We start from the raw sequence: 57,671 nt of genomic DNA, 5'->3' as shown, positions 1-57,671 counted from the left end.
GCGCTGTTTTTCGGCAGTGTCGAAGAGAACATTCGCTACGGCAATGCCAGCGCTACGACCGAACAGGTCGAGGCCGCAGCGCGTATTGCCCACGCTCACGAATTCATCCTGCAAATGGCCAACGGATACCAAACCCACCTGGGAGACGGCGGGCTCGGCTTGTCTGGCGGTCAGCGTCAACGTCTTGCCATCGCTCGGGCTTTGCTGGTGGATGCGCCGATTCTGCTGCTGGACGAAGCGACCAGCGCACTGGATGCCCAGAGTGAGCATCTGATTCAGGAGGCATTGCCGGGCTTGATGAAAGGCCGCACCACACTGGTGATCGCCCATCGACTGGCCACGGTGCAGAACGCGGACCGGATTGCGGTTATTGATCAAGGAAAACTGGTAGCCGTAGGCACGCATCAGCAATTGATCGTCAGCAACCCGCTGTATGCCAGGCTGGCGGCGTTGCAGTTCAATGCGCGAGGGGAGGAGGTGGTTTGATTGTGTAGTTGCCTGATCTAGAGGAGCCACGGTTACGTAGGCGCTGCCGAAGGCTGCGATGGCGGTGTGTCATGAGGCCTGACGCCGCCCACAAAAAAGCCCGCAACTCTCACGAGCTGCGGGCTTTTTCACAGGCCGGTTCGAAGATTACTCTTCGATGTTGCCCATGGCGGTGGTGTTGAAACCGCCGTCTACGTACATGATTTCGCCGCTGATGCCGGACGCCAGGTCCGAGCACAGGAACGCGCCAGCGTTGCCGACTTCATCAATGGTCACGTTACGACGCAGCGGAGTTTGCGCTTCGTTCGCGGCCAGCATCTTGCGGAAGTTCTTGATACCCGAAGCTGCCAGGGTACGGATCGGACCGGCCGATACCGCGTTGACGCGAGTACCTTCCGGACCCAGGCTGCCTGCCAGATAACGTACACCGGCTTCCAGGCTGGCCTTGGCCATGCCCATCACGTTGTAGTTCGGCATGGTGCGCTCGGCACCCAGGTACGACAGGGTCAGCAGGCTGCCATTGCGGCCTTTCATCATTTCGCGACCGGCTTTGGCCAGTGCCACGAAGCTGTAGGCGCTGATGTCGTGAGCAATGCGGAAACCTTCGCGCGTCGTGGCGTCGGTGAAGTCGCCATCCAGCTGGTCGCCTGGAGCAAAGCCTACGGAGTGAACGATAACGTCCAGGCCGTCCCATTTCTTGCTCAGGTCTTCAAAGACCTTGGCGATTTCTTCGTCACTGGCTACGTCACAAGGGAAGCACAGCTCAGGGCCCGAACCCCAGCCAGCGGCGAATTCTTCGACGCGACCTTTGAGTTTGTCGTTCTGGTAGGTGAAGGCAAGCTCTGCACCCTCGCGATGCATGGCGGCAGCGATGCCGGATGCGATGGACAGTTTGCTAGCGACACCGACGATCAGGACGCGCTTACCGGCGAGAAAACCCATGTGTTGTTCCTCTTCAGGTTAATCGACAGCTACTGGTGCCAAAAAGGCGGCTTCCAGCAACTGCTGTGTATAAGAATGTTGCGGTGCGGCAAAGATTTCTTGCGCGTCACCCTGTTCGACCACTTGACCCTGCTTGACCACCATCAATTGGTGGCTGAGGGCTTTGACGACAGCCAGGTCATGGCTGATAAACAAATACGTCAGGTTGTACTTGGTCTGCAGTGAGCGCAGCAGCTCGACTACCTGACGCTGCACTGTCCGGTCGAGCGCCGAAGTGGGCTCGTCCAGCAGAATCAGCGCCGGTTTCAAGACCAGTGCCCGGGCAATGGCGATCCTCTGCCGTTGCCCTCCGGAGAACTCGTGAGGGTAGCGGTGCCGGGTTTCCGGATCCAGTCCTACCTCTCTGAGTGCTTCGATAATTGCAGTTTCCTGTTCGGCCGCTGTGCCCATGCGATGGATACGCAGGCCTTCGCCAACGATTTCACCCACCGACATTCGCGGGCTCAGACTGCCGAACGGGTCCTGAAAAACCACCTGCATCTGTCGACGCAACGGACGAATCTGTTGCTGCGACAGGCAGTCTAGCGTTTCACCCTGGAATCGGATGACTCCCTGGCTACCGATCAGACGAAGAATCGCCAGGCCCAACGTCGATTTGCCCGAGCCGCTTTCACCGACAATCCCCAGCGTTTGCCCTTTGGGCAGACTGAAGTGGATGCCGTCCACAGCCTTGACGTGATCGACGGTCCGCTTGAACAGGCCTTTCTTGATCGGAAACCAGACCCGCAAATCCTCAACCTCCAGCAGCGATGCACCCGCCGGATTGGCCGCCGGGCCGCCGCTAGGCTCTGCGCTGAGCAGAATTTTGGTGTACGGATGCTGGGGCGAACGAAACAATTCGTCACAGGACGCTTGTTCGACGATGCAACCGCGCTGCATGACACATACGCGGTTGGCTATTTGCTTCACAACGTTCAAGTCATGGCTGATCAGCAGCAAGGCCATGCCCAGACGCGCTTGCAATTCCTTGAGCAGTTCGAGGATTTTCAGCTGTACCGTGACGTCCAGCGCCGTGGTCGGCTCGTCGGCAATCAGCAGCTCCGGCTCGTTGGCCAGGGCCATGGCGATCATCACCCGTTGCCGTTGGCCGCCCGATAATTCATGGGGCAGGGCTTTCAGGCGTTTCACCGGTTCCGGGATGCCTACCAGTTCCAGCAACTCAAGGGTGCGGCGGGTCGCGTCCTTGCCGCTCAGGCCTTTGTGCAGTCCGAGAACTTCATTGATTTGCTTCTCGATCGACTGCAATGGGTTGAGCGAGGTCATCGGTTCCTGGAAGATCATCGCGATGCGATTACCGCGAATCTTGCGCAGTTTTTTCTCGTCCAGGGTCAACAGGTCCTGACCGGCATAGCGAATGCTGCCGCTTGGGTGGCGAGCCAGCGGATAGGGCAGCAGGCGCAGGATCGAGTGTGCGGTGACCGATTTACCCGAGCCACTTTCGCCCACGAGTGCCAGGGTTTCGCCCCGGCGGATATCAAAATTGATGCCTTCGACCACGCGCTGACAGCCTTCGCCGGACACGAACTCGACGGCCAGATCGCGGATCTCGATCAGATTGTCATTGTTCATTTCATTTCCTTGGGTCGAAAGCATCGCGTGCGGATTCGCCGATGAACACCAGCAGACTCAGCATCAGGGCCAGCACGGCGAAGGCGCTGATGCCCAGCCATGGAGCTTGCAGGTTGGATTTACCCTGGGCAACCAGCTCGCCCAGTGACGGCGACCCTGCTGGCAAGCCGAAGCCGAGGAAGTCCAGCGCCGTCAGTGTGCCGATGGCGCCGGTGAGGATAAACGGCATAAAGGTCATGGTCGAGACCATGGCGTTGGGCAGAATGTGGCGGAACATGATCGCGCCGTTCTCCATGCCCAGCGCCCGGGCGGCGCGCACGTATTCCAGATTGCGTCCGCGCAGGAACTCGGCGCGTACCACGTCTACCAGGCTCATCCAGGAAAACAGCAGCATGATGCCCAGCAACCACCAGAAGTTGGGCTGCACGAAACTGGCAAGAATGATCAGCAGGTAAAGGACCGGCAATCCGGACCAGACTTCCAGGAACCGTTGCCCGACCAGGTCCACCCAGCCGCCGTAGAAACCCTGCAATGCACCGGCGATAACCCCGATGATCGAGCTGAGTACGGTCAACGTCAGGGCAAACAGCACCGAAATCCGGAAGCCGTAGATCACTCGCGCGAGTACGTCACGGCCCTGATCATCTGTACCGAGCAGGTTTTCCGATGAGGGAGGGGCAGGGGCAGGTACTTTCAGGTCGTAGTTGATGCTCTGGTAGCTGAACGGGATCGGGGCCCATAAGGTCCAGCCGTCTTTGGCTGCCAGCAGCTCTTTGATGTAGGGGCTTTTGTAATTGGCCTCCAGCGGGAATTCGCCACCAAAAGTGGTTTCCGGATAGCGCTCCAGCACCGGGAAGTACCACGCGCCGTCATACCGTATGGCCAGCGGTTTGTCGTTGGCGATCAGTTCCGCGCCTAGGCTCAGGACGAAGAGGATCAGGAACAGCCACAGCGACCACCAGCCGCGTTTGTTGGCCTTGAAACGCTCGAAGCGTCGACGGTTCAGAGGAGACAACTTCATATCAATGTTTCCTGCTTTCGAAGTCGATGCGCGGGTCCACCAGGGTGTAGGTGATGTCCCCGATCAGTTTCACCACCAGCCCCAGCAGGGTGAAGATAAACAGCGTGCCAAACACCACGGGATAGTCGCGGTTGATGGCGGCTTCGAAACTCATCAGGCCCAGGCCGTCGAGGGAGAAAATCACTTCCACTAGCAGCGAGCCGGTGAAGAAGATGCCGATGAACGCCGACGGAAAACCTGCAATCACCAGCAGCATTGCATTGCGGAACACATGGCCGTAAAGCACACGATTGTTGCTCAGGCCTTTGGCTTTGGCGGTGGTCACGTACTGCTTGCCGATTTCATCGAGGAAGCTGTTTTTGGTCAGCAGGGTCATGGTTGCAAAGTTACCGATCACCAGAGCCGTGATGGGCAGCGCCAGGTGCCAGAAGTAATCGAGAATCTTGCCGCCCGTGCTTAACTCGTCGAAGTTGTTCGAGGTCAGGCCGCGTAGCGGGAACCAGTCGAAGTAACTGCCCCCGGCGAAGACCACAATCAGCAGGATGGCGAACAGGAACGCCGGAATCGCGTAGCCGACGATGATCGCCGAGCTGGTCCAGACGTCGAAATGACTGCCGTGCCGGGTCGCTTTGGCGATCCCCAGCGGGATCGACACCAGGTACATGATCAGGGTGCTCCATAACCCCAGAGAGATGGATACCGGCATCTTCTCGATGATCAGGTCGACCACCTTGGCATCACGGAAGAAGCTGTCGCCGAAGTCCAGGTGAGCGTAATTCTTGATCATGATCCAGAGACGTTCCGGCGCCGATTTATCGAAGCCGTACATCTTCTCGATTTCTTTCACCAGCGCCGGGTCCAGCCCTTGGGCGCCGCGATAGTTGGAGCCCGCCACCGAGACTTCGGAGCCACCGCCAGCGATACGGCTGGTTGCACCCTCGAAGCCTTCGAGCTTGGCGATCATTTGTTCCACCGGCCCGCCGGGCGCGGCTTGAATGATTACAAAGTTGATCAGCAGGATGCCGAACAGGGTCGGGATGATCAGCAGCAGACGCCGCAGGATGTAGGCCAGCATCTCAGCGCTCCTCCTTCTCGGTATCTACTGACGGGTCGGGCTGCGGCGGAGCAGGCTGTACGTCAGGTTTCGCCCACCACGTGTTCAGGCCAATGTCCGACAATGCCTTGGCTTTCGGGTGTGCCAGATGGTTCCAGTAGACGACCCTCCAGCTCTTGATGTGCCAGTTAGGCACCATGTAGAAACCCCACAGCAGCACGCGGTCCAGCGCCCGGGTATGGGCGACCAGGCTTTCCCGTGAGTCTGCGTTGATCAAGCCATCGACCAGTGCGTCCACTGCCGGGTCTTTGAGGCCCATGAAGTTGCGGCTGCCGGTACGGTCGGCGCTGACCGAGTGGAAAAACTCACGCTGCTCGTTACCTGGCGACGAAGATTGCGGAAAGCTGCTGACAATCATGTCGAAGTCCCGCGAACGCAGGCGGTTCATGTACTCGGCAACATCCACACGACGGATTGTCAGTTCGATGCCCAGGTCTTTGAGGTTGCGTTTGTAAGGCAGCATGACCCGCTCGAAGGCGGTCTGTGCCATAAGGAATTCCAGTTTGACCGGGTTGCCCTGAGCATCGGTCATCTGGTCGTCCTTGATGCGCCAGCCAGCCTCTTGCAGCAACTGATACGCACGGCGCATCTGCGGCCGGATCATGCCACTGCCGTCGGTGGTAGGCAGCACAAATTCTTCAGTGAACACCCGGTCAGGAATCTTGCCGCGCAATGGCTCAAGAAGCTTCAGCTCGGCAGCAGAAGGCAGGCCGCTTGAGGCCATCTCCGAATTGTCGAAATAGCTTTTGGTGCGCGTATAGGAGCCGCTGAACAATTGCTTGTTGGTCCATTCGAAATCGAACAGCAGGGTCAATGCTTCACGCACTTTCGGGTCCTGGAACACCGGACGGCGCAGGTTCATGACGAACCCCTGCATGCCCTGCGGGTTGCCATTGGGAAACTCTTCCTTGATTAGCCGACCGTCGCGCACTGCCGGGATGTCGTAGGCAGCAGCCCAGTTCTTGGCGGTGTTCTCTTCGCGGTAGTCGTACTGTCCGGCTTTAAGCGCTTGCAGAGCCACGTCGCTGTCGCGGTAGTAGTCGTAATTCATCACGTCGAAGTTGTACTGGCCGCGATTGACCGGCAGGTCTTTGGCCCAATAATCCTTGACCCGTTCGTAGCGAACCGAGCGACCGGCCTTGACCTCTGCGACCTTGTACGGACCGCTGCCCAACGGAAATTCGAGGTTGCCTTTGGTGAATTCGCGGGTCGCCCAGAAGTGTTTCGGCAATACCGGCAACTGACCGATGATCAACGGCAATTCGCGGCTGTCGCTGTTCTTGAACTTGAACAGGACCCGCAGCGGATCCTCGACGACCACCTTGTCTACTCCGGCGTAGTACGCCCGGTACATCGGCGAGCCGTCCTTGATCAGGGTATTAAAGGAAAACTCGACGTCTTCGGCGCGGATCGGGTGGCCGTCATGGAAGCGCGCTTCAGGCCGCAGATAGAAGCGTACCCAGGTGTTATCCGCGGCTTTCTCGATCTTGCTGGCGATCAATCCGTACTCGGTGAGTGGCTCATCGAGGCTGGAGCGGGCCAGCGTGTCGTAGATCATGCCGATGTCTTCGGCGGGCGTGCCCTTGTTGATAAACGGGTTGAGACTGTCGAAGCCGCCAAAGCCCGCCTGGCGCAGGGTGCCGCCTTTAGGGGCGTCCGGATTCACATAGTCGAAATGCTTGAAGTTGGCAGGGTACTTCGGTGCTTCGTCATAAAGCGTCAGGGCATGCTGAGGCGCAGCCTGGGCGGTGCAGGCAAGGCCGACCAGCAGCAGGCCGCCAGCCCGAGAGAGCAGGGAACGCAACGGGTTCATTGGGACTTCTCCAGAGGCTTTAACCACCACGCACGCAAACCCAGGGTGTAGGGCGGGGTGGTGACCATGGCGAACCGGTTGCGGTACGCCAGGCGATGATTATTCAGATACCAGTTGGGGATCATGTAGTGCTGCGATAGCAGTACGCGATCCAGCGCGCGGGCGGCGGCCACTTGTGTGTCCCGTGTCTGCGCGGCGAGTAATTGATTGAGCAGGCCGTCGACCACCGGATTGGCGACACCCGCGTAATTCTTGCTGCCCTTGATCGCGGCCTGGCTGGAATGGAAGTACTGCCACTGCTCCAGACCGGGGCTGAGGGTCTGCGCCATGGTCATGCTGATCATGTCGAAATCGAACTGGTCCAGCCGCTGCTTGTACTGGGCGCGGTCTACCGTGCGCAAGCGGGCGTCGATGCCGATCCGGCGCAGGTCTTCAATAAAAGGCTGTTGAATGCGTTCAAGGCTCGGGTTGACCAGCAGGATCTCAAAACGCAGTTGCTGGTCTTTGGCGTTCACCAGACCGTGGTCCGACAGCTTCCAGCCCGCTTCGCCGAACAATTTCAGGGCTTTACGCAGGGTTTCCCGGGGGATGCCGCCGCCGTCGGTTTTCGACACGGTAAACGGCTGCGTGAACAGGCTTGCTGGCAATTGCTCGCGATAAGCCGACAGCAGCAGCCATTCGGCACCGGTGGGCAGGCCGGTCGCGGAAAATTCGCTGTTGGGGTAGTAACTCGTGGTACGCGAATAGGCGTCGCTGAACAGGGTGCGATTGGTCCATTCGAAGTTGAACATCATCCCCAGCGCTTCGCGCACGCGGGCATCGGCGAACATGGCGCGCCGGGTATTCATGAAAAGACCCTGAGTCTGGGTCGGAATCTTGTGCTCGATCTGAGCCTTGATCACCTGGCCGTTGGCAATGGCCGGGAAGTTGTAACCCGTGGACCAGTTCTTGGCCTGGTGCTCGATGTAAATATCGAACTCACCGGCTTTGAACGCTTCGAAGGCCACGTCGCTGTCGCGGTAGAACTCCACTTCAACCCGGTCGAAGTTGTACTTGCCACGATTGACCGGTAGATCCTTGCCCCAGTAATCCTTGACCCGCTCGAAGATCAATTGGCGGCCGGGCTGTACCTTGGTAATACGATACGGCCCGCTGCCCAGTGGCGGCTCAAAGGTGGTGGCCTTGAAGTCACGGTCCTTCCAGTAGTGTTGCGGCAGCACGGGCAATTCGCCCAGACGCAGGATCAACAGTGGATTACCCGTGCGTTTGAAGACGAAGCGAATACGCTGACGATTAAGGATGTCGACCCGCTGCACTTCCTGCAGGGCAGTGCGGTACTGCGGATGGCCGTCCTTGAGCAGGGTACGGTAGGAAAACGCTACATCGTAGGCAGTAATCGGCTTGCCGTCGTGAAAACGGGCCTGGGGGCGAATGTTGAACACCACCCAACTGCGGTCTTCGCTGAACTCGACACTCTGCGCGATCAGGCCATAGCTCGACGTTGGCTCGTCACCGGACGGATCGTATTGACCCGTACCCACCATCAACGGCTCATTCAGCTCGTTGACGCCGTACTGCAGGAAATTGCCGGTGGAAATCGGGCTGCTGCCCTTGAAGGTGTAAGGGTTGAGCGTGTCGAACGTGCCGAAAGCCATCATTCGCAAGGTGCCACCTTTCGGCGCCTCGGGGTTTACCCAGTCGAAATGCGTGAAGCTGGCCGGATACTTGAGGACACCAAACTGCGCGTAGCCATGGCTCTCGCTGATGGCTGCGTAGACGGGAAAGCTCAAGGCCAGGCTGATGAGTAGCAGGAAGGGACGTATCACGATCCAGACGGCTTGGGCTTTTGGGTCGTCAACAGTAACAGCTTGTATCGACAGGAAAAAGGGTTCAGCGCAGGCAGCTGCCTTGCAGGAGACCGCACGGTGATGCTTACAGTGCGCTGTCATGCGGCAAACGCGTTCCCCGTAGGAGTGAACTTGTTCGCGAGCCGCCTGACTTGGTGTGTCAGGCAGACACCTCGCGAACAAGTTAGCGCCTACAAGGCCCGTGTTCTCTGCGTGAAGGGATGCATCAATGCGGCAGATAAACAGTCAGGGTCTGGCCCGGCTTGAGTGCTGAACCGCTGCGCGGGTTCCAGCGTTTGAGATGCTGCATTTCAACGTTGAAGCGCTTGGCGACCAGATACATCGAGTCGCCTTTCTGGATCTTGTATTGCATGGACTTCTTGTCAGCCGGGGCTGCGCTTGCGGTCGCAGTGGTTTTGGCTTTCGGGGTGTTGTCTTCCATCACCAGCGTCTGACCGACCTTCAGGTTCTGTCCGGAAAGCTTGTTCCAGCGCTGCAGATCCTTGACGTCGACTTTGTTGGCCTTGGCGATGATTGACAGGTTTTCACCGCTCTTGACGGTGTAATTTCTGCTGCGTGCCGGTTTTTCGTTACGCGCCAGTTCTTCGAACACCGGTTTTGAAGGTGTCATGCCCGGCTGAGTCGGAATACTCAGCGACTGACCCACACGCAGGCTGTTGCCGGACAGCTTGTTGCTGCTTTTCAGCGAACTGACCGAAACCTGATAGCGGCTGGCCAGGCTGGCAAGTGTGTCGCCTTTGCGAACCCGATACTGCTGCCAGTCAACCAGTTCCTGAGGCTTCATGTTCGACAGATTGGCAGTCAGCAACTGCTTCTTGGCCGTCGGCACCAACAGGTGCTTGGGGCCATCGATAGTCATGTGCTTCTTGAACGCCGGGTTGAGCTGGATCAGTTCGTCTTCGTCGATGTTACCCATCGCGGCGACTCTGGACAGGTCCATGCGCTGGTTCAGTTCGACGACTTCGAAATAGGGTTCGTTGGCAATCGGATTAAGGTTGACGCCGTAGGCTTCGGGCGCAAGCACCACTTGGGACAGGGCCAGCAGCTTGGGCACGTAATCCTTGGTTTCCTGCGGCAGGGGCAGGTTCCAGTAATCGGTTGGCAGGCCAAGCTTTTCGTTACGCTCGATGGCCCGGCTGACCGTGCCCTCGCCAGCGTTATAAGCAGCCAGCGCCAGCAGCCAGTCGCCATTGAACATGTCGTGCAGACGCGTCAGGTAGTCCATGGCTGCAACGGTGGAAGCCTGGATGTCACGGCGGCCATCGTAGAAGCTGGTCTGGCGCAGGTTGAAGTAGCGTCCGGTCGACGGGATGAACTGCCACAGGCCGACGGCTTTGCTGCGCGACACGGCCATTGGGTTGTAGGCGCTCTCGATAACGGGCAGCAGCGCCAGTTCCAGCGGCATGTTGCGCTCTTCAAGACGCTCGACGATGTAATGCATATAAAGGCTGCCGCGCTCGCCGGCGTTCTCCAGGAACGACGGGTTGTTGGCAAACCAGAGGCGTTGCTGATCGATGCGTGGGTTCAGGTCGTTGCCTTGTTGCAACTGAAAGCCCTGACGCATCCGTTCCCAGACATCTTGCGGTGGCGCAAGCGGGGCAGGTTTATGGGTAAGAAAGATCGGTTTTTGCTTGATGCCCGCGGCCAGATTGGGCGCGCGGTGGCTACTGCTGGGTTCGACGTGGCTAGTGGTCTGGCAGCCGGCAAGCGTGGCGCTCACGGCTACGGCAATAGCCTGAGCTAACCGAGTCAATGCGTCTGAATTAGTGGTTCTGCGTATAGATGACGACATTGGCTGGGAGATAGTTCCAGGCGAAAATGTCGGGCGATTCTAGAAACCCCCCTGCCAATGGTCAACCTTTCAACGATTTTGTGCTCAGTATTGCGCTTTTTAGAACGTATCCTTCCAAGCTCTCAAGGCAGCAAAAATCTCGCTCGGAGACTGATTATCGGTGCCGCTCCGTTCGTCTGCTTTTTGTTTAACAGATGTTTCATTGGTGCGAATGAATGGGTTTGTGAGACGTTCCAGCGCAAGATTTGACGGCAGGCTGATACGGTTTTCGTTGCGCCACCGGGTCACTTCGGCCAAACGCTCTGCGATGTCCGCGTTGTGCGGCTCGACGGCTTGGGCGAAGCGCAGATTGCTGAGTGTGTATTCGTGAGCGCAATACACCAGCGTGTTATCTGGAAGGTCGGTCAAGCGGCCAAGCGATTGGTGCATTTGTACCGGTGTGCCTTCGAAAAGACGCCCGCAACCTGCGGCGAAGAGTGTGTCGCCACAGAACAGCAACGGCTTTTCCAAGCCTGCATGGTAAAAAGCGATATGGCCCAGGGTGTGGCCCGGGACGAGGATGACGTCGAAATCGAGTCCCAGGACGTTGATCCGGTCGTTATCGGCGAGGCTGATGTCCCGCGCCGGAATGTTTTCCGTTGCCGGACCTGCTACCTGGGCGCCCGTACGTTGCTTGAGTTGCGCAACACCGCCCACATGGTCGTGATGATGATGGGTGATCAGGATGTCGCTGAGGGTCCAGTCCGGATGTTGCTCCAGCCAATTGATGACGGGGGCCGCATCTCCGGGATCAACCACGGCACAGCGTTTGCTCGAAGGATCTTGTAACAACCAGATGTAGTTGTCGTTAAAAGCCGGCAGGGCATCAATCTGTATCATGGCGCAGTTCGCTTAGCGGGAAACAATGAGGCATCTTAGAGTCTGATGACGCTTGATGCGAGGATCACACATGACCGATGAAGCATTCGCACAGGCTGATCCTGAATGGCTGGCGCTGATCAGTTCAGCACGCGACTGGCTGTCAGGCCCTTTAGGCCAGCTTTTATTGCAGGAAGAACGACGGGTTCTGGAAGAGGAGCTCGGGCGCTTTTTCGGTGGTTATCTGGTGCATTACGGCCCTTCAGCCGAAACGCCGCCCGCAGCGCAGCAAGTCCAGCGCAATGTGCGCCTGGGTGCGCCGCTGCCTGGTGTCGAGATTGTTTGTGAAGAGCAGGCATGGCCGCTCAGCGAGCATGCGGCGGACGTTGTGGTGATGCAGCACGGTCTGGATTTCTGCCTTTCACCCCACGGCTTGCTGCGCGAGGCCGCCAGCAGCGTGAGGCCCGGCGGGCATTTGTTGATTGTCGGTATCAACCCTTGGAGCACGTGGGGCCTGCGGCATTTTTTTGCCAAGGATGCGCTGCACAAAGCGCGCTGTATTTCCCCGTCAAGGGTCGCCGACTGGCTGAATCTGCTGGGCTTCGCACTGGAGAAGCGGCGCTTCGGATGCTATCGTCCGCCGCTTGCTTCAGCGAGCTGGCAAGCTCGCCTGTCAGGCCTTGAACGTCTCGGCGATGGCTGGCAAAGCCCGGGCGGCGGCTTCTATTTATTAGTCGCACGCAAGCTAGTGGTAGGATTGCGGCCTTTGCGGGAGTTGCGCCGCGAACCAATGGGCAAGCTGATTCCACTCCCCATGGCCAAGGTCAATCGAGACACTTGCGAGCCTGAATAGCGCTCAAGCCAACTAATTCTGGATGTTTGTAATGAGCGATACCGTTGAACTGTTCACCGATGGCGCCTGTAAAGGCAACCCCGGGCCTGGCGGCTGGGGCGCGTTGCTGGTCTGTAAGGGTGTTGAAAAGGAACTGTGGGGCGGCGAAGCCAATACCACCAATAATCGTATGGAGTTGTTGGGCGCCATTCGTGGCCTTGAAGAGCTCAAGCGCCCCTGTGAAGTTCTGCTGGTCACCGACTCGCAATATGTGATGAAAGGCATCACCGAGTGGATGGTTAACTGGAAGAAGCGCGGCTGGAAGACGGCCGCCAAAGAGCCGGTAAAAAATGCCGATCTCTGGAAGCTGCTGGACGAACAAGTCAATCGTCACACCGTGACCTGGAAATGGGTCCGTGGTCATATCGGGCACCCGGGGAACGAGCGGGCCGACCAGTTGGCCAATCGTGGTGTTGACGAAGTAAGAGGCATCAAACATGCGTAGCGTAGTACTCGATACCGAAACGACCGGTATGCCGGTCACCGATGGCCACCGCGTCATCGAGATTGGTTGTGTCGAACTGATAGGCCGCCGCCTGACCGGGCGGCATTTTCACGTGTACCTGCAACCCGATCGGGAAAGTGACGAGGGCGCTATCGGCGTCCACGGCATCACTAACGAATTTCTGGTTGGCAAGCCGCGTTTTGCTGAAGTCGCCGATGAGTTCTTCGAATTCATCAAGGGCGCACAGCTGATTATTCATAACGCGGCGTTCGACGTTGGCTTCATCAACAACGAATTCGCCCTGATCGGCCAGCAGGACAGGGCTGATATCACTCAGCACTGCACCGTGCTCGATACCTTGATGATGGCGCGTGAGCGGCATCCGGGTCAGCGCAACAGCCTGGACGCCTTGTGCAAACGTTATGGCGTCGACAACTCTGGCCGTGAATTGCACGGCGCATTGCTCGACTCCGAGATTCTCGCTGACGTTTACCTGACTATGACTGGCGGCCAGACCAGCCTGTCCCTGGCAGGCAATGCCAGTGACGGCAATGGTTCGGGGGAAGGCTCGGGTAATACAGCGACCGAGATTCGTCGCTTGCCAGCCGACCGCCAGCCCTGCCGCGTCATCCGTGCCAGTGAAAGTGACCTGGCTGAACACGATGTTCGCATGGCGGCGATTGCCAAGGCTGCTGGTGCCCCTGCGTTATGGGTGCAGTTGCAGGAAGCAGCAGCCGCTGCGCAGCAGGCATAATCAAAGCTAGACCGATTCACTGGTAACTGAATGGACTCACGACTTTGGCCAATCCGGCACTGAGCATTCGCATTGCTGACGAGTGCTTCGAGGACTACATCCTCAACAGCGAATTCACATTCACCGTCAGCGGCTATGCGGCGGTGGAAGTGGGCAAGCCTGTAGCGTGCTGGCATGTCGAACCGGTCGAACCCTACAGCAAGAACTACGGTATCGACTCTCAGGAGTTCTGCGACTATCGGGACGCTGCCGACAGCACCGTGATGGTTGCCTGGCTGGACGAGCGTCCTGTCGGGCACATGGTCCTGAGTCGGCACTGGAATGGTTTTGCGCACGTCGACGAGTTGGCAGTCGATGTATCGGCGCGCCGTAGCGGCGTTGCCCGATCGTTGCTGGATGTCGCGCAGTTCTGGACGCACAAGCACAACCTGCCTGGGATCATGCTGGAAACCCAGAACAATAACCTGGCTGCCTGCCGGTTATATGAGCAGTATGGATTTGTCGTTGGTGGGGTGGATCACTTGCGTTATCGCGCCATCGATCCGCAGACACGTGAGTGCGCGATCTTTTGGTACCTGCTGTTCAGTTGACCAACACTTAAGTTGACCAACACTGCATCACTCCCGTAGGAACGACTCCAGGCGGGAGGGCGCGAGTCGCCCGAAAAACGCCTTGGGTGTAAACGCCGCTCCTACAGGCGTATCTGCAGGGCAGCTGTCAGGTAGTGCGGGTTATAGTAATGCCTGACTGAACCAACTGAAACTCATCCCCGCCCAGATGATTGACCCTATCGCCAATCGCCAGCTTGTAGGTTGAGACAGGCTCCGTGCCACTCGCTTCAGACAGTTGCTCCTGGAACTCCACCACCGAATAAACACGGCCTTCGGCGTCGCGTGCGTGAAATTTTCCAACGTTGATTGAAGCCATTTGCTTTGTAACCTCTGAAGATAACCGCATGTTTACTCTTGCATGCTAACACTGCGCATCAGGAGTCAGGGTCCGATCCGGCAACACTCGGACAGACGTGACTCGCAGCGAGCAATCAAGCGAAGTAGACCGCCGTTTTTACGGGTAGTTTGCCCGCGATTAAAAAATAGTCGGCGCAGTCTTTTGGACGGTTTGTGCTGTTTAGTACCTGATCGCTGCAATCCAATCTGCACCTGGGCAGCGACTTGATCTATAACTAATGGCTCTTTTCATTCGTCGAAGGAAATTTCCATGAGTCAGGTTTATTCGATCGCCGTGGTCGTCGGCAGTCTGCGTGCTGATTCCATCAATCGTAAGATCGCGCTAGCGCTCGCCGCACTGGCTCCGGCCAGTTTGCAGTTGGAGATCGTCGAAATTGGCGACTTGCCGCTCTATAACGAAGACATCGACACCGCCACATCAAGCCCTGAAAGCTATACAGCATTTCGTCAGCAAATCAGCGCAGCCGACGGCGTTTTGTTTGTCACGCCGGAATACAACCGGTCCGTTCCAGGCGCCTTGAAGAATGCGATTGACGTCGGCTCCCGCCCGTATGGCAAAAGTGCCTGGAGCGGCAAGCCTGGTGCAGTGATCAGCGCTTCACCTGGCGCGATCGGCGGGTTTGGCGCCAATCATCATCTGCGCCAATCGTTGGTGTTTCTCAATGTGCCGTGCCTGCAGCAGCCTGAGGCCTATCTGGGCAACGCGGGTACTTTCTTCGATGCAGCGGGAACCTTGTCCGAACAGACAAAGCCCTTCCTGCAAACCTTCATCAATGCTTATGCGGCCTGGGTTGAGCAAAACCATAAAGCCTGAATTGGCTGATTTGGCAATGCGCTGCTTTATGTACCGTCTGCAATGATTTAGCCCCCGATAAGCTCCTCTGCTCTTACAACCCATCGCCGACCGGCGGTGGGTTTTCATTGCAAAAGGAACTTGTCATGTCACTTACAGAGTTACCCTGGTTTTACTCCGACTCACTCAGCTCACGATTCTCCCGGGATATCGACGATGCGCTTCTGGCCGAGCGCATCACTGATGAGCAAGCCGTGTGGTTGCGGTTGCTCATTGATGAGGACGATAACGTCACGCTGCCGCGAGTTGATCGGTTTTCCCGTGGTGACGGCGGGCTGATGCATGCTGAGCTGGCGGGGGCGCTGCTGGTCAGCGACTCGCAAAGCCTCAAGCCTGAGGTTTACCTTTGTACCCCCCTTGACGGTATTGAGCGATTCGCCAGTCGGCAGGCGCTGGTGACGGCGCTGACAACACGGTTCGGTCTGCAAAGCGGCGATCCGGAAAAGTTTGAATGTGAACTGATTGAAAGCAAGCTGTTCGAGCAGCGCATGTTTTCGATCATTGACCAGCAAGCCCGACAACTCCAGCGACTTAACGGCCACTTGCAGCGTTTGCCCTCCTTGCATAAAGCCATGGGGCATAACCTGCAGCAAGAGATTGATGCGCGTTTTCCGGGGACTGCAATCAATGTGTTCACCCATATTGCCCAGATTAACAAGGCTGATAATCCCACACTGAGTGGTCCCACATTGGGGACGCAGACGCTGGTCGATGTAGCAACCAGAGCGTGGTGTGGTGTGCCGTTGGCCGCCGGCATACGGCAACAGTGGCTGGACAGCGAAGGTCGCGAACAGACGGGGGACCAGGCCAGATCCTGGCAACAAGCGGTCACCAGTAGCGGCTCGTTGATCAGCGTCTATGAAAGCTTGCTGGATGATTACTGGCGCACCTCTACAGAGGATGGCGTGAGCCTTCAGGATCTGACCGGTCAGGCTTTTGTCGGGTGTTTTCGTCAGCACCTGCTGAGCAGCCGACAAGACGACACCGTTACGGCCGCGGAATATGCGTTGCTTAAATCGCTGTGTCAGGCCGGGGGGGCCGTATCAGACGAAGTCGAAATGTCGCGGGTTTCCATTGCGATAAGCAAGCAGGCTCCGCTCAAGCTGGCGGGTGTTGTTCTGATCGGGTTCACCTCAAAGCAATTGCCGGACCTGTTTTTATACAGTGCAAAGCAGGGGCTGCGGCGCTTTAACGGAGTGGGCGCAGTTGCGGCGTATTTTGCCGGGATCGAAGGTCGAGCCGAGATATTAGCCTATACGTCGCTCGATGACGCGCTGTTGGTGCGAGCTCAGGGCGCGTTGCATTTGCGTCTGGACCCGGTGACTAAAACACCGTTCATCAAACTCGCCGATTCGGTCATTGCGCTGCAAAAACGTAATCTCGCCAGCACCCTCAAGGTTCGTTTCAATTCATTGGCTCACGCGTCAGTAGACGTTGAAGCTGCGCTGGACATCCGCTGTCTGATTGATCCCCGCCTTTGTGTCGCGGGCGATACCGATCGTTGGGGCGAAGAGATGGCCAGGTCCGAGCAGCGTTGGTCAAGTTTCAATGCGCCGTCCAGAGTTGCAGCTCTGGCTACCCACATCCCGGATACCCGCAATGCTGCGACTCTGCTATGGGCTACGTATCTGCGTGATGCGCGTATACGGGTCGACAGTATTTTCGATGCCCATCCCACTGCAGCAGATTGCGCTCGCAGGCTATTGAATCGATATTTTTCTGTGTTGCAGGATGGCACGTTCGACGCTCAGCGGATGTGGTATCGCGAGGAGGACGACAGCGTTGTCAGTTTGTCGGTGCTGCTCATGGAGCGCGTCACTGGCCATCGCGAGGCTGGGGTTTTGCAGGATTGTCATGTTTACTTCGATCCGCCTGATTCAGAGTATTCCATTCATCTGTCGTGGCTGACGCCCGAATTGCTCAATCATGTGATGGAGCGTGCGCAAGAGGAGTTCGCCAGCGAGTATTCACGCCAGATCAGAAGCTTTCATGGATCGCACCTGCGGGTCTGTGGTTCTAGCGTCATTCCCGCAAACGCCTCGCGCCTGATCCGGGAAGGGCTGCTCAGACTCGCCTTGAGCATGCACCGACACGCCAGTGAGGTGAGCAAGTCCGGGCTGGACATGCTTGAGCAGGTTCTTGATCGACCAGCGTTTAATCTGCGTGAGCACTTTGGGTTCCAGGCCGTCGAAGTTTTCGTCCCGGTCCTGATTTACGACAATAGCCAGCCGCCGATACGGCTTACCAATGTCTTTGTCCTCCAGCAACCGTTGAGTGGCGGGGCAAAGCCGCTGTTGTGTTCTGCAGTACTTGGGCTCCGGGAGTGCGACAGCGTCCGCGTGCTTCAGCTTGATCTCAATGCAAGGCTGGTCCACCCCGAATCCCGGGATAACTGGTTGAATCTGATTTCCGAACCTGATCTACAAAAAATCCAGAACTTCTTTAAACAAGGTGCTACGCCGAACATCACGGTCAATCTGGCCCGCGTCGAAGGTGACTTCATCCAGCGTCTGGTCGATGACGAGCTGGATAGGCAATGCTTTGGTATCGAAGCTGCTTATCAAACCGCTATTGAATGGAAAGCAGATGCGGGACTGCTGAAAAAAATGCTGACGCCGATGGAGTCTGACGACCATTCGCGTACCGTGATTGATATGTTGTCTGGCCGGCTTGAATACTCATTGATGGCCGGGCGCTTGCCGGCTTGGCTGAAAAAGGCTTCCAAGCGTGAATTGTTAGTGTTCAGAGCGCTGACAATGCGCTTCTGGCAAATGTATACCTCCAAACAACGAATCGCTTCGCTCTCCACGCTGGATGAGTACGCCGTCGCGCATTTGCGCCTGCGTTTAAAAAAGGATTATCCATCCGATTCACTTGATCCCGACAGGATACTGATCACTCTCACGCACTACACCGTAGCCCCCGTAGGTACGGGCCAGGTACCGTCATCAATTCCTGCCGCGACCAGCACTCTGAGCGAGTCCTTGTCTGATTTTGCGATCAATCGCTTTTCGAATTTCCAGAGTGCTTCGCTCAGTGTTTCTATCAAAGACACGACGCCTTTACCGGCCTCGCTGGATGCTGTGTACGTACGCAATCTGGCGCGCACGCTGGATATCGGTGCCGGGTATCAGGCCTATCTGGCAGATAAGTTCAAGGAAACTGCGCCGGACTATTCAGAACGGCTTAATCAATTTACCGAGCAAGCGCCCTGCGCGCTGCTTCTTACCGCGTTCCAGATGATGCTCCAGAAGACACTGACCAGTGCGGGGTATGGCTTGATCGAGAATATGGTCAGCATGCCTGATGGTTTCGCACGGCTACCGGTTGGCGGGCGGGCTATCATCTTCAGCCCTTTGCAACTGATAGCCGCTCCTGGCTACGCTGCAGATGTTGCAGCCGGAATCTACCTGATCGGCCCTGAAACCCAGAGTGAGGGCCCCTGGGTTCTGCATGCGATTGCCAGCTCCGACTTCATTTTCAAGGAATATCCCACTCAGGACGATTTACTGCTCGACCTGCAGACTTCCACCAAGCTGCAAGAGCTGGTGCTTGAGCGCCTGGACCCGACAGCTCGTTTTGTCTACGAACGAGGCGGTTTCCTGCAGCCTCACTTGTCTTGGGCTACAGGAGGGATCAGCGATCTGGGTGACGCGCACCCGGCGCCGGTGCAACTGAGCGTGGTGCCCGCCCAGGAAAACTTTTTGTTATGCCTGTTTCGTTCTGCCCAACAGCTGATGATGCTCATGGCCAAAAAAAGCAGTGTCACTACTGCCGAGGCTGACCGCGCTGAGTCCCGCTACCTGATGTTGCTAGGGGCTGAGCAGTCCCTGACGTTTTTTCCCGGGAGGGTTGGCGGTCTGGTCGGGTTATGGCAGGCGCAGGACTTGTTCAATGCATCGCTGGACTCGGTAAAGGAAGATCAGTGGGGCAAGGCGGTTGCCGAATTCGCAGCAGCTTTACTGGTATTTATTGCTTCGGGCCAGCAATTGGGTGGCGAGGATGCGCCTCTCGCGGAGAGTGACAGTGATACCGATGAGTTGGCTGAGTCACGCTGGTACGACGAACAAATACAGCTGGACCTCGATGAGAATCTGCGGCAGTTCGAGGTCCATGATGTTTCTTTGAGTCAGCTGGAAAAAAATGACTCGCTGAATACTTTCAAAGATCCGGTCACGCTCAAGCAATACGCTGCCGTAGCCGGGAAGGTCTATCAGGTAAGAAACGGTGTTAAAGGCTGGTGCGTGATTGAAGGAGAGGAGGATGGTCCTCTTATCAAGCTCGGTACTGACCGTCGGTGGGCGTTCGATATCAGTCTGGGTGCGAGGCGTAATGGCGGCGCGTTGACTCGGTTCAAGATCGAGTTGACTGATGTCAATGTCGATGAAGTGTTCGTTGTGGACGCGCGTGGTATCGACGAGGTTCAGCGTCTGTATCCGCTGAAGGCAACGCAGATCGTCGAAGCTCATCGACAGGCAAGGGTTTATCTAGCCAACGCCATCAATAACTTGACGGTGCGTTCTGGACGACGTGTTCTCGATCCTCGTGCCGTGCAAATACTCAAGGACTTCTTTGGTGTAGATGTGCTTAGTAACCGGCTGATTATCCCGGTCAAGCAGGCAATTATTGATATCTATCGTGCTCTATTGGACCCTACGCTGTCACCGCACTCTTCGCGACGTTATGTGATAGGTACCAACAGGCTCGATTCCCGGAACACCACGGCCTTCACTTACACCAATGATCCACTGAGAAGAATATTTTTCAGTGATCGGTTTTTCTGTTCTCCGTTCGTCCGGCTCAAACCTGCGCAATCGCGTCAGGGGGGCTTTAATGTGGGGGCTCACTTTCGGGCAGTCGCCCTTATTCATGAGTTGTCGCATATCGCGGGCAATACCGAGGATATCGTTTATGTTGATTCGGAACAGCCGTTCCTCGATCTACTTGAAGACACCGGCGAATATCGTGCCCGCCTGAAAAGGGAGCAGGCACAAAATCAGGTCAAGCTGTCCCATCTGAGCCCTCGTGAAGAGTTGTTCCGAGTCGAGGAGGATGGTGTGTGGCGGGACTTGAGAACGATTGATGGCGGGGCCAAAAGCAAGGTGCTGAAGCTGACAGGTGCCTCCACCATAGACGCCGCCCGCGACGTGTTTCTGGATAACCCGCAAAGGCGCGCGGAAGTCATCCTCAGCAACGCCGACTCCGTAGCGCTGCTGGTAACGCTGTTAGGGCGTGAGCGCTTCTGAGCAGATCACATGACAGGATGGTTGCCGCGCCTTTATTGGTGTGATGTCCCGGACCGGCTTCAGGTGGGAGGAGGGTGCCTATCGAGCGTCTTCACTGCTAAAACGAAACGCTGTCGGCCTGTCACACGTCGATGAACTGGCCCCGGGTTTCCAGCTTTTAGGGGGCAGTTCATCTGCGCGGGCGCCGTTTAAATCAGGTAATGCTTTAATTCCCTGGCAATCAACAGGCGCTGTATTTCGCTGGAGCCTTCATAGATCTGTGTGATACGCGCATCCCGGTAATAGCGCTCAACGGGGTAGTCTTCCAGATAGCCATACCCGCCATGAATCTGGATCGCTTTGGAGCAGACCGACTCGGCCATCTCTGAAGCAAACAGTTTGGCCTGCGACGCTTCTGACAAACAGGGCTGGCCGGCACTGCGTAATCGCGCGGCATGCAGGATCAGCAAGCGTGTAGCGTTGATGCGGGTGTGCATGTCGGCGAGCAGGTTGGAAATGCTCTGATGCTCAATGATGGGCTTGTCGAACTGCACCCGTTCCCGAGCGTAAGTCAATGCGGCTTCAAACGCGGCGCGGGCGATGCCAAGTGCTTGGGCGGCAATGCCGATGCGTCCACCTTCGAGGTTGGAGAGGGCGATGGCCAGTCCCTTGCCGCGCTCGCCAAGCAAGTTGGCTGCAGGGATGCGGCAATTGTTCAGGGTCACGGCGCAGGTATCCGATGCGCGAATGCCCATCTTGTGCTCCGAGCGGTCTACTACGTAGCCGGGGTTGTCGGTGGGTACCAGAAACGCTGACAGGCCTTTCTTGCCCAACTGCGGGTCGGTGACGGCAAATACAATCGCCAGCTGGGCGCGTTTGCCATTACTGACAAATTGTTTGGCGCCGTTTATGACCCATTCATCGCCCTGTAATTCAGCGCGGGTGCGCAGGTTGTGGGCTTCGGAGCCTGCATGAGGTTCGGTCAGGCAGAAACAGCCAATGGCGCGCCCGCTGGCAAGTTCAGCCAGCCACGTCTGTTTTTGCTCCTGATTGCCGTAATTCAGAACCGGCCCGCAACCCACTGAGCTGTGCACACTCATCAGGGTACCGGTGGCGGCATCGGCAGCAGAAATTTCCTCAACGGCCAGCGCGTAGGCGACGTAATCGATGTAGGTGCCGCCCCATTCCTCGGGCACGATCATGCCCAGCAAACCGAGGTCGCCCATCTTGGCGACCAGCGTGTCATCAATCCAGCCGGCTTTCTCCCAAGCCTGCGCATGGGGCGCGATTTCGTTGCGGGCGAAGTCCCGGGCCATGTCGCGGATCATCACTTGCTCTTCGGTGAGTTCAATATCGTGCATGACTCAATCTCCATGGCCGCTGAAAAAACTCTGCACATGCTCAGCGCTTAATGCCTGAACACTGGGCGGGTTCCATTGTGGCTTCTTGTCTTTATCGATAATCAGCGCTCGCACGCCCTCAACGAGGTCGCCACGTTCAAACCATTGCTGGTCCAGATGCAGCTCCAGCGCGAAGCAGTCTTCCAGCGTGAGATGACGCCCGCGCCGCAGCATCTCGAGGGTTACCGCCATGGCCAGCGGCGAGCGTGTCTCCAGCAACGCGGCGGTGTCCAGGGCCCAGGTGTGGGTGTCCAGCACGGCGACTTCACGCAGTTGTTCGATGATGCTGATGATGTCCGGTTGAGCAAAGTAATGGTCGATGGCGGGGCGCAGCTTTTCCAGTGACGGGTCCGGCAGTCGCTGGCTGGCGACCTTTGCCAAAGCCCCTTGCAGGTCCTTGAGCGGTTGTTTGCGCCATTGCAGGCGATCGAGTTTGCGGTCCAGCTCCGCCAGTGCATCGCTGTGCAGGTACCAGTCCGCCAGACCGCAATACAGCGCGTCAGCCGCGCCGATCTGGGTGCCTGTGACGCCCAGATAAATGCCCATTTCGCCGGGGATTCTCGGCAGGAAGTAACTGCCGCCGACATCCGGAAAGTACCCGATGGCCACCTCCGGCATGCCTAAACGGCTGCGTTCGGTGACTACTCGCAGGTCTGCACCTTGCACCAGCCCCATGCCTCCACCCAGGACGTATCCGTCCATTAGCGCGACAATCGGTTTGCGGTAACGGTGGATGGTCAGGTCCAGCGTATATTCTTCGGCGAAGAAGGTTTGATGCATCGTCTCGCGATTTTTAAAACTGTCGTAAAGCGAGCGAATGTCGCCGCCAGCACAAAATGCCTTATCCCCGGCACCCCGCAGGACTACGGCATACACCGAGTCGTCGCTGGCCCAGGCGTCGAGTTGCGTCTGGAGGGTGCGCACCATGTTCAGGTCAATGGCATTCAGATCCGCAGGGCGATTGAGGGTCAGGTGACCGATGTGATTGCGCACTTCGGCCAGAATGCTGTTATCGGTAAGTGGCTGAGGGGCAGGTGAAGCAGATGCGGTCATTACAAACTCCCTGTTCGTTTTTATTTTGGGTGGTGCGAGAGATGACGATCCCGATGCTAACAGTGCAAATTTGCAAAAGACAACCGGTAAAGCTGCACAGTCCTAGGGCGTTATTGCAGGGTGCGGTTGATCATTGCATTGATATTCACACATTCATTTCTGTGTACATATCCGTTATCGCGGTTAATGCATCTATTGGTTGCGCCCTTACGGCGCGTCACTTTTGAGGCCCAAAAGTAACCAAAAGGCTCTTGCCCCACCACTGGGTGCCTCGCTGTGGCTCGGCATGCCCGTAATCCGACATTGCTGCGTGGGGCCGCCGCCACCGGCCATCCATGGCCTGAGGCGGCTAAACCGGCATCCCTGCCGGTTTGCTCCACGCAGCAATATCGAATTCCGGCCGGCGTGGTTTGATGGGGCGCCTAAGGTCAAAATCAAAAGCAGAGCGGAAAAGGCTGTAGCACCTCGGACTGGTAGGAGCGAACTTGTTCGCGAGACGTCCTAACAGCCAACGCATTTTTCGTCAGACACACCGCTTCGCAGCCTTCGGCAGCTCCTACAGAAAACAGCGGTAAATTCACACGCTAGGTCGGCTGTCAGGCCGCCACGCTTTTGACTTTGATCTAGGGCGCCCCGTTAAACCACGCTGGCCGAACGTAGATTCTGAACCGTGGGGCGCTCTTGAATTAAAGAGGGGCAGGACGCCGGGTTAGCCGCATTGGGCCATGGATGGCCCGTTGCGGCGGCCCACGGTTCAGGATCTGCGGGCGGGTACACCGAGCACCAGCGAGGTGCCGAGTGGTGGGGCAAGGGCCTTTTGGTTACTTTTGGGCCCCAAAAGTGATGCGCTGTAAAAGCGCAACCAATAGAAGCCATTACCACGGAAACGGATATGCGCCCCGATCCAGCGTCAAAAAATGGCCCTGAAAGATGCCTTACTCACCCCCCGGATCCGCTGGCACCTCGCCGTCCTGACTCGTATCAATACTGACGACCACCGACATCCCCGGCCGCAAACGTTTTGCCAGAGGCTGGTTGGGTTCGACAATAATCCGCACCGGAATCCGCTGAGAGATCTTCACAAAGTTACCGGTGGCGTTGTCAGCCGGTAGCAAGCTGAACTCCGAGCCCGTAGCAGGGGAAATCCGCTGCACGCGGCCGTGCATTTTTTCATGACCCAGCGCATCCACAGTAAAAGTGACTGGCTGACCAAGGCGCACATTAACCATCTGCGTTTCTTTCATATTGGCGACGACCCAAAGCCGGTCGGGTACAAGAGCCATCAACTGCGCGCCAGAGTTAACGTACGCCCCCAGACGCACGCCAATCTGCCCCAACTGGCCGTCACGCGGAGCCAGAACCCGCGTGTTGCTCAGGTCAATGCGTGCCAGCTCGATAGCCGCTTCGGCATTGGCAACCGACGCCTCCAGAGAACCGCGATTGACGATCACGGTTTGCAGGTCTTCCTTGGCAATATCCAGCGCAGCACGGGCTTCAGCTATTGCCGCCGTGGCCTGCGCATCGGCCGCGCGGCTGACGTCCAGTTCACTTTTCGACACGGAACCATCGGTGACCAGCGCCTGATTACGACGCAGGTCGGCCGCCGATTTTCGACCCTGAGCGATGCTGTTTTCCAAGGCAGCCTTGCGCTGTGCAATGGTCGCTTCGGCGCTCTTTCGCTGTTGCAGGTTGTTGGCCAGTGAAGCTTTCTGAATGCCCAGTTGCGCCAATGACTGATCCAGATGCTGGCGGTAGATCCGGTCATCCAGACGCACCAGCAGGTCGCCCTTCTTGACGAACTGGAAGTCCTGCACCGGAACTTCGTAAACATAGCCGCTCAATTGCGGGCCAATGATTGTGGTCTGGCCCCTGACCAAGGCGTTTTCAGTGCTTTCGATGGGGCTGCTGAACGGCGGCAATTGCCAGGCATAGAGCACGATCAGGATGCCGACCAGCGCAATGCTGGCAAAGATCACCGAGGAAATGATTCGGGTGCGGGACGAGCGCGGTTCACTGCTGGCCGGTGCGGCTGCCGGAGGTGGCGGCGGCCCTGATGATGCGGGTTGTTCAGTTGTCGAATTCGGCCCTGCTTCGGGCGATGCAGGAGGCTTGGTCGTGTCATTCATGAAGGTTGGGCGCCGCTGGAGTTAACGGAAGTAGAGTTCACCGTTGCAGGCGCTGTCGCTGCAAGCGGTTTTGTAGTCATTCTCAGCCAGGTCACGCGAATGGAAATCCAGACCATGGTCAGGACGGCAACCAGCGCGATCAGCATGAATACATCGTTGTAGGCCAGAATATTGGCCTCCCGGGTCGCAGTATTGGCGATGGCGCGTATCCCCAGATTAGTGCGCGTCGATGGATCTGCAATGGCCGAAGCGTAGCTGGCGCTGGAGCTTTGCAGGCGGGCCTGAACCTGCGGATTAATCAATGTCAGGTGCTCGACCAGAACGCTTGAGTGATATTTCTCGCGCACAATCTGAAATGTGCCAAACACTGCCGAGCCGATCAGCCCGCCGAGGTTTTGGGTGATACCGAACAGGACTGAAAAGCTGACCATATTGCGTGGGTTGGCAATCACGCTACTGATGCCCATCACCAGCGTCGGGCCCAGGAAAAATGTGCCGCCGAAGGCCAGCAGGAACTGGCTCAAATACATGTTCGACTGGCGCGTAACGTTGGTCGAGCCGCTGTCCATCCAGGCTCCGATCGCGATCATTGCCAGAGAGATCAGCAGGGGTTTGATCAGGTGCTGCGGGTTGATCGTCAACGCACTGACTGCCAGCCCCGCGACACTGCCCAGCAACATCACGGCGTACAGCGAGTGCAGTTGTTGTGAGCCCATGTTCAGAGTTTGCAGGAAGCCAACCGCGCCAACTGACTGCTCCGACAGGACGACCCGAAACAGAATGACTGCCAGCCCCAGACGCCATATTGCACCGCTGCCCAGCCAGCGGGTGATCAACAGCGGGTTTTTGCGGTTATGTTCGATGGCCAGTCCGGCGCAAATCAGTGCGATCGACGCCGCCGATGCGAGACCGATCCAGGGTTTTTCCAGCCACCATTCGATGCGCCCCAGAGAAAGCACGGCGCAGAGCAGGGCAAAACCGGTGGAAAGCAGACCGAAAGTCAGGAAATCGAGTTTTTCGAACGCCTTGAAGCGATCCCCCGGCGGCAGCTTGAGCAGTAGCACGCAGCCCAGTGAAAGGAGCGCCATCCCCAGCTCGAATAGATAAAGGCCACGCCACTCGGCGATTTGCAGCAGGTCTTCGGAAACCAGCCGGGCCATGGGAATGGCCAGTTGCGCTGTGCCCAGGCCGAGCACCAGCGCTTTCAGTCGCCATTTCTGCGGGAAGGCCTGAATCATGTAATACAGGCCCAGGGTCGACAGGGCGGCGCCGACCATTCCGTGGGCTGCACGCACGGCGATCGCTGAATTCAAGTCATTGACGAACAGGTGGGCGAAGGTCACCAGCGCATAGAGCACCAGAAACAGCTCGGTAAAGGTTCTTAAACCGAATTGCTGACGAAACTTGACCAACACCAGGTTCATCGACACGTTGGTCATGACGTAAGCGGCGGGTAGCCAGGCCACCTCGGCAGTCGTCGCACCCAGTGAGCCCTGCAGATAGGGCAGGTTGGCAACAACCAAGGCATTACCCAGTCCACCGGTCAGTGCGACAATGACCCCGACCAGTGCGAACGCCCATCGTTTGCGCGTGGAATGCAACGGTGTGGACGGCGAACCCGGCATGGTCGGCCGTTCATGGGGAGCCCAGTCGCGTTGGGTGTATTTACTGCTCATGAGCCGGTATAGCCTTGTGGCAAGTCTGGGTTTTTATCGGGTGCAACACGTGGGAGCAGGGCCTGAAATTAATCCTGCTGCTCTCATGAAAAAATATAAACAACTGATTTTTAATGCTTTTATGTAGGAGCGCACGAGCACCGCGAGGCCGAGATGGCGGTGTATCAGGCAGTACGCAATCGCTGCCTCGCGGTGCTCGTGAGCTCCTACATATCTGTAACGTTTAATGTTTCATTTGCCCCTAAGACCCACTCTTGAGCAGCCCCATCTCACCCGCCATCATCACATCCGCCGCATGAATGCTCGCTTCGCGATGCTTGAGCATTCCGCCGTTACGCTGATTGAGCACCGCATTGATTTCCGCCAGGATCGACAGCGCAACGCTTGCCGGGGTATCGCCACCCAGATCCAGACCTACCGGGTAATGCAGCGTCGCAAAAGCTGGCAGTTGACGCATCTCGCTGCTCATTTCGTCCAGCAGTCGTTCGGTCCTGCTGCGTGGGCCAAGCTGGCCGATGTAGCGCGGATTCAACGTCAGTACCTGGCCGAGCCAATGGCGATCCTGAGTGTAGCTGTGGGTCATGACCACCACGGCTGCATCGTCGACCAGCGCTTGCATCCCGGCGAAAGGCTGCAAGGGGAGGGCGCTGACTTGATCGGCCTCGGGGAAACGCTCCGGGCGGGCAAAGTGCGTGCGCGCGTCGATCACCGTGGTGTGCCAGCCTTGCAGGTGCGCCATGTTAACCAGTGGTACGGCATCATGCCCGGCACCAAAGATCACCAGTCGGCGCGGTGCCGGAATGAATTCAAGCAGCACCTGAATCGATCCGGAGTGACCGTCATAGTTGCGAATGGCTGATTTCTCTGCGGTGAGTACGGTTTGCAGGTCGGCGGCGATGGCCTGGCTGAGCAGTCGGTCGTGCAGTTCCAGTTCAAGCGCGCCGTCTGCCCACAGCGCAACCCGCTCACCCACTGCGACCTGATGTTCACTTTCGGAGCTGATCACCGTCGCCAGTGCAGCGGGGCGCGAGGTGGCTTGCACCTGTTTCAACACGTTGATTGCCAGCGATGGACTCTGCGCACTGACGCGCTCGAACAGTATATGCACCGTACCGTTGCAGCCCAGCCCGAAGCTCAGTTCCGCGTCCTCGAGTTCATCGTCATCTTCACCTGTGCTGTAAGTGCGTAGCACCGGCTTGCCTGCGGCGGTCAGCCACCAGGCTTTTTTGCTGACATCGCTTTCCAGGCAACCGCCGCTGACCGTGCCAGTGGCGCTGCCAAGCTGGGGAATCACCATCCGCGCGCCGGGGCGTCGATAAGCCGAACCCTCGACCTTGACCACCGTCGCCATGACCGCGTCCTGCCCATCAGTATGAGCAAGGGACAAAGCCTCGAGCAGGCGGGATAAATCATTCATTACTAAACCTCGGAAATCTGTGTGCACAGCATAGAGTGTTCGGATGCAAGGTTGCTGAAAACGTTCAGTTTGTGACGGTATAAGCCTGTTGTTTGAGGGTGGCTACACTGATCGCAACTGGCTTGATCAAAAAATCCAGGGTAGGAGCTGCCGAAGGCTGCGAAGCATTTATCCTGACACTCCGCCATCGCAGCCTTCGGCAGCTCCTACAGGTCACCTGTTTTCTGCATGACTGCCAAGAGAGCACTCGCCATGAAAACCCCCGACTACGACCACCCCATTACCGTCACTTCCTGCAAGGGCACGGTCAGCGTGCTGTTCAAAGACACGCTGCTCGCCCGCAGCGAACACGCACTGTTGCTCGAGGAAGCCAAATACCCGCCCGTTATCTACATACCCCGTTCGGATATACGGATTGAACATTACGTTAGAACCGAACATCAAACCCACTGCCCGTACAAAGGCGACGCCAATTATTTCAGCCTGGATATCCATGGGCTACGCATCCCGAACGCGGTCTGGACTTATGAGCATCCATATCGCGCCGTGGCGCAGCTCAAGAATCACGTAGCGTTTTACCCCGAGCGGGTGACCTTTGTGACACAGGTGCAGCATGGCTGAAGCAGTCCTTTTGGGCGGGAGCAGGTGGCCAGTGGACTCGTGTCCGTTTTCACCGGTTGCAACTAAACAAACGCTCGACGCCGCACTTCCTGAACAAACAGGTCGCGGCAACGCCGGAGATGCACACTGATGATCAGCCCCTCACGCGAGCCTCGCCAGATTCCTGCTGCCAACGAATTGCTTAAGCGCTACCAGAATGTGCGCAGCCGAACCCAAAGTCTGGCCGCGCCGCTGAGCGCCGAAGACATGGTGGTCCAGTCCATGCCCGATGCCAGCCCGGCAAAATGGCACATGGCGCACACCACATGGTTCTTCGAAACCTTTCTGCTTAGCGAAAACATCCCGAGCTATGAGCCTTTCGATCCGGTTTTCGGTTACCTCTTCAACTCTTATTACGAAGCCGTCGGCCCGCGCCATCCACGTCCGCAGCGTGGCTTAATGACTCGCCCGGGAGTTGATCAGGTCATGGCTTATCGCGAGCATGTCGATCAGCACATGGCCCGCCTGCTGCAACAGCCGCTGCCCCAGGCCTTGAGCAGCCTGATCGAACTGGGCCTTGCCCATGAAGAGCAGCATCAGGAATTGCTGCTGATGGACATCCTGCATCTGTTCAGCACGTCGTCCCTCAAACCGGCTTACGACACCGCCTGGCCCAAAGATGCGGCTGGTCGACGTGGTCGCTACAAACCGCTCAAGGGCGGACTGACCGAGATCGGCCATCAAGGCGCCGACTTCGCTTTCGACAACGAAGGCCCGCGCCACACCACTTACTTACAGTCGTTCGAAATCAGTGATCGATTGGTCACCAATGGCGAGTGGCTGAAGTTCATCAATGCGGGTGGCTACAGTCAGGCCGGGCTGTGGTTGTCCGAGGGCTGGACGATCGTCCAGGAAAACGCCTGGAACGCGCCGATGTACTGGCAGCACGATGAAACTCATGGGTGGCGGTGCATGACGTTGCGCGGCCTTGAGCCAATTGATCCGGACGCACCTGTCACCCACATCAGCTACTACGAAGCAGCAGCCTATGCGCATTGGGCTGATGCACGATTGCCTACTGAAGCTGAATGGGAGGCGGCCGTGGTTGCCGGTTTGCTGGAACAGGTGGATGACGTTGCCTGGCAGTGGACCCAAAGCTCCTACAGCGCCTACCCGGGATTCCGTCCGGCAGCCAGCGCGGTGGGCGAATACAACGGCAAGTTCATGATCAACCAGATGGTGCTGCGCGGCGGGGCGAGCGTAACGTCGCCGAGCCATTCCCGGGCGACCTATCGCAACTTCTTCCATCCGGAAAAGCGCTGGGTGGTTTCCGGCCTGCGTCTGGCCAGAGACAGCCGTCAACCGGGAGTTGTTAACCCTCACGACAGCGAGTTCGCGCGTGATGTGATTGGCGGGCTTTCTTCTCCGGTGAAAAACCTCTCGCCCAAATACTTTTACGATGCAGCGGGCTCGCAGCTGTTCGAGGCTATCTGCGAGACGCCGGAATACTATCCTACACGTGCCGAAACCCGGCTGCTGACCGACGTCGCCGCGCAAATGGCCGGGCTGATTCCACAAGGTGCCGCGTTGGTCGAGTTCGGCAGTGGCGCCAGTGAGAAGACGTGTCTGCTGCTGGACGCTGCACCGCAGATCGCCGTTTACGTACCCATCGATATCAGCGCCAATGCCTTGAATCGGGCGGCGCATCAGCTCAGTAATAAATACCCGCACCTGACGGTAGCGCCGCAAGTCGACGATTTCACCCGTGCCTTGAAATTGCCAAGGGCCGCAGATGGTTTGCCTCGGGTCGGTTTCTTCCCCGGCTCTACCATTGGCAACTTCACCCCCGAGCAAGCGGTTAAGTTCCTGCGTTCTGCCCATAGCCTGCTGGGTGAAAACGCTCACTTTATTGTTGGCGTGGATCTGGTCAAAGAACCGGACACTTTGGTCGCGGCCTATGACGATGCTCAAGGTGTCACTGCACGCTTCAATAAAAACCTGTTGACCCGAATCAACCGCGAACTGGACGGCACCTTCAACGTCGATGACTTCGAGCATCTGGCGTTGTGGAATGCCGAGGACCTGCGCATGGAAATGCATCTGGTCAGTCGTGTGGAGCAAGTGGCCTCGGTGGCGGGACACACCTTCCACTTCGGCGTGGGCGAGCGGCTGCACACGGAGAACTCCCACAAGTTCACCGTGGAGTCATTCACCGCGCTGGCCGCCGCTGCGGGTTGGTCAGTGAGTCAGCATTGGGTGAGTGTTGCACCCGAAGTGGCGTTGTTCACATTGCACGCCTAATTCTGTCTGGAAGAGGGGAAGCCAGCGCGATGGGCGCTGGCGCTGATCAGCAGTGCACCGATCAATAGCAGGCAAACCAGCCAGTTGAAGGACTGCACGCCAAAGCTTTGCAGCAGTAAGCCGCCGGCCAGTCCGCCACCGGCAATACCCAGATTCCATACAGTGACGATCATCGATTGGCTGACATCGGCGGCGGCACCGCCGGTGATCGCCGACGCGGTCTGAAACAAGGTCGCTGCACCTCCGAATGCCACCCCCCAAACGATGACGTATAGATAAATCAGCTGACTACTTTCACCGCTAATTGCCCAAGCAATGGAGGTGAGCAGGAACAGCGCGATGCTGGCCAACACCAGTTCACGAAGCCAGCGATCAATCAATACGCCTACCAGCCAGATGCCCCCCAGCGCCGCTACGCCAAAAGCCAGCAACACGCGGTCGATCTGCCCAGATAAACCGGCGGGTTCCAGTAACGGAGCGATGTAGGTGTAGAGAATGTTGTGCGCCAGAACGAAGGTCAGGGTGGTGAACAACACTGGACGAATACCGGGCAGTACGAACACCTGACGGATCGACAGGCGTTGCTGTTGGGGCTGGCCAGGGAAGTCAGCCAGGCTCAGACGGGCCCAGATCACCAGGATCAGACTCAACACGCTCATGATCCCGAACGCCCAGCGCCAACCGATGACTGAACCCAGCAGTGTCCCGGCCGGAATGCCGATGGACAGCGCCAACGGCGTTCCCACCATGGCCACCGCTATAGCCCGGCCACGCAAATGTTCGGGCACCAGGCGACTGGCGTAACCGGCCAGCAGCGACCAGAGCAAGCCTGCGAAAACCCCGGCAAAAAAACGCGACCCCAGCGTCAGCCCGTAGTCATCGGAGAGCGCAGTGATGCTGTTGACCACGGCAAACCCGCCGATGGCAATCAACAGCAATGGCCGACGACGCCAGTTGCGGGTCAGGGCCGTTAAAGGAATGGCCGCCAGCAGCGAGCCCACGGCGTATACGGTGATCAATTGCCCCACCAAAGTGGGCGATACTTGCAGGTCTGCACTCATCAACGGCAGTAGTCCTGCAGGCAACGCCTCGGTGAGAATCGTCAGAAAACCTGCCATGGCCAATGCCAGCAACGCCGTCCACGGCAGCCGCTCTGCGGTTGATCTATCAGTGAGGTCCAGCGTTTTGTCTGTCATAGCCATGAGCCCTGTTCGAAAGCGGGCTAGATTAGTTGGCTGTGGTTGGCGGAAAAACAGGCTAAGGTTCCGCTTATAGCGGACAAATGTGTCCGTAATCAATAGGCGGGAATCGTGGAGTTTGGCCTATCTCCTGTAGGAGCGCACGAGCATCGCGAGGCCGCGATAGCGCTCTGCCTGATACACCGCCATCGCGGCCTCGCGGTGCTCTTGCGCTCCTACAGATTTCGTGTCTGCTGCGCTGGGTCACCGTCTTCAAGCTTCAAGAGGAAAACAATCTGGACAGTCTCAGTGGTATCGCAATCTTCGTGCAGGTCGCACAGACGCGCAGCTTCACCGTTGCGGCCCGCACGCTGGAGGTTTCCTCCTCTGCGGTTGGCAAGAGCATTGCTCGGCTTGAGCAGCGTCTAGGCGTTCGCCTGTTTCATCGCAGCACACGCAGCATCACCCTGACAGCCGAAGGCTCACTGTTTCTTGAGCGGTGTCGGCGAATACTGGGAGAGGTCGAAGCCGCGGAGCTGGAGCTGTCGCATTTCACCGCTGAGCCCAGAGGCAAACTGCATATCAGCGTGCCGTTGCAAGACGGTTTAATGATGCCGGTATTGACCGCGTTCATGCGCCGCTACCCGGACATCGAGCTGGATATCGATCTGTCGGATCGCATGGTGGACATCATTGAGGAGGGTTTCGATGCGGTGATTCGTACCGGCACGCTGCAGGACTCGCGACTGACTTCGCGGCACCTTGGGGACTTTCGCCTGATGCTGGTTGCGTCGCCCGATTACCTGAAAACCTATGGCGTACCCTCTACGCCCAGTGACCTGGCCGGGCATGTCGGCCTGCTTCACAAGTTTCCCGCTACCGGCAAAATCGAGCCTTGGCCTTTGCGCAGTGTTGACGGCTTGCCTATTCAGGGCCTGAAAAAAGCCGCTACCTGCACCACCACCCATTCCCTGTATTACATGGCCAGACAGGGAATGGGCATCGCCTACCTTGCGGATTTTGTCGTCAATGACGCGTTGCAAAGCGGCGAACTGCAAGTTGTGCTGGAAGACTACACCCTCGGTCGCGGCACCCTCTGGATGCTCTGGCCCGCCAGCCAGCATGCATCCCCGAAATTGCGCGCCTTGATCGATTTTCTCATTGAGCACTTATTGCCAGAGCACGCTCATCAGAAGATTTGAGTGAACACCCAGTACAGCGACCCCGATAGCAAAATCGCAGCAGGCAGTGTCAATACCCAGGCCAGGGCCAGATTACGCAATGTCCGCAATTGCAGGCCCGAGCCGTTGGCGACCATTGAGCCCGCGACACCCGACGACAATACGTGTGTGGTCGATACCGGCAGGCCATACATATCTGCAGCGCCGATGGTCATCATGGCCACCACTTCCGCCGAAGCGCCTTGGGCGTAGGTCATGTGGGTCTTGCCGATCTTCTCGCCGACGGTGACCACGATGCGCCGCCAGCCCACCAGGGTGCCGAGACCCAATGCGATGGCGACCGCGATCTTGACCCAGGTTGGAATGAAGCGCGTGGCGCTGTCGATCTGGTCCTTGAACAGCTTGAGCTTGTCCTGAGTATCAGCGTCGAAGTTGCCGACCTTGTTTTTCTCCATCAGGCGGATGGTTTCCGACGTCAGGTACATGTCGTTCCGCACGTTGGCCACTGCTTCGGCGGGGACTTTCGACAGCGAGCCGTAGCCTTTGACTTGAATACCGATCTTGCCTGCCATGACCGCAAGTGCCGGAATCAGCTCTGGCGTTTCCTGTTTGCTGACCAGGTACTGCGACAGCGTCTGGCGTGGGTCAGCAGGGGCGGGCAGCGGGGCGTTGCGGGTGAGCGCCTGTTGGGTGACTTCAGCAACAGCAGCAAACTGGATCGACTGGTCGGCGGGCATGGTGCGGTTCAGTGCGTAAGCCATCGGCAACGTGCCGACCAGAATCAGCATGATCAAGCCCATGCCTTTCTGGCCGTCGTTGGAGCCGTGGGCGAACGAAACGCCGGTGCACGTCACGATCAGCATGCCGCGAATCCACCATGGCGGTGGAGTATTGCCTTCAGGCGCTTTATAGAGCGCGCGGTTCTTGATGAACATGCGCATTGCCAGCAATAGCAGCGCGGCAAAAACGAACCCGACCAAGGGAGACAGCAGCAACGAGTAGCCGATCTTGGTCGCCTGAGACCAGTCGACGCCGCTGGTGCCATCGCGGCCATGCATCAAGGCATTGGCAACCCCCACACCGATGATCGAGCCGATCAGAGTGTGCGAAGACGAGGCGGGCAGCCCCAGCCACCACGTACCCAGGTTCCAGATGATCGCGGCGATCAGCAGGGCAAAAATCATCGCGAAGCCAGCGCCGGAGCCGACCTGCAAGATCAGCTCGACCGGCAGCAAGGCGATGATCGCAAACGCCACCGCTCCGCTGGAAAAAAGCACGCCGAGAAAGTTGAACAGCCCTGACCAGGCAACCGCAAAACCTGGCGGCAAAGAGTGGGTGTAAATCACCGTAGCGACAGCGTTGGCTGTGTCGTGGAAACCGTTGACGAACTCGAAACCCAAGGCAATCAGCAAGGCCACGCCTAACAACAGAAATGGCGTCCAGGTGGTCACCACGGTGCCCATGTCGTCCACGTCCTGCTTCAAGCTATAAGCGGTGAACAACAAGCCGGTGGCAAGAATTGCGAAGAAAACCACCATCGTCAGTGTGCTGGGCTTGCGGTGTAGCTGCGGCCTTGAGTTGCTGGCCTGCTCGAAGGAATCCGGTGCCAAGGTACTGGTTGCCATGGTGCTTGATCCTGTTGAAGAATGGATTTGCCCATGTTCATTACAAAATGTTACCGAGTTGCTACACAGATCAATGATCCCGGTAATAGTCGGCGTTTTCAGATGATCGGCATGCACCAATAGCTCTCTTGATTTGGAATGCAATCCCCTGTGGGAGCCGGGCTTGCCCGCGATAAACGATAACGTGGTGTGTCTTCAAACCGCGTCTCATGTATCGCGGGCAAGCCCGGCTCCCACAGGAGGTCGCGTTTGATTTGAAGAATGCATGGACCTTCCAGGCCTCAGGCCCGGTTTTTGCTCATCGCAGTGAACCCTTTCCCGGTTCCACTGCCTCACTCCTCATCATTTAACTGACTTGCAGGCTTTCCTCATGCGCACTCTCGAATTAGCGGGCAAACAGGTTCCGGTTATTGGCCAGGGCACTTGGCACATGGGCGAGCGCCAGGACCTGCGCTCGGCCGAGATCCGCGCACTGTGTCAGGGCATTGAGCTGGGCATGAACCTGATCGACACCGCTGAAATGTATGCCGACGGCATCGCCGAACAAATCGTTGGTGAGGCCATTGCCGGTCAGCGCGACCGTGTGTTCGTGGTCAGCAAGGTTTACCCGCACAATGCCAGCCGCGCGGGCATTCCCGCTGCCTGCGAACGCAGCCTCAAGCGGATGAAAACCGATTACATCGATCTGTACCTGCTGCACTGGCCGGGCTCCTACCCGCTGGAAGAAACCGTTGAAGCCTTTGAGCGTTTGCGTGAAGAGGGCAAGATCGGCCGCTGGGGGGTGTCGAACTTCGACGTGCCTGACCTGCTGGAACTGAACAATCCGGCCTGCGCCACCAACCAGATTCTGTACAACCCGGAAGACCGTGCCATCGAGTTCGACCTGCTGCCCTGGGCACAGGCCAACAATTTGCCGACTATGGCGTACTGCCCGATTGGTCAGGGGCAGGCGGGTAACCTGCTGCATCACCCGGCACTGCACGAAATCGCTGCACGGCACAACGCGACCCCGGCGCAGATCAGCCTCGCGTGGGTATTGCGTCAGAGCAACATGATCGCGATCCCCAAGGCAGTCACGCCCAAACACATCGAGCTCAACGCCGCTGCGGCTGAACTGGTCCTGACGCCGCAAGACCTCGCCGACATCGACAGAGCCTGGCCGGTGCCGAGCCGTAAATTGCCGTTGGCGATGGTTTGACGTCGTGGGACCGGCTTCAGCCGGGAAGAGTTCGGTACAGGCGATGCATTTGTATCGTTAGAAATATCGCCTTCCCGGCTAAAGCCGGTCCCACTGGAATGAATCGATAATGCAACAAATCTGCAACAACAGCTTGCCATGATGCGCACTTCGTCCTTTTGCCACGGACCCGGCGCATCACGGCCAGCGAGCATTCATGAACCAAAGCATCGTGCAGAACCACCAGGATTCAGACCTGTTTGGCCTGCTTTATGGCTTCAGTTTCAAACCCGGTGAAAGCGGCCGGGAAATCGGTTCTGCTGCGGCTCTGCACTGCCTGCACTCCAGCGACAGCAATGATGAATTTATCTGGCTGCACCTGAATCTGGCCCATGCGGCGTGCGAACGCTGGATGAAAACCAACCTGCGCCTGCCGGAGGAATTCTTCGAAGCCTTGCATGAAGGCTCACGCTCGACCCGCATCGAGCATGTGGACTCTGCGCTGCTGGCGGTGGTCAACGACGTGGTCTTCGACTTCAACATGTTGTCGACTGACATTTCGACTTTGTGGGTCTGCACTCATCACAACCTCCTCATCACGGCCCGACTGCATCCCTTGCGTTCGGTGGACAAGTTGCGTTCGTCGGTCAAGCGTGGCGAGCGGTTTCGTTCGCCGCTGGAATTACTGGTGCATCTGCTGCGCGATCAGGGCGAGGTGCTGACGCAGTTTCTGCGCAAGACTAGCTTGAGTGTCGACAAGATCGAAGACCAGTTGCTGTCGCAACGCCTGAGCAATAACCGCTCTGAGTTGGGGGCCATGCGTCGGGTGTTGGTGCGTTTGCAACGTCTGTTGGCGCTGGAGCCGGGTTCGCTGATGCGTTTGCTGCATCGCCCGCCTGAATGGTTGCTGGAAGCGGACGTCAAGGAGTTGCGGCAATCGACGGAGGAGTCGGCACTGGTGATCAGCGATCTGGTGGCATTGGGTGAGCGCATCAAGTTGCTGCAGGAGGAAATCGCCGCGAATCTTAACGAGCAGAGCAGCCGGACGCTGTTTACGCTGACGGTGGTGACTGTGCTAGCGCTGCCAATCAATATTGTCGCGGGTTTCTTCGGGATGAATGTAGGTGGGATTCCGCTGGCGAGCGATCCGGAGGGGTTCTGGGTGTTGGTGGCGCTGGTGGCGACGTTTACGTTGATAGCGGGGCGGTGGGCGTTTCGCAAGAATCGGGATCAGGGGTAATGGGGGGCGCTTTCGCGCTTTAGGTGGTTTTGAGTACATATCCGTTATTGGCGTAATGGCGGATATTGGTTGCGCTTTTACAGCGCCTCACTTTTGATAGAGCGCAAAAGTAAGCAAAACGCTCTTGCCCCACCACTCGGTCCCTCGCCTAGGCTCGGGATGCCCGCCCGCAGATCCTGAACCGTGGGCCGCCGCAATGGGCCATCCATGGCCCGGTGCGGCTAAACCGGCATCCTTGCCGGTTTGCCCACGGTTCAGAATCTGCGTTCGGCCAGCGTGGTTTAACGGGGCGCCTCAGATCAAAATCAACAGCGCGGCGGCCTGACAGCCGACCTGATGTGTGAATTTACCGCTGTTTTGTAGGAGCTGCCGAAGGCTGCGAAGCGGTGTGTCAGACGACGCCTGCGTTCGCTGTGCTGGCGTCTCGCGAACAAGTTCGCTCCTACCGGTCCGGGGTGTTACCTCTGTATAGCTTGCTTTAGATCTGCTTTTGATTTTGATCTGAGGCGCCCCGTTAAACCACGCCGGCCGGAATTCGACATTGCTGCGTGGGGTGAACCGGCAGGGATGCCGGTTTAGCCGCCTCAGGCCATGGATGGCCGGTGGCGGCGGCCCCACGCAGCAATGTCGGATTACGGGCATGCCGAGCGACAGCGAGGGACCAAGTGGTGGGGCAAGAGCGCTTTGGTTACTTTCGCGCTCTTCGAAAGTGACGCGCTGTAAAAGCGCAACCAATATCCGCCATCACCGCAGTAACGGATATGCACACAAGCCGCGACAGCTACGCAAAAACGCTCAAGGCTTGGCTCCGCTACTCTCCCAACCCCCACCCAACGCCAGAAACAGATCAATCTGCCCCATTGCAACCTGCGTATTCGCCGTCGCCAACTGCGCCCGCACATCGGTATAAGTCCGGGTCGCCTGCAAATCAGCCAGAAACGAAGCCCGTCCGGCCTGGAAAAAACGATGCGTCTGATCCGCCGCCTGCTCAGCCGATTGCGCCGCATCGGTCAGCGCATCACGGCGTTGCAGCAGGGCGGTGTATTGCGCCAGACCGGTTTGAGTTTCCCGGATGGCATTCAGCACCACACCATCAAAACGCGCCAATGCCGCCTGGCTCGAAGCCTCAGCCTCATGAATCCGCGCACGAGCGCCGTTCGACGGCACGGTCCAGTTAATCAACGGACCAAAACCCCAACGGTTAGCCACCGGCTTGCCCAGATTTTCCAGCAGGCCCACGGTACCGACGGTCGCGCCGATGCTGATGTCCGGATACAACTCACCCGTCGCCACACCGATTTCAGCGGTCGCTGCCGCCAGACGCCGTTCTGCCTGACGTACATCCGGGCGACGCTTGAGCAACGCAGCGCCATCACCCACCGGCATCACCTGAGCGATGTGCGGCAACTCATTACAGGTGCTCACGCCTGCGGGCAGTTGATCCAGCGGCTTGGCCAGCAGCATCGACAAACGATACAGCCCGGTCTGACGCAAGGCCTCGTAACGCGGCAATTCCGCGCTCAAGGATTTGAACTGGGTTTCCGAGCGCGTTACTTGAGTTTCATCCCCACGCCCGGCGTCACGCAGGCGCTGGGTCAGGCTGACGCTCTGCTTCTGCAGGCTCAGCGACTCCATGGCGATGTCGTGCTCTTCGTTGGCGGCGCAGACCTGGGTGTAAGCGCGAACCACATCCGCCACCAAGGTGATGCGTGCAGTGTCGGCAGCCGCCTGAGCAGCATCGACATTGGCGTTGGCGGCTTCGATACCGCGTTGCAGTGTGCCGAACAAATCGAACTGGTACGAAGTGGTAATCCCCACATCACCAACGTTGCCCACCGGGACTTTTTCACTCAGCAAAAACGCTTCGCCGGACTCTTGAAGGCGCTGCGCACCGGCTTTGGCGCTGGTGGTAAAACCGCCCGCCGCTTCGGCTTCGGAGCTCTGATAGCGGGCGCGTTGCAGGTTGGCGGCGGCGATGCGCAGGTCGGTGTTGGATGCCATGGCCTGTTGCACCAGCTGATCCAGTCGCGGGTCCTGATACAGACGCCACCAATCAGCTGGGACCGGTGCGGAAACGGTATTGACCGATTCCCCGGCTAACTCACCTTGCAGGTCCGGACGGTTGATCGCGGCGTCCTTGGGCAATTGGTAGTCGGGGCCAACCATCTGACACGCCGACAGCAGCAAGCCAAGCCCGACCGTTGCCGTCAGGCGCGTGAGGTGTGTCATTTACCGGACTCCTCTGTGTGAATCGCCTGGCCGTCTTCGATGATCGAAACGGTGGCGGTGCGCCCGGCGATCATGCGGAAGTTGTCCGGCACTTCATCGAAGGCGATGCGCACAGGAATGCGCTGGGCGAGGCGCACCCAGCTGAACGCCGGATTGACGTTGGGCAGCAGGTTGGAGCCGCTGGTACGGTCGCGGTCTTCGATACCGGCGACGATGCTCACCACATGGCCGCGCAGGCGGGCGTTGTCGCCAATCACGCGGATGTCCACGCTTTGCCCGATATGAATGCCGTCGAGCTTGGTTTCTTCGAAGTAGCCATCGATATGGAATGAAGCGCCATCGACCACTGACAACACGGGGCGGCCCGCAGTGACGAACTCGTGGGAGCGGGGCGCGCGGTCGTTGAGGTAGCCGTCCACCGGGCTGCGGATCACCGAGCGATCCAGGTTCAGTTGCGCAGCGTCCACTGCCACTTGCGCTTCCTGCAAGGCGGAGAGGGCGCGGGCCTCCCGGGACTGGCTTTCTTCAAGTTGCTCGCGGGCCACCAGATTGCCGAGGCCACGGTTACGCTTATTCTCGCGGCGGGCCTGTTCCCAGGTTTCCTGACGTTCGGCGACCGTTGCCTTGGCCTGGCGCAAGGCCAGACGGAAGCGGTCCTGGTCGATGGTGAACAGCACCTGGCCTTTGCTGACCAGCTGGTTGTCACCGACTTCGACTTTTTCGATCAGCCCGGAGACGTCCGGCGCGATCTGCACGATGTCGGCGCGGATGTGCCCGTCGCGGGTCCAGGGGGCGTACATGTAATACATGACCATGCGCCACACAACGATGGCCGCGAAGGTCACAACCAGCAGAGTCAGGACCACACGGCCCAAAGTAAGCAGAGGTTTTTTCATTTCATCAGGTATCGACTGAGAGTATCCACGGCGCCGAGCAACAAAGCGTATAGACCTACGTTGAACAATGCCCGGTGCCAGACCAGACGGTAAAAATGGGTGCGCGATAACACCGCGTGGACCCCGAGAAACAGTAAATAGGTAATGCCCATCAGCGCGAGAAACGTGGGTACGAAGACCCCGCTGATGTCCAGATCGCCAATCATAGGGACGCTCCGTCAAGGCCATGGGGCGGTAGTGCTTCGGTTTCGGCCGCAGCATTGACGACTTCCACGCCGGGCAAAAGCGCCAGACGCAGACCGCTCAACGCGTGCAGCAGATGCAGGCGGGCCGGTTCTTCGCCCAGCAGTTCAACGTTCAGGGCGCGGCGTGCGCGATCCATGGTCATCAACATGCCTTTGGGCGCTGGCAGGCGTTCACCGGCTTTCAGGCAGGCCTGGAAGTGGCTGCCGACTTCTTCGACCACCTGACGCAACAACAACTGCTGCCCCGCGTGCGCTCTTGGCAACCAGGCCAGTGTATCGAGCAGATTCAGCGCCACACGCAAGTCGCGAAGGGCGATACCGGTGTCTTGTGCGGTGATGGTCAGTCGCGGCAGTTGTTGCATCAATCGGTCAAGCATCTGTGCGCCCATGGCCCGATGCTCAGCCAGTGTCGCGGGTTCGGTCAGGGCAACAATGTCGCGCCAGCTGAATCGGGTCAGGCGCTTGACTGCCAGTTCGACGCCGAACGGCCGCATGATCAGCGTCCAGATAAAGGCGAACAGCAAGCCCACCGGTCCGGCAAGATTGGAGTTGATGAAGTTCAGAAAGTCCGCGTCGTAGGCGCTTTGAATGCTGACAAAGGACGAGGTGTTGACGATGGTCAGCAAGGTGCCCAGGTAGAAGCGTGGCTGCACGGTCAGGGTGCCGACACAAATAAACGGCACCGCGAAGGCCAGCACCAGCATTGGGAAGTCATGCAGGTTGGGCAGCACCACGAACAGGTACAGGCTGGCGAAGACGACTGACAGCATGGTCCAGAAGAAGAACCGGTAAATCTGCGGAGCCGGGTCGTCCATGGCCGCAAAGAAGCTGCACGATACGGCGGCCAATGCCACGGCGGCAGCGCCATCGGTCCAGCCGAGCAGGATCCACAGCACCGAAGCAACGATGATCGCCAGCACCGAGGTCATCACCGAATACAGCATCAGCCCGCGATCCAGAAATGGCGTGATGCGCGCCAGCCGCCAATGACGGTACACGGCGCGCCACGGCGTCTGGTCGTCAGTCTTGATGGCGTGCTGCAAGGTGCGGCAGTCCTGCCACAGATCAATGAACTCGCCCAGACGATAAAGCGCGTTGGACAACAGCAGTTGATGGCGATCATCGAGCTGCGCCTCACTCGGTTGCAGGCGTTCAAGCTCGCGATGCAGGGCTTGCCATTGCTCGGTCTGCAGGCCGCTGGCGGTATTTTCCAGCCAGGCGCGGGTCTCGATCAGCAGCGGGGCAAAGTTGGCGACCAACTCCGGGGTCCGGCGCTCCAGTGCCCATAAGGCGTCATCCAGCGCGTCGATTACCGGCAAGAGGTGAATCATCCGGCCGCGCAATTCCTTGGCGTTGCGCACCGTTTGCTTGCGGGCACCTTCGTGGGGCAACTGGCCGATCATCAGTTCGAGGGTGTTAAAGGTGCCCACCATCGAACTGCGCAGGGTGCCGACTTCTTCAGCGTTGGCACTGCGTGAAAGAAAGCGATCACTGTAGGCCGAGGCATCGCTAAACCATTTATCTGCCGCGCCTTGCATGACCGGCGCCAGGCGGCGCGGCCAGAAAATGCTGCCGACGACGGCGGCACAGACGATGCCGAGGAAGATTTCTTCCGTTCGGGATACGGCGATCTCGAACACCGCTTGCGGGTTGTCCACCACCGGGAAGGAAATCAGCGGCATGGTGTAACCGGCCAGCATCAGCGCATAGCTATTGGCGGTGCGCAGATGCAGCGACAGAAACAGCAGCGTGCCAGTCCATAAGGCGATGACTACGGCCAGCAGAAACGGGGTTTGCACGAACATCGGCACGATGAACACGGAAGCCGCTGCGCCGGTCAGCGTGCCGATTGCGCGATACAGCGCCTTGGAACTGGTCGGCCCCACGAACGGGCTGGAGACGATATAGACAGTTGCCATTGCCCAGTACGGACGCGGCATTTCCATGAGCAGCGCGATGTACAACGCCAGCATTGAAGCGCCGAACGTGCGTACGCCATAGAACCAGTCGCGCGCGGGTGGCACGCCTTCGAAGAAATCTTTCAAAGCGACCCCGCGCTGTCTTGGTTGGCCGCATCACTGAACGCCTTGAACACTCGCAAAGTCGCTTCGAGGTCTTCCTTGGCCACGCCTTTAAGTACTTCGCGGCGCAAACGCAGCAACTCGTCTTCGATGGCCAGCGCCACCACCCGGCCATTTTCGGTAAGGCTCAGGGATTTGGCCCGGCGATCCGACGGGTCTTCGGTGCGGCAGACGATGTCGGCATTGCACAGTTGGTCGAGCAGGCGGACCAAAGTCGGGCTCTCCATACCCGCAGCGTGGGCCACCGTGACCTGATTCACGCCATCGCCCAGACGCAGAATCATCAGCAGCGGCGCAGCGCAGGCTTCGGAAACGCCATAGCGCACCAGCGTGTTGTGGCAGATACGGCGCCATTGGCGGGATGAAGCGACCATGCCGCTGCTGATGCTCATCTGCAGTGAATCGAGAGACATAAACGAACCGGGGAATTAGTTAGCGAGGATATTGTTCGTGACAACATAATTAGCTTGCTAACTATAATCCTGTAACAAAGTCTTACAGTCAACCCCGAATTGCTGAGTGGTCTGCTGTCCTGATGGACTGAGAATCAGGGAAAGGTGCGCATGCGAGACAGGGTTAAATCGAAAAAGTGCCCGCCGGATTGATTATTTTTATACCGTTCGTCGGCATTTATTTTGATTTTTCCCCCTCTAGCAGAGCCTTTCAGGCACGTACGTCCAAAAAACTGACGTGGTTCACATTTGGCAGTTTCCATATTTGATGATGCTTGCAGCTCAGGGAGGGTAATGAGCTCCTACTGAGTTCGTGATATCGAAATAGTAGCCTTTGAGGGTTTGTGTTGTTTTATTGACGCCAATTCAGTGTCGCGACCTGCTCACAAAAAAATCGATTCAGCCGATACGCCAGACGAAGCCATCCGGGAGCTCAAGCGCCCGGTCTAGAGACCTTTGTCGGTGCGCTGGCCGCACCTTGTGAGCATGCGATGATCGACCTCGCCACTTGGAACCTTTCCATTCCTGTAGGCACTCCATCCGTGATTATTGATACCCCTAAGCTGGTTCAGGGTTATCAGGATGGTTACTTTCGTTCTGGCAATACATTGTTCTTCTGGGCACCAGTGACGGGCTCGAAAACGGAGAACGCTAAATTTCCAAGGACGGAACTGCGGGAGACGACAGCGGACGGCAAGGTGTACAACTGGACTTACTCCCAGGCAGACAACTTCCTGCGCGCTGCGCTCACGGTCAATCAGGTGCCTTCCACCGGCAAGATCGTCATCGGTCAGATACACGCCTTTCAAAGCACCGAGCCGCTGCTCAAAGTCGAGTATCAATTCAAGGAAAAACTGCAGACTGGCAACATCGTCGCTAAATTTCGCCGTAGCCCAGACGCTGAAATCGAGGTGATCAACATCGCATCAGGTGTGCCCTTGAACGAACGCTTCAGCTACAGCATTCATCTGACTCCGGCAGGCAATCTGTCAGTCAATGCGGCTGATTATGTGTGGAGTGCAAAACTCGATGCTGGCTGGAAAGACAAGCTGCTGTACTTCAAGGCAGGGGTGTATACCCAGGACAATACCGGGTATGCCACCGAAGGCGGGGCTGCAACGTTTTACAAGCTGATCATCAATCACGACAAGAAGGCGTGAGGCCATAAGAGCCTCAGCTCCTACAGGGTTGTGTGATTCCTGTAGGAGCTGCCGCAGGCTGCGAATAGGCCAGTCAGGTTTTAAAGAGCTCACCGAGTGCTCTATTAATCAATTCAACCCCAACTTCCCACGCAAGGTCGACAGGTCTTCAGCCAGGGTGTTAACCGGGCCTACCAGCGCTTTGCGGTCGTTTTCTTTCACTTTGTCGTAAGTCTCGAAGCCGCCGTCCTTGGTTTTGTACTTGGCCAGGATCTTGTCCACGGTGGCGAAGTTCTTGTCGACCTTGGCAGCGAACACCTTGTCGGACTTCTCGATTTGCGGGCGGAACAGGTCAACGATTTTCTTCGCGCCGTCAATGTTGCCCTGGAAGTCATACAGGTCAGTGTGGCTGTAGCGGTCTTCCTCGCCGGAGATCTTCGTTGCCGCGACTTCTTCCAGCAACGCAGCAGCGCCACCCACCACTTTTTCAGGCGGGAAGGTCAGACCGGCGACGCGGCTTTCCAGATCTTTCACGTCAGCCATCAGCTTGTCAGCAATCGGGCCTTGGTCCTTGGTGCTGTTCTGCGAAAACAGTGCGTATTCCAGGCGGTGGAAACCGGTGAAGTCTTCAGCATTCACGCCAGCTTCGTGGTCATCAACACGGGAGTCGATGGACGCGTCCAGGTCGCTGAACAGCTCAGCCATTGGCTCGATTTCTTCGTAAAACACGCGAGTCGGCGCGTACAGTTTTTTAGCGGTGGCCAGGTCGCCTTTTTTCACTGCGTCGGTGAATTTCTGAGTGTGGCTGACCAGCTCGCCGATCTGTTCGGTGACGTAGATTTTGTAGTCCGAAACCGGCCCTACCAGGTCCAGTGGCGCAGTGGCGGCGAAGACCGGGGTCTGCAGCAGACCTGCGGTGAGCAGCAAAGCAAAAGGCAACTTCTTCATGGGACTCTTCCTGTTGAGGTGGCTTTAAGGGTTAGCAGTTACGCAGTTTTGGTGTCGGATTTGGCCGAGGCCTGAAGCAGTGAGCGACCAATGAAGTCCTGGTCGTTGATCACACCGGGGAGGGTAAAGAAGTACCCACCGCCCACTGGCTTGAGGTATTCCTCCAGTGGTTCGCCATTGAGGCGGGTCTGCACGGTGATGAAGCCTTTTTCGAGGTCGGACTGGTAGCAGATGAACAGCAGGCCCATGTCGAGCTGGCCGTTCTTGTTGACGCCATTTGAGTAGTTGAACGGGCGGCGCAGGATCAGGTTGCGCTGGCTTTCAGCCGTGCGCGGGTTGGCCAGCCGGATATGGGAATCCAGTCTGGTTTTCTTGCCGTGAGGATCGGCGGCGTAGTCCGGCACATCGGTTTCTACCTTGCCATCCATGGGCGCCCCGGTGGTTTTGACCCGGCCGAAAATCGCTTCCTGCTCTTGCAGTGGCGTGCGGTCCCAGCGCTCGACGAAATTGCGGATGATCCGCACCGCCTGATAGCTGCCATTGGCCGCCCAGTCTGGTTCGTCACTGCCCGGTTGCACCCAGACCAGTTCGTTCATGGTCTTCTGATTGTTGGAATCCGGGTTCGCCGAGCCGTCGCGGAAACCAAGAAAGTTGCGCGCGCTTTCCGGTGGCTGGCCGGGTTTCTTCGGCGCTTGCGGCGGCACGGTTCCTTCCTGCTTCCAGCGCACCAGCAGCAGGTCCGGCAGGTTTTTCACGATGTCGCGCAGGGCGTGGATATTGCTGTCGGCGCTGTTGGCACAGAACTGGATGCTCAGGTCGCCATGGCAACTGTCCGCTTCCAGCGCGTCATTGGGGAAACCGACCATGCGGCTCAGACGCTTGGGTTTGACGCGTTCCAGACCGAAGCGCTCGTCGAACAGCGAGTCACCCACAGAAACGGTGATGGTCAGGTTATCCGGCGTGACGACCGGGCCGAGGATGCCGGAGTCTACAGGCGGCAATTTCGGATCGACCTGTGGCACGGTTCCGCCGGTCATCAGGAACGTGATGCGCTCGTTCAGTGTACGAAACAGACGTTCCAGATCATCCCGGTCGGCGGCCAGCACATCGAACGCGACCAGCATGCCCGACGCCGGACGCGGGTTGACGATCCCGGTCTGGTGGATGCCGTGGAATTCGTTGTGGTCAGCGGTCTTTTCGCTGTTCGGCGCTTCGGTGACCTGTGCCGGAGCGGCGGCCAACACGTTGCCGCTCAGGCTGCTGCCAGCCAATGCCGCGCCCGCCGCACCGAGGCCGAGCAGCACTCGACGGCGTTGAACGGATTGCGGGGCGTTGCTGTTGTCTGAGTCGTTCATGGCTAATCGTCTTTCTCGAAATCAGTTGTTTGACACCACGCTTTCGCGCGGTAAACACCAATCCTGTAGGAGCTCACGAGCATCGCGAGGCAGCGATAGCGATTCATCTGACACACCGCAATCGCTGCCTCGCGGTGCTCGTGAGCTCCTACAGGGGGATGCATTCCAGTTCAGGCAATCAAAGACCCGAAAGCCCCAGTGCCTGGTCTACCCCGTCCAGCGCATCCGCCAACGCCTTGGCCTTGTCGGCAATCAACTTGCGTTGCGGGGCGTCCACCTGGTCGTAGGGGCGCATGCCGCTGTCAGTGCTCAGGCCGTTCAATTCGGTATCCAGCGCAGCGGCGGCTGCATCGATCTGCTCCAGCAGCGGCTTGGCGCTTTTCGCCAGCATCGGGCGCAGCAGGTCGATGACTTTGCGAGTGCCTTCAAGGTTGGCAACGAAACCGTTCAGATCGCTGTGGCTGTAACGTTCCTCCTCGCCGTTGCTGCGGATGTCGGCGAGGCTGCGCATGTTGCGGGCGATGACGCTGGCCAGTTGTTCAGGCGCCATATTCTGCGCCAGCAACTGCTGCTTCAGCGTGGTGACATCGGCTTGCAGACGTTGCGCCACCGGCAGCAGGCCTTCAATGCTGTGCTGGTCGAAGAGTCCATATTCAAGGCGATGGAAGCCGCTGAAGCCTGGGTCCTGCTCACGTTTCTCGTAATAGTCGGCGCGGGCGTTGATCGCGTTGTCCAGCTCGGCCAGACGCTGCGCGGCCGGTGCAATACGTTGATAAGCCGCGCGCGCTGGAAGGTAGGCCGCCTGGGCTGCGCTCAGATCACCCGCCGCAATGGCGTCCTGCAAGGCATTCACCGCCTTGATCAGCGCCGAACCCTGCATGCTCAGGTAAACCCGGTACTCCGACAGTGGGCCGATGAAGGCGACCATCGAAGGGCGCGCCTTGGCATTGGCTTCCGACTCGGCGGTCGGCGTCACGTGCAGGGTGCCACGCGGGTTGCTCAACAGCCCGCAAGTGATCGCGTAGTCGCCCGGTTGCAGGTTGGCGTTGATCACCTGGCTCAGGCCCGGCGCAATGTTTTCCCGTTCTTCAATCACCAGAACGCCATCGAGAATCTCCCATTCAACAGCCCGTTCGGAGCGGTTGACGATACGGAAGGCGTTCTTGCCTGCAGGCACGGTGAGTGCGTTCGGCTCGCACGCACGGGCATGAATAGTGACCACGGTCTCGGCGCTGTTGTTGGCGGCGCGCTTTTTGGTAGCGCTTTGCGAGGCGTAATAAAACAGGCCACCGGCGGCGATCATGAGCACCACTGAACCCGCGACAGCCAATTTCAAGGCGCGAGGCGGCTTGGCTTTCTCTGAAAGCCCTGTAGGACGATTCGACATGGGTTGCCTTATTCGTTTGTAGCGGAAGAGGGATGCGGGTGCGCCGGTCGGGTAGGCAGACTCACTACCCGAGCGTGCGGCATGAAGAACAACGCCAGAGCGAAGACCAGATAAATCAAGTAAGCGCTGAGGGTGCTGATGGTCGGCGCATCCTGATAACCGAACATGCCCGCCAGTACCGAGCCGGTTGGGCCATCCATCGGCAACGTTGCGCTGAGGTCGAAGACCACGGTTTGCAGATGGTTCCAGAGCCCGGCTTCATGCAGCGCCTGCACAGAATTGGCGAGAATCCCGGCGGCCACCACCAGGATGAAGAGTCCGGTCCAGCGGAAGAACAGGCTCAGGTTCAAACGCATGCTGCCGCTGTAGATGGCGAACCCGACGGCGACGGCAAGGATCAGGCCGAGCAGGGCGCCCAGTGGTGCACCGGCCCCCTCACTTTGTTGGAACACCGCGAGCAAAAAGAACACGGTTTCCAGCCCTTCGCGGGCCACGGCGAAGAACACCATGGCAATCAACGCGTAGGTCTGGTTTTTCGAACCGGCGAGGGCGGCGTCGAGAGATTCATGCAAAGCGTGTTTGATCGAACGCGCCACTTTGCGCATCCAGAACACCATCGAACTGAGGATCACCACAGCCACGAGGCCGACGACGCCTTCGAACAATTCCTGCTGCTTTTGCGGGAATTCAGCACTGACCAGTTCCAGACCGCCGCCGACGAACAGTGCAAGAGCGACGGCCAGAAACACGCCGATCCACACGGCGGGCATCCACTCACCACGGCCGGTCTGCTTCAGGTAACTGGCGATGATGCCAACGATAAGCGCGGCTTCAATCCCTTCGCGCAGCATGATCAAAAAAGGAACGAGCATGTTTCACCAGGGTTAATGCGTTAGGCTGACCTGCTTCAGAGCGGTAAAAAACACACGCCTGAAACAATGCGTAACATAATGATACTCATTATTGAATGCGTATAGTTGTTTTTTTGTGCTGGTTCGTATTTGGATTTTTTGTTCAGGTGGGGTTCAGGCGGTGCAGACGGGGAGGGACGACCATAGGAGCTGCCGAGGTGCGAATCGGTGTGTCAGTTGAAATCAATCGCAGCCTTCGGCAGCTCCTACAGGCATCGAGTGGTTAATTCAGTCCCCGCAAAATCTCATACGCCAACTTCACCCGCGCTTCATTCGGGTAGTTTTTGTTCGCCAGAATCACCACGCCAATCCTCTTCTCCGGAACGAAAGCCACATAACCACCAAAACCATTGGTGGAGCCGGTCTTGTTGATCCAGACGCGTTGTTGCGACTGCAAGGGCGGGCTGATCGGGCTGGCAGGCTGAGTCTCGTAGGCCATTTTGTTCGAGTTACCTTCCTGCAGCGTTTCAAGACTGGCCGGGTAGGGGTACTGCTCCCAGATCAGGTCCTGAGTCATTTCTCCCACGTTGAAATAACCCACATGGGTATCAGTAATTGCCTTGGCTAACGTACTTTCTGCCTTGCCAGCGTTGATGTTCAGCTCAACGAAACGCAGTAAATCCTTGCTGCTGGATTTCATCCCGTAGGCTTCATTACCAAGCACACCGCCCTGCAAACGGACCGGCGCGTCCTGCTTGTTATAGCCCTGTGCGTAAAACTTCATCTTGTCGGCAGGCACATTCAGGTAGCTGTTGGTCAGCCCGAGTTTTGGAAACAGTTGCTGCTCCATTGCCTGCTCGAACGGGGTGTTCATCGCCTTGGCAGTGATCATCCCCAGCATGCCGATGCTCGGGTTGGCGTAGGTGCGTTTGCTGCCCGCCGGGTATTGCGGTTGCCAGGCCTGCAAGTACGCCATCAGTTGATCGTTGTTCTGTACCTCGTCAGGCACCTGCAGGGGAAAGCCGCCCGCTGTATGAGTAGCCAGATTGATCAGGCTCACCTTATCGAAGGCGCTGCCTTGGAGTTGCGGCAGGTATTTGCCCGGATGATCGCCAAGGGATAACTCGCCGTTGGCCTGGGCGTACGTCGCCAGAGTCGCCGTGAACGTTTTACTGATCGAGCCGAGCTCGAACAGCGTGTCACTGCTGACAGCCTGGGCTGTTTCTCTGGAAGCAACGCCGTAGTTGTAGAAATGCTGTTGCCCATTGAACGTTACGGCGATGCTCAGGCCGGGAATGTTGTATTGCTGCATGACCTGCCTGGCAGCGTCGCGCACTTTGGCATCAAATCCCGGCTCAGCCTGGACAGCCCCGGCCAGGTGAGTGAACGAGAGACTGAGGGCGAGCGCCAGCGAAGTGGGGAATAGACGCATTAGAGTTTCCTTGGATTCCATTCAGAAGCGGGCAATAAACAGTTGGAGAATCGGCTTTCAATAAACGTTATGTCGCAAGGTGTTTCTCAGAAGCTCGATAAACTGCCGTGCCGCCGGGCTCAAGCCCCGGCCGCTTCGGGTGATCAAACCGATGTCTCGATTGACACCAGGATGGTCCACCGGGACGCAAACCATATCATCCCGGCCTTCATCCGCTGACTCCGGCAGCAGCGTCATGCCCAGGCCCTGACGAACCAGCGCCAACACTGTGGACATGTAATTGGCTTCCAGCCCTGGCACCAGTGTCAGTTGCTCATCGGCGAACAATTGCTCCACTCGCTCGCGCACGCTGCTGTCTCGACCGGTCAGAATAATCGGTTGATCGGCCAGCTCTTCAAGTTTTATTGACGTGTGTCTGCCCAGCGGATGACTGGCCGGTACGAACAGACAGAGTCGGTCGGTCAGCACCACGTCGAAGTCCAGGCCGTGGCCCATTCGCGCGCGGACTCCCAAACCAAAATCCACTTCACCTTCCCGGACCAGTGCGTCGATGCGTTGCGCCACCACATCGCGCAAGCGAACTTCGACGCCCGGGAACTGATCACGAAACAGGCGCAGCACGGGCGGCAAGGTGCTGGAGCACATGGAGGGCAGGGCGGCGATGGTGACTACGCCACGGCGCAATGCCGCCAGATCGCGAGCGCCGCTGACGATGTTGTCCAGGTCCAGCAGCAATTTTTCCATGGGCAGTAAGTTGCTTTGCCCCGCCGCGGTGAGGCTCACATGGCGCGGGCTGCGCTCCAGCAATAGTACGCCGAGCCATTCTTCGAGTTGCTGGATCTGCACGGTCAGTGCGGAAGGGCTCAGATTCAGCTCTAGCGCGGCCTTGGCAAAGCTACCGCTGTGGGCGACCGCAAGAAAGGCGCGGATGTGCTGGATCGAGTTCTTCGCATTCGAGTTATTCATTTTGTTTTTCCGAATACAGGGTGCTGAACATTTCAATTTACAAAGCTTACCTGTGTTTTCAATACTCGTTGAAAACAACAACAGCTCATTCGCCGCGCCAGCGGAGAGGATGACGAACAGGAAGTACCTATGCTCGCCACGCTCGGTGTCATTACTATTCTCTGTCTGCTCGCTGCCGTCATGAGCAAACGCCTCTCACCCCTCGTCGCACTGATTGCCTTACCGATTATTGCTGCCCTGATCGGCGGTTTCGGTCTGCAAACCAGTGGATTCATCATCACTGGCATCAAGAACGTCGCCCCTGTGGTGGGTATGTTTGTGTTTGCCATTCTGTTCTTTGGGGTGATGACCGACGCGGGCATGCTCGACCCGATCATCGATCGCATTCTGCGCACCGTTGGTACTCGCCCGACACGCATTGTGATGGGCACCGCACTGTTGGCGCTGCTGGTGCATCTGGACGGCTCCGGGGCCGTGACTTTTCTGGTGACCATTCCGGCGATGCTGCCGCTGTACACTCGGCTCGGCATGGATAAGCGCATTCTGGCCTGCGTGACGGCCATGGCCGCCGGAGTTAATTTCTTACCGTGGACCGGCCCTGTTTTGCGTTCTTCTGCGGCCTTGCATGTGCCGGTGGCGGACTTGTTCCAGCCGCTGATCCCGGTGCAACTGGTGGGGCTGGCATTCGTATTTTTCTGCGCCTTCATGCTCGGTCGTCGGGAAGAAAAACGCCTCGGCCTGGGGGCTGGCACTAACGTGGACGTGGTGCCAAAGCGGGTGTTGGCTGATCACGAAGAGATCCTGCGTCGCCCGCGCCTGTTCTGGCTCAATCTGATCCTGACCATCGCCGTGATGGGCGTGATGATTTCCGGCCTGGTGGATCCGGTGGTGATGTTCATGCTCGGCACGGTCGTCGCGTTGTGCATCAACTACCCGAACGTCGACGCCCAGCGGGCTCGTATCGATGCGCATGCCAAGACCGCGCTGACCATGGCCAGCATCCTGCTCGCGGCCGGGGTGTTCACCGGCATCATGCAAGGCACCGGCATGCTCAAGGCCATGGCCGAAGTGGCGGTGGCGCAGATTCCTGCGGGTCACGGCAAGCTGATCCCGATGGTCGTGGGCTTTATCTCCATGCCGCTGAGCATGCTGTTTGATCCGGATTCGTTCTATTTCGGCGTCATGCCGGTGATTGCTGAAGTCGGCAAGGCGCTGGGCGTTGATCCGCTGCAAGTGGCCCAGGCCTCATTGCTTGGCGTACACACCACCGGCTTCCCGGTCAGCCCGCTGACCCCGGCAACGTTCCTGCTAGTGGGCCTGTGCAAAATCGAATTGGCTGACCACCAGCGCTTCACCATTCCCTTCCTGTTTGCCGCCTCGGTATTGATGACCCTGACGGCGCTGCTGCTGGGTGTGTTCTGACCGGAGCCCCCCGAAGTCGCGCTGCATACACGGGGCCTATGTGGGAGCGGTGCTTGCCCGCGATAAGAGCACCACGATTTATCCTGAACCGCGTCGCCCTTATCGCGGGCAAGCACCGCTCCCACATGAAAACCGCATTTATTCAGTGATTTATATTTTGTTTGTCAGGAGTACCAACATGAAAACCTTACGCATCGGTTCCGGCGCCGGCTATTCCGGCGACCGTATCGAGCCTGCCGTCGAGTTGGCTGAACACGGTGATCTGGATTATCTGGTCTTCGAATGCCTCGCCGAGCGCACCATCGCGTTGGCGCAACAGGCTCGACTGGACAACCCCGAAACCGGCTACGACCCATTGCTGAGTGAGCGCATGCGCCGAGTGCTGCCGTTTGTAGGCGCAGGGTCGAAGCGGCGCTTGCGGGTCATTACCAACATGGGCGCGGCCAATCCGTTGGCGGCGGCACGGGAGGTGCGGCGCCTTGCTGCCGAGCAGGGCCTACATGGCCTGAAAGTCGCTGCCGTGACCGGCGATGACGTGCTGGCTGCCTTGCAGGCAAACCCGCAACAGTTGCTGGATAACGGCGCAACCTTGGGTTCGCTGGGCGAGCGGCTGATCTCTGCCAACGCTTACGTGGGCGCCGAAGGGATTGTCGAGGCACTGCGGGCCGATGCCGATGTCGTGATCACCGGGCGGGTTGCTGATCCGTCGTTGTTCCTGGCACCTCAGCTGTTTGAGTTTGGCTGGGCGGCGGATGATTGGACGTTGCTGGGCCGTGGCACCGTTATCGGTCACTTGCTTGAATGCGCGGGGCAGATCAGCGGCGGTTACTTTGCCGATCCTGGCTACAAGGACGTGCCGGACCTGGCGCGCCTGGGCTTTCCTTTGGCTGAAGTGGATGCTTCCGGTTCTGCAGTTATCAGCAAAGTCGCAGGTTCAGGCGGACGTATCGACACTGCGACCTGCACCGAGCAGCTTGTCTATGAAGTGCACGATCCAGCGGCGTACCTGACGCCGGATGTTTGTGCAGATTTTTCGACCGTCGGGTTTGAGATTGAGGGGCCGGACCGGGTTCGGGTCAGTGGCGCGCAGGGCAAGCCAAGGCCTGAAACCTTGAAAGTCTCGGTGGGCTTTCTCGATGGCTGGATTGGTGAAGGGCAGATTTCCTATGGCGGGCCGGGTGCGTTGGCGCGGGGCAGGCTGGCTCGGGATGTGGTGCTGGAACGTCTGAAACTGACCGGCGTCATCTATGACGACATCCGTGCCGAGTTGCTGGGCGTGGACTCGTTGCACGGCGGCGATCTGGGTTCGCGCACGGCGGGTGAGCCTTGGGAGGTACGCCTGCGCGTGGCCGCCCGTTGTGCCGACAAGACTCAGGCGATACGCATCGGCAATGAAGTCGAAACCCTGTACACCAACGGTCCCTATGGCGGCGGCGGGGCAACCAAAGGTCTGCGTCAGGTGGTGGCGGTCGCGTCGTTGTTCTTGCCGCGTTCAGCGGTCAAAGCACAGGTACACCTGGAGGATGCATCATGAGCAAGCCGATAAAACTCCGCGAGCTGGCCCATTCCCGAACCGGCGACAAGGGCGACACCTCGAATATCTCGGTGATTGCCTATCGTGCTGAAGACTATTCACGTCTGTGTGAGGCGCTGAGTCCAGAGCGGGTGGCTGAATATTTCGCCGAGCTGCTGGACCCGAACGCAAGCCCCGTGCGCCGTTATGAGCTACCCAACGTTCATGCTCTGAACTTCGTCCTTCCCGGCATTCTTCGCGGTGGCGTAACCCGCTCACTGGCGCTGGATGCACATGGCAAGGCGCTGGGCGCGGCGTTGCTGGATATCGAGGTTTAGCAGATTGGCTGCCCCGAATGAATTCGGGCCTACCGGATCGTGGTGGATTTGAGGTTGGCGCAAACCTGGTGGGAGCGAATTCATTCGCGAAGAGGTTGGACCATCCAGGTTGTGGATCGTCTGGAATGCCGCCTTCCCGAATAAATTCGGTCCTACCTGTTCATTATGCGGTTTGAGGCCATGGTTAACCTGCGCAAGCAGGAGCAACCTCACCCATGCTGCACATCAGTCCGCTTGAGCAACTGCTTGCAACGGTTCGACAGATGCACCACCCGCAGGTGCTTGCCCGCCTTGGTGTAGCGCTCGCGCAAAGTCTGCAACGCCGAGACCGCCGAGTAGTCGACAAAGCTCAGGTGGCGGCAATCCAGAGTGACCTGGGCGGGGTCTTCAGCCGGATTGAACTGGTTGAGAAAGCGCGTCGTGGAGGCAAAAAACAGCGTGCCGTGCAGGGTGTAAACCTTGCTGCCGTCAGCCTCCAGATGCGTGTCCGCGTACAACTCCCGCGCCTGCTGCCAGGCAAAGTTGAGCGCCGCGATGACGATGCCGAACATCACCGCCGTGGCCAGATCGGTCAATACCGTCACCACGGTCACGGCGATGATCGCCAGCACGTCGTTGACCGGAACCTTGTGCAGCACGCGCAACGACGCCCAGGCAAAAGTTTGTTGAGCCACCACGAACATCACACCGACCAGCGCGGCCAGCGGGATCTCTTCGATCAGCGGTGACAGAAACAGCACGAACATCAGGATCATCAGCCCCGCGACCACGCCGGACAGACGACCACGACCACCGGAGCTGAGGTTGATCACGGTCTGGCCGATCATCGCGCAACCGCCCATGCCTCCGCACACGCCCGAGGCCATGTTGGCCACGCCCAGCGCCACGCATTCACGGTCAGGGAAGCCTCGGCTTTCGGTGATTTCATCGGTCAGGTTGAGGGTCAGCAGGGTTTCCAGCAAACCCACCAGCGCCATCAGAATCGCGTAAGGCGCGATGATGCGCAGGGTTTCCAGATCCCACGGTACTTCCGGCAACGCCAGGCTCGGCAAACCACCGGCAATGTGCGCCATATCGCCCAGGGTATGGGTCGGAAGGTCAAGCAGATAGACCAGCAGACCAACGCCCAGAATCGCGATCAGCGCAGGCGGTATCGCCTTGGTCAGGCGTGGCAGCAGGTAGACTATCGCCATGGTCAGCGCCACCAGGCCAATCATCAGGTACAACGGTTTTCCAGTCAGCCAGGCGTCACCGACCTTGAAGTGTTCGAGCTGAGCCATGGCGATCACAATCGCCAGGCCGTTGACGAAGCCGAGCATCACCGAATACGGCACCATCCGTACCAGCTTGCCCAGCCGCAGCACGCCAAACAGGATCATGATCAATCCGCCCAGCAGCACCGTCGCCAGCAAATACTGCACGCCGTGCTGCACCACCAGCGCGACAATCACAACCGCCATCGAACCTGCCGCGCCGGAAATCATCCCCGGCCGACCGCCGAACAGTGCGGTCAGCGTACAGATAATGAATGCGCCATAAAGACCCATCAGCGGATTGAGGTGAGCGACCAAGGCAAAGGCGATGCACTCGGGCACCAGAGCGAAGGATGTGGTGAGTCCGGCCAGGACATCGGCGCGTATACGGGCTGGTTTCATGAGTTACCTGAAGGGGAAATGCCGGGAAAGCAAAAAGGGGGGATGTTACTGAATGTGGCTGATGGGTGCTACACGTAGGACCGGCTTTGCATAGATTCTGTGGGAGCAGAGCTTGCTCGCGATAAGGCTGGATGCGATCTAAAGTGAACCGCGTCCAGCCTTATCGCGAGCAAGCTCTGCTCCCACAAGATTTCATGTCAGCCAACAGATCGCAATCAGTTCACTTGCTCATATATGCTTGCACCCCCTCACTCCGCCGAGCGATGCACTGCCCATGAATGTCGTGTCCCCTTTGCAGGCCTATGAACGGGCCGTGGAGCAGTTGGGTTTCCAGCCGGACGCTGCGCAATTGCACGCAGTTCAGCAGTTGCAGGCCTGTTTTCAGGCACTGAACGACAATCCGAAATCGGCTCAGGGCGTGTACCTCTGGGGGCCGGTGGGGCGGGGCAAAACCTGGTTGATGGATCGGTTTTTCGAGAGTCTTGACGTTCCGGCACGGCGTCAGCATTTCCATCACTTCATGCGTTGGGTGCACAAGCGCATGTTCGAATTGATCGGCACTTCCAACCCGTTGAAAGTCGTGGCTCAGGAGCTGGGGCGTGATGTGCGGGTGATGTGTTTCGATGAATTGTTTGTCACTGACATCGGCGACGCGGTGATCCTCGGCGGTTTGCTGCAAGTGATGTTCGAAGCAGGCGTGGTGCTGGTCTGCACTTCCAACCAGCCACCCGAGCAGTTGTACAGTCATGGTCATAACCGCGAGCGATTCCTGCCCGCTATCGCAGCGATTCAGCGTTACATGCAAGTCGTCACGGTCGATGGCGGCGAAGATCACCGCTTGCATCCGGGCCTGCTGCATCAGCGGTATTTCGTTACCACGCCGGGGCAGAGCAGTGCGCTGGCACTTGTATTCGAGACGCTCAAGGGTAATGAAACCGTGTCCGGTGGCGCAGTGCCCGTGGGCCATCGCAGTATCACCAGCGTCAAACACAGCGAGTCCGTGTTGTGGTGCCGCTACGTCGATTTGTGCGAACGGCCGCTGGCGGCCATGGACTTCATCGAGCTGTGCGACCGTTTCTCGACGATATTACTCAGCGAAGTTCCGGCCCTCAGTGCGCCGCAGCGCGA

At 58.2% G+C, this 57,671-nt stretch carries 45 protein-coding genes (2 of these 45 only partly in view); 17 read left to right on the top strand and 28 right to left on the bottom strand.

The features are described 5' to 3' along the window. Nucleotides 1–486, top strand: the end of a protein-coding gene (locus ABRP31_RS18620; RefSeq protein WP_349973009.1) for an ABC transporter transmembrane domain-containing protein. The gene continues 1,293 nt to the left of window position 1, outside the view; only the last 486 of its 1,779 coding nucleotides appear in the window; its start codon lies off the left edge, out of view; the stop codon is at nt 484–486. 147 nt (nt 487–633) lie between these two features. Here ABRP31_RS18620 and fabI read toward each other — a convergent pair whose 3' ends face one another. The 8 genes from fabI to gloB all read right to left on the bottom strand — a co-directional run bounded on the left by fabI (nt 634) and on the right by gloB (nt 11,544). Beyond that, nucleotides 634–1,428 carry an enoyl-ACP reductase FabI gene (fabI, locus tag ABRP31_RS18615; RefSeq protein ID WP_087274483.1) on the bottom strand — a complete coding sequence of 265 codons (795 nt, stop codon included), beginning with the start codon at nt 1,426–1,428 and terminating at the stop codon, nt 634–636. Nucleotides 1,429–1,446: 18 nt separating this feature from the next. Beyond that, entirely contained in the window at nt 1,447–3,057 is a 1,611-nt protein-coding gene (locus ABRP31_RS18610) for an ABC transporter ATP-binding protein (RefSeq protein ID WP_349973010.1), read from the bottom strand. Nucleotide 3,058: 1 nt separating this feature from the next. Beyond that, a complete protein-coding gene (locus ABRP31_RS18605; protein WP_087274479.1) occupies nt 3,059–4,078 on the bottom strand; it encodes an ABC transporter permease in 1,020 nt (339 codons plus the stop codon). Between the two features lies 1 nt (nt 4,079). Next, entirely contained in the window at nt 4,080–5,153 is a 1,074-nt protein-coding gene (locus ABRP31_RS18600; protein WP_087274477.1) for a microcin C ABC transporter permease YejB, read from the bottom strand. A 1-nt stretch (nt 5,154) separates the two neighbouring features. After that, the gene (locus tag ABRP31_RS18595) at nt 5,155–7,005 is read right to left on the bottom strand and encodes an extracellular solute-binding protein (RefSeq protein WP_349973012.1); all 1,851 of its coding nucleotides are present in this window, start codon (nt 7,003–7,005) and stop codon (nt 5,155–5,157) included. Beyond that, nucleotides 7,002–8,831 carry an extracellular solute-binding protein gene (locus ABRP31_RS18590; protein WP_349973014.1) on the bottom strand — a complete coding sequence of 610 codons (1,830 nt, stop codon included), beginning with the start codon at nt 8,829–8,831 and terminating at the stop codon, nt 7,002–7,004. Before ABRP31_RS18590 ends, ABRP31_RS18595 begins: the two co-directional genes overlap by 4 nt. Before the next feature lie 247 nt (nt 8,832–9,078). After that, complete coding sequence (locus tag ABRP31_RS18585; RefSeq protein WP_349973016.1) at nt 9,079–10,665, bottom strand: LysM peptidoglycan-binding domain-containing protein; 1,587 nt, start codon at nt 10,663–10,665, stop codon at nt 9,079–9,081. A 99-nt stretch (nt 10,666–10,764) separates the two neighbouring features. Continuing rightward, nucleotides 10,765–11,544 (bottom strand): hydroxyacylglutathione hydrolase, encoded by a 780-nt coding sequence (gene gloB / locus ABRP31_RS18580; RefSeq protein ID WP_349973017.1) that lies wholly within the window; start codon nt 11,542–11,544, stop codon nt 10,765–10,767. Between the two features lie 70 nt (nt 11,545–11,614). Here gloB and ABRP31_RS18575 point away from each other — a divergent pair, with 70 nt between their 5' ends. The 4 genes from ABRP31_RS18575 to ABRP31_RS18560 are packed head-to-tail and all read left to right on the top strand — an operon-like array spanning nt 11,615 to nt 14,204. Beyond that, the gene (locus ABRP31_RS18575) at nt 11,615–12,376 is read left to right on the top strand and encodes a class I SAM-dependent methyltransferase (protein ID WP_087274469.1); all 762 of its coding nucleotides are present in this window, start codon (nt 11,615–11,617) and stop codon (nt 12,374–12,376) included. Between the two features lie 31 nt (nt 12,377–12,407). Continuing rightward, entirely contained in the window at nt 12,408–12,860 is a 453-nt protein-coding gene (rnhA, locus tag ABRP31_RS18570; protein ID WP_087274467.1) for a ribonuclease HI, read from the top strand. Then, a complete protein-coding gene (gene dnaQ, locus ABRP31_RS18565) occupies nt 12,853–13,614 on the top strand; it encodes a DNA polymerase III subunit epsilon (protein ID WP_349973020.1) in 762 nt (253 codons plus the stop codon). Before rnhA ends, dnaQ begins: the two co-directional genes overlap by 8 nt. 44 nt (nt 13,615–13,658) lie before the next feature. Next, nucleotides 13,659–14,204: a GNAT family N-acetyltransferase gene (locus ABRP31_RS18560; RefSeq protein ID WP_349973021.1), complete on the top strand. Its 546-nt coding sequence runs from the start codon at nt 13,659–13,661 to the stop codon at nt 14,202–14,204. 127 nt (nt 14,205–14,331) lie between these two features. Here ABRP31_RS18560 and ABRP31_RS18555 read toward each other — a convergent pair whose 3' ends face one another. Next, the gene (locus ABRP31_RS18555; protein WP_349973023.1) at nt 14,332–14,541 is read right to left on the bottom strand and encodes a hypothetical protein; all 210 of its coding nucleotides are present in this window, start codon (nt 14,539–14,541) and stop codon (nt 14,332–14,334) included. 291 nt (nt 14,542–14,832) lie between these two features. Here ABRP31_RS18555 and ABRP31_RS18550 point away from each other — a divergent pair, with 291 nt between their 5' ends. After that, entirely contained in the window at nt 14,833–15,396 is a 564-nt protein-coding gene (locus ABRP31_RS18550; RefSeq protein WP_349973024.1) for an NAD(P)H-dependent oxidoreductase, read from the top strand. Nucleotides 15,397–15,521: 125 nt separating this feature from the next. Next, on the top strand, nt 15,522–20,681 hold the full coding sequence (locus tag ABRP31_RS18545) for a dermonecrotic toxin domain-containing protein (protein ID WP_349973026.1): 5,160 nt from the start codon (nt 15,522–15,524) through the stop codon (nt 20,679–20,681). A gap of 188 nt (nt 20,682–20,869) precedes the next feature. On the opposite strand, the gene ABRP31_RS18540 is transcribed toward ABRP31_RS18545, so the two are convergent. From ABRP31_RS18540 to ABRP31_RS18520, 5 genes are all read right to left on the bottom strand, one after another. Next, nucleotides 20,870–22,021, bottom strand: coding sequence for an acyl-CoA dehydrogenase family protein (locus ABRP31_RS18540; protein WP_349973027.1), 1,152 nt, complete (start codon nt 22,019–22,021; stop codon nt 20,870–20,872). Between the two features lie 3 nt (nt 22,022–22,024). After that, nucleotides 22,025–23,113 (bottom strand): enoyl-CoA hydratase/isomerase family protein, encoded by a 1,089-nt coding sequence (locus tag ABRP31_RS18535; RefSeq protein ID WP_349973029.1) that lies wholly within the window; start codon nt 23,111–23,113, stop codon nt 22,025–22,027. A gap of 935 nt (nt 23,114–24,048) precedes the next feature. After that, on the bottom strand, nt 24,049–25,239 hold the full coding sequence (locus tag ABRP31_RS18530) for an HlyD family secretion protein (protein ID WP_349972494.1): 1,191 nt from the start codon (nt 25,237–25,239) through the stop codon (nt 24,049–24,051). Continuing rightward, nucleotides 25,236–26,915: an MFS transporter gene (locus ABRP31_RS18525; RefSeq protein WP_349972495.1), complete on the bottom strand. Its 1,680-nt coding sequence runs from the start codon at nt 26,913–26,915 to the stop codon at nt 25,236–25,238. The genes ABRP31_RS18530 and ABRP31_RS18525 overlap by 4 nt, the downstream gene beginning before the upstream one ends. A gap of 241 nt (nt 26,916–27,156) precedes the next feature. Then, the gene (locus tag ABRP31_RS18520; protein ID WP_349972496.1) at nt 27,157–28,332 is read right to left on the bottom strand and encodes an XdhC family protein; all 1,176 of its coding nucleotides are present in this window, start codon (nt 28,330–28,332) and stop codon (nt 27,157–27,159) included. Nucleotides 28,333–28,584: 252 nt separating this feature from the next. Between ABRP31_RS18520 and ABRP31_RS18515 the strand changes: the two genes are divergently transcribed. Together ABRP31_RS18515 and egtB are read left to right on the top strand one after the other, a co-directional pair. Next, the gene (locus ABRP31_RS18515) at nt 28,585–28,953 is read left to right on the top strand and encodes a DUF427 domain-containing protein (protein ID WP_087267884.1); all 369 of its coding nucleotides are present in this window, start codon (nt 28,585–28,587) and stop codon (nt 28,951–28,953) included. A 129-nt stretch (nt 28,954–29,082) separates the two neighbouring features. Next, complete coding sequence (egtB, locus tag ABRP31_RS18510) at nt 29,083–31,233, top strand: ergothioneine biosynthesis protein EgtB (protein ID WP_349972497.1); 2,151 nt, start codon at nt 29,083–29,085, stop codon at nt 31,231–31,233. Here the strand turns inward: egtB and ABRP31_RS18505 are convergent. Then, nucleotides 31,230–32,435 (bottom strand): MFS transporter, encoded by a 1,206-nt coding sequence (locus ABRP31_RS18505; protein ID WP_372488886.1) that lies wholly within the window; start codon nt 32,433–32,435, stop codon nt 31,230–31,232. The genes egtB and ABRP31_RS18505 overlap by 4 nt on opposite strands. A 272-nt stretch (nt 32,436–32,707) precedes the next feature. On the opposite strand from ABRP31_RS18505, the gene ABRP31_RS18500 reads away from it, so the two are divergent. After that, nucleotides 32,708–33,613, top strand: a complete 906-nt coding sequence (locus ABRP31_RS18500; RefSeq protein WP_349972552.1) for a LysR family transcriptional regulator — start codon at nt 32,708–32,710, stop codon at nt 33,611–33,613. Here the strand turns inward: ABRP31_RS18500 and ABRP31_RS18495 are convergent. Then, nucleotides 33,601–35,217, bottom strand: coding sequence for an inorganic phosphate transporter (locus tag ABRP31_RS18495; RefSeq protein WP_349972498.1), 1,617 nt, complete (start codon nt 35,215–35,217; stop codon nt 33,601–33,603). The genes ABRP31_RS18500 and ABRP31_RS18495 overlap by 13 nt on opposite strands. A gap of 370 nt (nt 35,218–35,587) precedes the next feature. Between ABRP31_RS18495 and ABRP31_RS18490 the strand changes: the two genes are divergently transcribed. Further along, nucleotides 35,588–36,415: an aldo/keto reductase gene (locus tag ABRP31_RS18490; protein WP_087267870.1), complete on the top strand. Its 828-nt coding sequence runs from the start codon at nt 35,588–35,590 to the stop codon at nt 36,413–36,415. A gap of 196 nt (nt 36,416–36,611) precedes the next feature. Further along, nucleotides 36,612–37,634 (top strand): transporter, encoded by a 1,023-nt coding sequence (locus ABRP31_RS18485; RefSeq protein ID WP_349972499.1) that lies wholly within the window; start codon nt 36,612–36,614, stop codon nt 37,632–37,634. A 795-nt stretch (nt 37,635–38,429) separates the two neighbouring features. On the opposite strand, the gene ABRP31_RS18480 is transcribed toward ABRP31_RS18485, so the two are convergent. Genes ABRP31_RS18480 through ABRP31_RS18460 form a run of 5 tightly spaced genes read right to left on the bottom strand, consistent with a single transcriptional unit; the run spans nt 38,430 to nt 43,498 of the window. Further along, entirely contained in the window at nt 38,430–39,863 is a 1,434-nt protein-coding gene (locus ABRP31_RS18480) for an efflux transporter outer membrane subunit (RefSeq protein WP_349972500.1), read from the bottom strand. Then, the gene (locus ABRP31_RS18475; protein WP_349972501.1) at nt 39,860–40,759 is read right to left on the bottom strand and encodes an HlyD family secretion protein; all 900 of its coding nucleotides are present in this window, start codon (nt 40,757–40,759) and stop codon (nt 39,860–39,862) included. Before ABRP31_RS18475 ends, ABRP31_RS18480 begins: the two co-directional genes overlap by 4 nt. Continuing rightward, nucleotides 40,756–40,965, bottom strand: coding sequence for a DUF1656 domain-containing protein (locus ABRP31_RS18470; RefSeq protein ID WP_027902485.1), 210 nt, complete (start codon nt 40,963–40,965; stop codon nt 40,756–40,758). The genes ABRP31_RS18475 and ABRP31_RS18470 overlap by 4 nt, the downstream gene beginning before the upstream one ends. Then, nucleotides 40,962–43,049 carry an FUSC family protein gene (locus ABRP31_RS18465; protein ID WP_349972502.1) on the bottom strand — a complete coding sequence of 696 codons (2,088 nt, stop codon included), beginning with the start codon at nt 43,047–43,049 and terminating at the stop codon, nt 40,962–40,964. Before ABRP31_RS18465 ends, ABRP31_RS18470 begins: the two co-directional genes overlap by 4 nt. Then, nucleotides 43,046–43,498, bottom strand: a complete 453-nt coding sequence (locus ABRP31_RS18460; protein ID WP_087273662.1) for a MarR family winged helix-turn-helix transcriptional regulator — start codon at nt 43,496–43,498, stop codon at nt 43,046–43,048. The genes ABRP31_RS18465 and ABRP31_RS18460 overlap by 4 nt, the downstream gene beginning before the upstream one ends. Before the next feature lie 530 nt (nt 43,499–44,028). On the opposite strand from ABRP31_RS18460, the gene ABRP31_RS18455 reads away from it, so the two are divergent. After that, complete coding sequence (locus ABRP31_RS18455) at nt 44,029–44,697, top strand: polysaccharide lyase family 7 protein (protein ID WP_087273660.1); 669 nt, start codon at nt 44,029–44,031, stop codon at nt 44,695–44,697. Between the two features lie 108 nt (nt 44,698–44,805). On the opposite strand, the gene efeO (ABRP31_RS18450) is transcribed toward ABRP31_RS18455, so the two are convergent. The 6 genes from efeO (ABRP31_RS18450) to ABRP31_RS18425 form a co-directional block, all read right to left on the bottom strand. Then, complete coding sequence (gene efeO / locus ABRP31_RS18450) at nt 44,806–45,624, bottom strand: iron uptake system protein EfeO (protein WP_087273658.1); 819 nt, start codon at nt 45,622–45,624, stop codon at nt 44,806–44,808. Nucleotides 45,625–45,662: 38 nt separating this feature from the next. After that, the gene (efeB, locus tag ABRP31_RS18445; RefSeq protein WP_349972503.1) at nt 45,663–46,979 is read right to left on the bottom strand and encodes an iron uptake transporter deferrochelatase/peroxidase subunit; all 1,317 of its coding nucleotides are present in this window, start codon (nt 46,977–46,979) and stop codon (nt 45,663–45,665) included. A 178-nt stretch (nt 46,980–47,157) separates the two neighbouring features. Beyond that, nucleotides 47,158–48,366, bottom strand: coding sequence for an iron uptake system protein EfeO (efeO, locus tag ABRP31_RS18440; protein ID WP_349972504.1), 1,209 nt, complete (start codon nt 48,364–48,366; stop codon nt 47,158–47,160). 8 nt (nt 48,367–48,374) lie between these two features. Beyond that, nucleotides 48,375–49,238, bottom strand: coding sequence for an iron uptake transporter permease EfeU (gene efeU, locus ABRP31_RS18435; RefSeq protein WP_349972505.1), 864 nt, complete (start codon nt 49,236–49,238; stop codon nt 48,375–48,377). A gap of 262 nt (nt 49,239–49,500) precedes the next feature. Continuing rightward, entirely contained in the window at nt 49,501–50,649 is a 1,149-nt protein-coding gene (ampC, locus tag ABRP31_RS18430; protein ID WP_349972506.1) for a class C beta-lactamase, read from the bottom strand. A 57-nt stretch (nt 50,650–50,706) separates the two neighbouring features. Further along, nucleotides 50,707–51,615, bottom strand: coding sequence for a LysR family transcriptional regulator (locus ABRP31_RS18425; protein WP_349972507.1), 909 nt, complete (start codon nt 51,613–51,615; stop codon nt 50,707–50,709). A gap of 129 nt (nt 51,616–51,744) precedes the next feature. Here ABRP31_RS18425 and ABRP31_RS18420 point away from each other — a divergent pair, with 129 nt between their 5' ends. The 3 genes from ABRP31_RS18420 (at nt 51,745) to ABRP31_RS18410 (ending at nt 54,888) form a co-directional block, all read left to right on the top strand. Beyond that, entirely contained in the window at nt 51,745–53,037 is a 1,293-nt protein-coding gene (locus ABRP31_RS18420) for a citrate:proton symporter (RefSeq protein WP_349972508.1), read from the top strand. Nucleotides 53,038–53,215: 178 nt separating this feature from the next. After that, entirely contained in the window at nt 53,216–54,571 is a 1,356-nt protein-coding gene (locus tag ABRP31_RS18415; RefSeq protein WP_349972509.1) for an acyclic terpene utilization AtuA family protein, read from the top strand. 8 nt (nt 54,572–54,579) lie between these two features. Continuing rightward, nucleotides 54,580–54,888, top strand: coding sequence for a hypothetical protein (locus ABRP31_RS18410; protein ID WP_349972553.1), 309 nt, complete (start codon nt 54,580–54,582; stop codon nt 54,886–54,888). Nucleotides 54,889–55,097: 209 nt separating this feature from the next. Here ABRP31_RS18410 and ABRP31_RS18405 read toward each other — a convergent pair whose 3' ends face one another. Next, nucleotides 55,098–56,543, bottom strand: a complete 1,446-nt coding sequence (locus ABRP31_RS18405; RefSeq protein ID WP_349972510.1) for a SulP family inorganic anion transporter — start codon at nt 56,541–56,543, stop codon at nt 55,098–55,100. 274 nt (nt 56,544–56,817) lie between these two features. Here ABRP31_RS18405 and zapE point away from each other — a divergent pair, with 274 nt between their 5' ends. Further along, nucleotides 56,818–57,671, top strand: partial view of a cell division protein ZapE gene (zapE, locus tag ABRP31_RS18400; RefSeq protein WP_349972511.1) — the 5' portion only. 262 nt of this gene lie beyond the right edge of the window; 854 of the gene's 1,116 nt are visible here — the first part of the coding sequence; it begins with the start codon at nt 56,818–56,820; its stop codon lies off the right edge, out of view.

The sequence above is a fragment of the Pseudomonas caspiana genome (assembly GCF_040224095.2).
GTDB lineage: Bacteria > Pseudomonadota > Gammaproteobacteria > Pseudomonadales > Pseudomonadaceae > Aquipseudomonas > Aquipseudomonas caspiana.
This window is presented reverse-complemented; position numbering and strand designations above follow the sequence as displayed.

Coding starts and splice junctions, on each gene's coding strand:
- ABRP31_RS18585 (WP_349973016.1), bottom strand. CDS start 10,665: ATGTCGTCATCTATACGCAGAACCACTAATTCAGACGCATTGACTCGG.
- ABRP31_RS18420 (WP_349972508.1), top strand. CDS start 51,745: ATGCTCGCCACGCTCGGTGTCATTACTATTCTCTGTCTGCTCGCTGCC.
- egtB (WP_349972497.1), top strand. CDS start 29,083: ATGATCAGCCCCTCACGCGAGCCTCGCCAGATTCCTGCTGCCAACGAA.
- ABRP31_RS18455 (WP_087273660.1), top strand. CDS start 44,029: ATGATCGACCTCGCCACTTGGAACCTTTCCATTCCTGTAGGCACTCCA.
- ABRP31_RS18515 (WP_087267884.1), top strand. CDS start 28,585: ATGAAAACCCCCGACTACGACCACCCCATTACCGTCACTTCCTGCAAG.
- ABRP31_RS18460 (WP_087273662.1), bottom strand. CDS start 43,498: ATGTCTCTCGATTCACTGCAGATGAGCATCAGCAGCGGCATGGTCGCT.
- ABRP31_RS18520 (WP_349972496.1), bottom strand. CDS start 28,332: ATGAATGATTTATCCCGCCTGCTCGAGGCTTTGTCCCTTGCTCATACT.
- ABRP31_RS18545 (WP_349973026.1), top strand. CDS start 15,522: ATGTCACTTACAGAGTTACCCTGGTTTTACTCCGACTCACTCAGCTCA.
- ampC (WP_349972506.1), bottom strand. CDS start 50,649: ATGCGTCTATTCCCCACTTCGCTGGCGCTCGCCCTCAGTCTCTCGTTC.
- rnhA (WP_087274467.1), top strand. CDS start 12,408: ATGAGCGATACCGTTGAACTGTTCACCGATGGCGCCTGTAAAGGCAAC.
- ABRP31_RS18470 (WP_027902485.1), bottom strand. CDS start 40,965: ATGATTGGCGATCTGGACATCAGCGGGGTCTTCGTACCCACGTTTCTC.
- ABRP31_RS18595 (WP_349973012.1), bottom strand. CDS start 7,005: ATGAACCCGTTGCGTTCCCTGCTCTCTCGGGCTGGCGGCCTGCTGCTG.
- ABRP31_RS18405 (WP_349972510.1), bottom strand. CDS start 56,543: ATGAAACCAGCCCGTATACGCGCCGATGTCCTGGCCGGACTCACCACA.
- ABRP31_RS18480 (WP_349972500.1), bottom strand. CDS start 39,863: ATGACACACCTCACGCGCCTGACGGCAACGGTCGGGCTTGGCTTGCTG.
- ABRP31_RS18495 (WP_349972498.1), bottom strand. CDS start 35,217: ATGGCAACCAGTACCTTGGCACCGGATTCCTTCGAGCAGGCCAGCAAC.
- ABRP31_RS18575 (WP_087274469.1), top strand. CDS start 11,615: ATGACCGATGAAGCATTCGCACAGGCTGATCCTGAATGGCTGGCGCTG.
- ABRP31_RS18530 (WP_349972494.1), bottom strand. CDS start 25,239: ATGAATGACACGACCAAGCCTCCTGCATCGCCCGAAGCAGGGCCGAAT.
- gloB (WP_349973017.1), bottom strand. CDS start 11,544: ATGATACAGATTGATGCCCTGCCGGCTTTTAACGACAACTACATCTGG.
- efeO (WP_087273658.1), bottom strand. CDS start 45,624: ATGAAGAAGTTGCCTTTTGCTTTGCTGCTCACCGCAGGTCTGCTGCAG.
- ABRP31_RS18505 (WP_372488886.1), bottom strand. CDS start 32,435: ATGGCTATGACAGACAAAACGCTGGACCTCACTGATAGATCAACCGCA.
- ABRP31_RS18550 (WP_349973024.1), top strand. CDS start 14,833: ATGAGTCAGGTTTATTCGATCGCCGTGGTCGTCGGCAGTCTGCGTGCT.
- ABRP31_RS18555 (WP_349973023.1), bottom strand. CDS start 14,541: ATGGCTTCAATCAACGTTGGAAAATTTCACGCACGCGACGCCGAAGGC.
- dnaQ (WP_349973020.1), top strand. CDS start 12,853: ATGCGTAGCGTAGTACTCGATACCGAAACGACCGGTATGCCGGTCACC.
- ABRP31_RS18425 (WP_349972507.1), bottom strand. CDS start 51,615: ATGAATAACTCGAATGCGAAGAACTCGATCCAGCACATCCGCGCCTTT.
- efeU (WP_349972505.1), bottom strand. CDS start 49,238: ATGCTCGTTCCTTTTTTGATCATGCTGCGCGAAGGGATTGAAGCCGCG.
- efeO (WP_349972504.1), bottom strand. CDS start 48,366: ATGTCGAATCGTCCTACAGGGCTTTCAGAGAAAGCCAAGCCGCCTCGC.
- ABRP31_RS18415 (WP_349972509.1), top strand. CDS start 53,216: ATGAAAACCTTACGCATCGGTTCCGGCGCCGGCTATTCCGGCGACCGT.
- efeB (WP_349972503.1), bottom strand. CDS start 46,979: ATGAACGACTCAGACAACAGCAACGCCCCGCAATCCGTTCAACGCCGT.
- ABRP31_RS18610 (WP_349973010.1), bottom strand. CDS start 3,057: ATGAACAATGACAATCTGATCGAGATCCGCGATCTGGCCGTCGAGTTC.
- ABRP31_RS18540 (WP_349973027.1), bottom strand. CDS start 22,021: ATGCACGATATTGAACTCACCGAAGAGCAAGTGATGATCCGCGACATG.
- ABRP31_RS18600 (WP_087274477.1), bottom strand. CDS start 5,153: ATGCTGGCCTACATCCTGCGGCGTCTGCTGCTGATCATCCCGACCCTG.
- ABRP31_RS18605 (WP_087274479.1), bottom strand. CDS start 4,078: ATGAAGTTGTCTCCTCTGAACCGTCGACGCTTCGAGCGTTTCAAGGCC.
- ABRP31_RS18525 (WP_349972495.1), bottom strand. CDS start 26,915: ATGAGCAGTAAATACACCCAACGCGACTGGGCTCCCCATGAACGGCCG.
- ABRP31_RS18535 (WP_349973029.1), bottom strand. CDS start 23,113: ATGACCGCATCTGCTTCACCTGCCCCTCAGCCACTTACCGATAACAGC.
- ABRP31_RS18475 (WP_349972501.1), bottom strand. CDS start 40,759: ATGAAAAAACCTCTGCTTACTTTGGGCCGTGTGGTCCTGACTCTGCTG.
- fabI (WP_087274483.1), bottom strand. CDS start 1,428: ATGGGTTTTCTCGCCGGTAAGCGCGTCCTGATCGTCGGTGTCGCTAGC.
- ABRP31_RS18490 (WP_087267870.1), top strand. CDS start 35,588: ATGCGCACTCTCGAATTAGCGGGCAAACAGGTTCCGGTTATTGGCCAG.
- ABRP31_RS18485 (WP_349972499.1), top strand. CDS start 36,612: ATGAACCAAAGCATCGTGCAGAACCACCAGGATTCAGACCTGTTTGGC.